Origin of the sequence: Streptosporangium canum (assembly GCF_900113865.1) — a bacterium.
Taxonomy (GTDB): domain Bacteria; phylum Actinomycetota; class Actinomycetes; order Streptosporangiales; family Streptosporangiaceae; genus Streptosporangium; species Streptosporangium canum.
Genome location: NZ_FOQY01000033.1, coordinates 1 through 55,947 on the forward strand (window position 1 = coordinate 1; position 55,947 = coordinate 55,947).

General features: G+C 68.1%; 55 protein-coding genes and 7 pseudogenes (1 of these 62 only partly in view). 25 read left to right on the forward strand and 37 right to left on the reverse strand.

Features of this window, described 5'->3' with window-relative positions:
* Positions 1-261 (reverse strand): annotated as a pseudogene (locus BM085_RS33705) (RNA-guided endonuclease TnpB family protein); the annotation flags it as partial.
* A 24-nt stretch (positions 262-285) separates the two neighbouring features.
* On the opposite strand from BM085_RS33705, the gene tnpA reads away from it, so the two are divergent.
* Positions 286-714 carry an IS200/IS605 family transposase gene (gene tnpA, locus BM085_RS33710; RefSeq protein ID WP_093890863.1) on the forward strand — a complete coding sequence of 143 codons (429 nt, stop codon included), beginning with the start codon at positions 286-288 and terminating at the stop codon, positions 712-714.
* Between the two features lie 13 nt (positions 715-727).
* Here the strand turns inward: tnpA and BM085_RS33715 are convergent, their stop codons facing one another.
* Together BM085_RS33715 and BM085_RS33720 are read right to left on the reverse strand one after the other, a co-directional pair.
* A complete protein-coding gene (locus BM085_RS33715; RefSeq protein ID WP_245789851.1) occupies positions 728-1,222 on the reverse strand; it encodes a cupin domain-containing protein in 495 nt (164 codons plus the stop codon).
* 390 nt (positions 1,223-1,612) lie between these two features.
* Complete coding sequence (locus BM085_RS33720; protein WP_218158902.1) at positions 1,613-2,014, reverse strand: nucleoside triphosphate pyrophosphohydrolase family protein; 402 nt, start codon at positions 2,012-2,014, stop codon at positions 1,613-1,615.
* A gap of 265 nt (positions 2,015-2,279) precedes the next feature.
* On the opposite strand from BM085_RS33720, the gene BM085_RS45460 reads away from it, so the two are divergent.
* Positions 2,280-3,173, forward strand: coding sequence for a Hachiman antiphage defense system protein HamA (locus BM085_RS45460; RefSeq protein WP_218158903.1), 894 nt, complete (start codon positions 2,280-2,282; stop codon positions 3,171-3,173).
* A 159-nt stretch (positions 3,174-3,332) separates the two neighbouring features.
* Here the strand turns inward: BM085_RS45460 and BM085_RS33730 are convergent, their stop codons facing one another.
* A complete protein-coding gene (locus tag BM085_RS33730) occupies positions 3,333-4,559 on the reverse strand; it encodes an MFS transporter (protein WP_218158904.1) in 1,227 nt (408 codons plus the stop codon).
* A 56-nt stretch (positions 4,560-4,615) separates the two neighbouring features.
* On the opposite strand from BM085_RS33730, the gene BM085_RS33735 reads away from it, so the two are divergent.
* Positions 4,616-4,978 carry a winged helix-turn-helix transcriptional regulator gene (locus BM085_RS33735; protein ID WP_093890865.1) on the forward strand — a complete coding sequence of 121 codons (363 nt, stop codon included), beginning with the start codon at positions 4,616-4,618 and terminating at the stop codon, positions 4,976-4,978.
* Between the two features lie 298 nt (positions 4,979-5,276).
* On the opposite strand, the gene BM085_RS33740 is transcribed toward BM085_RS33735, so the two are convergent.
* Together BM085_RS33740 and BM085_RS33745 are read right to left on the reverse strand one after the other, a co-directional pair.
* The gene (locus tag BM085_RS33740; protein WP_093890866.1) at positions 5,277-6,377 is read right to left on the reverse strand and encodes a Gfo/Idh/MocA family protein; all 1,101 of its coding nucleotides are present in this window, start codon (positions 6,375-6,377) and stop codon (positions 5,277-5,279) included.
* The gene (locus BM085_RS33745; RefSeq protein WP_093890867.1) at positions 6,374-7,819 is read right to left on the reverse strand and encodes an MFS transporter; all 1,446 of its coding nucleotides are present in this window, start codon (positions 7,817-7,819) and stop codon (positions 6,374-6,376) included. Before BM085_RS33745 ends, BM085_RS33740 begins: the two co-directional genes overlap by 4 nt.
* A 94-nt stretch (positions 7,820-7,913) precedes the next feature.
* Here BM085_RS33745 and BM085_RS33750 point away from each other — a divergent pair, with 94 nt between their 5' ends.
* On the forward strand, positions 7,914-8,525 hold the full coding sequence (locus BM085_RS33750; RefSeq protein WP_093890868.1) for a TetR/AcrR family transcriptional regulator: 612 nt from the start codon (positions 7,914-7,916) through the stop codon (positions 8,523-8,525).
* 411 nt (positions 8,526-8,936) lie between these two features.
* Positions 8,937-10,246: pseudogene (locus BM085_RS33755) on the forward strand (IS256 family transposase).
* 369 nt (positions 10,247-10,615) lie between these two features.
* Here BM085_RS33755 and BM085_RS44835 read toward each other — a convergent pair.
* A complete protein-coding gene (locus BM085_RS44835) occupies positions 10,616-10,753 on the reverse strand; it encodes a hypothetical protein (protein ID WP_218158905.1) in 138 nt (45 codons plus the stop codon).
* Here BM085_RS44835 and BM085_RS33760 point away from each other — a divergent pair.
* Positions 10,752-10,934, forward strand: a complete 183-nt coding sequence (locus BM085_RS33760; RefSeq protein ID WP_245789853.1) for a mycothiol transferase — start codon at positions 10,752-10,754, stop codon at positions 10,932-10,934. The genes BM085_RS44835 and BM085_RS33760 overlap by 2 nt on opposite strands.
* Before the next feature lie 33 nt (positions 10,935-10,967).
* Here the strand turns inward: BM085_RS33760 and BM085_RS47575 are convergent, their stop codons facing one another.
* The gene (locus tag BM085_RS47575) at positions 10,968-11,486 is read right to left on the reverse strand and encodes a Tn3 family transposase (RefSeq protein WP_425443289.1); all 519 of its coding nucleotides are present in this window, start codon (positions 11,484-11,486) and stop codon (positions 10,968-10,970) included.
* Positions 11,437-12,147: a hypothetical protein gene (locus BM085_RS45465; RefSeq protein ID WP_218158906.1), complete on the reverse strand. Its 711-nt coding sequence runs from the start codon at positions 12,145-12,147 to the stop codon at positions 11,437-11,439. The genes BM085_RS47575 and BM085_RS45465 overlap by 50 nt, the downstream gene beginning before the upstream one ends.
* A 142-nt stretch (positions 12,148-12,289) precedes the next feature.
* On the opposite strand from BM085_RS45465, the gene BM085_RS33775 reads away from it, so the two are divergent.
* Genes BM085_RS33775 through BM085_RS33790 form a run of 4 tightly spaced genes read left to right on the forward strand, consistent with a single transcriptional unit; the run spans position 12,290 to position 15,088 of the window.
* Positions 12,290-12,640: an ArsR/SmtB family transcription factor gene (locus tag BM085_RS33775; RefSeq protein WP_177245406.1), complete on the forward strand. Its 351-nt coding sequence runs from the start codon at positions 12,290-12,292 to the stop codon at positions 12,638-12,640.
* Positions 12,640-13,098 (forward strand): SRPBCC family protein, encoded by a 459-nt coding sequence (locus BM085_RS33780; RefSeq protein ID WP_093890869.1) that lies wholly within the window; start codon positions 12,640-12,642, stop codon positions 13,096-13,098. The genes BM085_RS33775 and BM085_RS33780 overlap by 1 nt, the downstream gene beginning before the upstream one ends.
* A 2-nt stretch (positions 13,099-13,100) precedes the next feature.
* Positions 13,101-14,552, forward strand: a complete 1,452-nt coding sequence (locus BM085_RS33785; RefSeq protein ID WP_093890870.1) for an MFS transporter — start codon at positions 13,101-13,103, stop codon at positions 14,550-14,552.
* A gap of 17 nt (positions 14,553-14,569) precedes the next feature.
* The gene (locus BM085_RS33790; RefSeq protein WP_093890871.1) at positions 14,570-15,088 is read left to right on the forward strand and encodes a pyridoxamine 5'-phosphate oxidase family protein; all 519 of its coding nucleotides are present in this window, start codon (positions 14,570-14,572) and stop codon (positions 15,086-15,088) included.
* A 169-nt stretch (positions 15,089-15,257) separates the two neighbouring features.
* On the opposite strand, the gene BM085_RS43685 is transcribed toward BM085_RS33790, so the two are convergent.
* The 3 genes and pseudogenes from BM085_RS43685 to BM085_RS33800 form a co-directional block, all read right to left on the reverse strand.
* Positions 15,258-15,755 carry a Tn3 family transposase gene (locus BM085_RS43685; RefSeq protein WP_143121176.1) on the reverse strand — a complete coding sequence of 166 codons (498 nt, stop codon included), beginning with the start codon at positions 15,753-15,755 and terminating at the stop codon, positions 15,258-15,260.
* Positions 15,755-16,225, reverse strand: a complete 471-nt coding sequence (locus tag BM085_RS33795) for a Tn3 family transposase (RefSeq protein ID WP_177245407.1) — start codon at positions 16,223-16,225, stop codon at positions 15,755-15,757. Before BM085_RS33795 ends, BM085_RS43685 begins: the two co-directional genes overlap by 1 nt.
* A 107-nt stretch (positions 16,226-16,332) precedes the next feature.
* Positions 16,333-16,813 (reverse strand): annotated as a pseudogene (locus BM085_RS33800) (IS701 family transposase); the annotation flags it as partial.
* Positions 16,814-16,969: 156 nt separating this feature from the next.
* Here BM085_RS33800 and BM085_RS33805 point away from each other — a divergent pair.
* The gene (locus BM085_RS33805) at positions 16,970-17,302 is read left to right on the forward strand and encodes a type II toxin-antitoxin system PemK/MazF family toxin (protein ID WP_079076564.1); all 333 of its coding nucleotides are present in this window, start codon (positions 16,970-16,972) and stop codon (positions 17,300-17,302) included.
* Between the two features lie 270 nt (positions 17,303-17,572).
* Here BM085_RS33805 and BM085_RS33810 read toward each other — a convergent pair whose 3' ends face one another.
* The 11 genes and pseudogenes from BM085_RS33810 to BM085_RS47585 all read right to left on the reverse strand — a co-directional run.
* Positions 17,573-18,193, reverse strand: a complete 621-nt coding sequence (locus tag BM085_RS33810; protein WP_093890872.1) for a response regulator — start codon at positions 18,191-18,193, stop codon at positions 17,573-17,575.
* Positions 18,190-19,398: a sensor histidine kinase gene (locus BM085_RS33815; RefSeq protein WP_093890873.1), complete on the reverse strand. Its 1,209-nt coding sequence runs from the start codon at positions 19,396-19,398 to the stop codon at positions 18,190-18,192. The genes BM085_RS33810 and BM085_RS33815 overlap by 4 nt, the downstream gene beginning before the upstream one ends.
* Positions 19,399-19,433: 35 nt before the next feature.
* Complete coding sequence (locus BM085_RS33820) at positions 19,434-21,257, reverse strand: hypothetical protein (protein ID WP_093890874.1); 1,824 nt, start codon at positions 21,255-21,257, stop codon at positions 19,434-19,436.
* Positions 21,239-22,009, reverse strand: coding sequence for an ABC transporter ATP-binding protein (locus BM085_RS33825; protein ID WP_093890875.1), 771 nt, complete (start codon positions 22,007-22,009; stop codon positions 21,239-21,241). Before BM085_RS33825 ends, BM085_RS33820 begins: the two co-directional genes overlap by 19 nt.
* 946 nt (positions 22,010-22,955) lie before the next feature.
* Positions 22,956-24,143, reverse strand: coding sequence for a phospholipase D-like domain-containing protein (locus BM085_RS33830; protein WP_093890876.1), 1,188 nt, complete (start codon positions 24,141-24,143; stop codon positions 22,956-22,958).
* Between the two features lie 3 nt (positions 24,144-24,146).
* A complete protein-coding gene (locus BM085_RS47240) occupies positions 24,147-24,335 on the reverse strand; it encodes an oligopeptide/dipeptide ABC transporter ATP-binding protein (protein ID WP_342742918.1) in 189 nt (62 codons plus the stop codon).
* Positions 24,336-24,411: 76 nt separating this feature from the next.
* Positions 24,412-24,495 (reverse strand): annotated as a pseudogene (locus tag BM085_RS47245) (ABC transporter ATP-binding protein); the annotation flags it as partial.
* 493 nt (positions 24,496-24,988) lie between these two features.
* Positions 24,989-25,723 carry a hypothetical protein gene (locus BM085_RS33845; RefSeq protein ID WP_143121178.1) on the reverse strand — a complete coding sequence of 245 codons (735 nt, stop codon included), beginning with the start codon at positions 25,721-25,723 and terminating at the stop codon, positions 24,989-24,991.
* A 129-nt stretch (positions 25,724-25,852) separates the two neighbouring features.
* The gene (locus tag BM085_RS33850; protein ID WP_093890879.1) at positions 25,853-26,434 is read right to left on the reverse strand and encodes a dihydrofolate reductase family protein; all 582 of its coding nucleotides are present in this window, start codon (positions 26,432-26,434) and stop codon (positions 25,853-25,855) included.
* Positions 26,323-26,889, reverse strand: coding sequence for a helix-turn-helix domain-containing protein (locus BM085_RS47580; RefSeq protein ID WP_425443290.1), 567 nt, complete (start codon positions 26,887-26,889; stop codon positions 26,323-26,325). The genes BM085_RS33850 and BM085_RS47580 overlap by 112 nt, the downstream gene beginning before the upstream one ends.
* A 398-nt stretch (positions 26,890-27,287) precedes the next feature.
* Positions 27,288-27,875, reverse strand: a pseudogene (locus BM085_RS47585) (Tn3 family transposase); the annotation flags it as partial.
* A gap of 467 nt (positions 27,876-28,342) precedes the next feature.
* Between BM085_RS47585 and BM085_RS33860 the strand changes: the two are divergent.
* Both BM085_RS33860 and BM085_RS44840 read left to right on the forward strand, forming a co-directional pair.
* Positions 28,343-29,089, forward strand: a complete 747-nt coding sequence (locus BM085_RS33860; RefSeq protein WP_093890880.1) for a hypothetical protein — start codon at positions 28,343-28,345, stop codon at positions 29,087-29,089.
* Between the two features lie 585 nt (positions 29,090-29,674).
* Positions 29,675-29,812, forward strand: coding sequence for a hypothetical protein (locus BM085_RS44840; protein ID WP_177245408.1), 138 nt, complete (start codon positions 29,675-29,677; stop codon positions 29,810-29,812).
* Positions 29,813-30,031: 219 nt separating this feature from the next.
* Here the strand turns inward: BM085_RS44840 and BM085_RS33870 are convergent, their stop codons facing one another.
* Entirely contained in the window at positions 30,032-30,589 is a 558-nt protein-coding gene (locus BM085_RS33870; protein WP_093890882.1) for a hypothetical protein, read from the reverse strand.
* Positions 30,590-30,812: 223 nt separating this feature from the next.
* Between BM085_RS33870 and BM085_RS33875 the strand changes: the two are divergent.
* Positions 30,813-32,065, forward strand: a pseudogene (locus BM085_RS33875) (IS110 family RNA-guided transposase).
* A gap of 455 nt (positions 32,066-32,520) precedes the next feature.
* Positions 32,521-32,880, forward strand: coding sequence for a DUF2834 domain-containing protein (locus BM085_RS33880; RefSeq protein WP_177245409.1), 360 nt, complete (start codon positions 32,521-32,523; stop codon positions 32,878-32,880).
* A gap of 346 nt (positions 32,881-33,226) precedes the next feature.
* Here the strand turns inward: BM085_RS33880 and BM085_RS33885 are convergent, their stop codons facing one another.
* Positions 33,227-34,465 (reverse strand): MFS transporter, encoded by a 1,239-nt coding sequence (locus BM085_RS33885; RefSeq protein WP_245789854.1) that lies wholly within the window; start codon positions 34,463-34,465, stop codon positions 33,227-33,229.
* An 81-nt stretch (positions 34,466-34,546) separates the two neighbouring features.
* Between BM085_RS33885 and BM085_RS33890 the strand changes: the two genes are divergently transcribed.
* A complete protein-coding gene (locus tag BM085_RS33890) occupies positions 34,547-35,125 on the forward strand; it encodes a TetR/AcrR family transcriptional regulator (protein WP_093890885.1) in 579 nt (192 codons plus the stop codon).
* 62 nt (positions 35,126-35,187) lie between these two features.
* On the opposite strand, the gene BM085_RS44845 is transcribed toward BM085_RS33890, so the two are convergent.
* The 5 genes and pseudogenes from BM085_RS44845 to BM085_RS33910 all read right to left on the reverse strand — a co-directional run bounded on the left by BM085_RS44845 (position 35,188) and on the right by BM085_RS33910 (position 38,878).
* Positions 35,188-35,694: a hypothetical protein gene (locus BM085_RS44845; RefSeq protein WP_177245405.1), complete on the reverse strand. Its 507-nt coding sequence runs from the start codon at positions 35,692-35,694 to the stop codon at positions 35,188-35,190.
* Between the two features lie 24 nt (positions 35,695-35,718).
* A pseudogene (locus BM085_RS46395) lies at positions 35,719-35,772 on the reverse strand (hypothetical protein); the annotation flags it as partial.
* A 540-nt stretch (positions 35,773-36,312) separates the two neighbouring features.
* Complete coding sequence (locus BM085_RS33900) at positions 36,313-36,507, reverse strand: ferredoxin (RefSeq protein ID WP_093890886.1); 195 nt, start codon at positions 36,505-36,507, stop codon at positions 36,313-36,315.
* 38 nt (positions 36,508-36,545) lie between these two features.
* A complete protein-coding gene (locus tag BM085_RS33905; protein WP_093890887.1) occupies positions 36,546-37,751 on the reverse strand; it encodes a cytochrome P450 in 1,206 nt (401 codons plus the stop codon).
* Positions 37,752-37,912: 161 nt separating this feature from the next.
* Positions 37,913-38,878, reverse strand: coding sequence for a ketopantoate reductase family protein (locus BM085_RS33910; RefSeq protein WP_093890888.1), 966 nt, complete (start codon positions 38,876-38,878; stop codon positions 37,913-37,915).
* Between the two features lie 92 nt (positions 38,879-38,970).
* Here BM085_RS33910 and BM085_RS33915 point away from each other — a divergent pair, with 92 nt between their 5' ends.
* A complete protein-coding gene (locus BM085_RS33915; protein ID WP_093890889.1) occupies positions 38,971-39,615 on the forward strand; it encodes a TetR/AcrR family transcriptional regulator in 645 nt (214 codons plus the stop codon).
* 93 nt (positions 39,616-39,708) lie between these two features.
* Here BM085_RS33915 and BM085_RS33920 read toward each other — a convergent pair whose 3' ends face one another.
* On the reverse strand, positions 39,709-39,993 hold the full coding sequence (locus BM085_RS33920) for a recombinase family protein (protein ID WP_281249895.1): 285 nt from the start codon (positions 39,991-39,993) through the stop codon (positions 39,709-39,711).
* Positions 39,994-40,236: 243 nt separating this feature from the next.
* Positions 40,237-41,205 carry a tyrosine-type recombinase/integrase gene (locus tag BM085_RS33925; RefSeq protein WP_177245410.1) on the reverse strand — a complete coding sequence of 323 codons (969 nt, stop codon included), beginning with the start codon at positions 41,203-41,205 and terminating at the stop codon, positions 40,237-40,239.
* Positions 41,206-41,858: 653 nt separating this feature from the next.
* Between BM085_RS33925 and BM085_RS33930 the strand changes: the two genes are divergently transcribed.
* Positions 41,859-42,917 carry a coiled-coil domain-containing protein gene (locus BM085_RS33930; protein ID WP_245789856.1) on the forward strand — a complete coding sequence of 353 codons (1,059 nt, stop codon included), beginning with the start codon at positions 41,859-41,861 and terminating at the stop codon, positions 42,915-42,917.
* Between the two features lie 109 nt (positions 42,918-43,026).
* Here the strand turns inward: BM085_RS33930 and BM085_RS33935 are convergent, their stop codons facing one another.
* The gene (locus BM085_RS33935) at positions 43,027-43,386 is read right to left on the reverse strand and encodes a TetR/AcrR family transcriptional regulator (RefSeq protein WP_218158909.1); all 360 of its coding nucleotides are present in this window, start codon (positions 43,384-43,386) and stop codon (positions 43,027-43,029) included.
* A 61-nt stretch (positions 43,387-43,447) separates the two neighbouring features.
* On the opposite strand from BM085_RS33935, the gene BM085_RS33940 reads away from it, so the two are divergent.
* Positions 43,448-44,116, forward strand: coding sequence for a class I SAM-dependent methyltransferase (locus BM085_RS33940; RefSeq protein WP_093890892.1), 669 nt, complete (start codon positions 43,448-43,450; stop codon positions 44,114-44,116).
* 446 nt (positions 44,117-44,562) lie between these two features.
* On the opposite strand, the gene BM085_RS33945 is transcribed toward BM085_RS33940, so the two are convergent.
* On the reverse strand, positions 44,563-45,198 hold the full coding sequence (locus BM085_RS33945; protein WP_093890893.1) for a recombinase family protein: 636 nt from the start codon (positions 45,196-45,198) through the stop codon (positions 44,563-44,565).
* Positions 45,199-45,513: 315 nt separating this feature from the next.
* Here BM085_RS33945 and BM085_RS33950 point away from each other — a divergent pair, with 315 nt between their 5' ends.
* Together BM085_RS33950 and BM085_RS33955 are read left to right on the forward strand one after the other, a co-directional pair.
* Entirely contained in the window at positions 45,514-46,125 is a 612-nt protein-coding gene (locus BM085_RS33950; protein WP_093890935.1) for a TetR/AcrR family transcriptional regulator, read from the forward strand.
* On the forward strand, positions 46,122-47,207 hold the full coding sequence (locus tag BM085_RS33955) for an acyltransferase family protein (protein WP_093890894.1): 1,086 nt from the start codon (positions 46,122-46,124) through the stop codon (positions 47,205-47,207). The genes BM085_RS33950 and BM085_RS33955 overlap by 4 nt, the downstream gene beginning before the upstream one ends.
* A 609-nt stretch (positions 47,208-47,816) precedes the next feature.
* Here the strand turns inward: BM085_RS33955 and BM085_RS33960 are convergent.
* Positions 47,817-48,344 (reverse strand): GNAT family N-acetyltransferase, encoded by a 528-nt coding sequence (locus tag BM085_RS33960; protein ID WP_177245411.1) that lies wholly within the window; start codon positions 48,342-48,344, stop codon positions 47,817-47,819.
* 109 nt (positions 48,345-48,453) lie between these two features.
* A complete protein-coding gene (locus tag BM085_RS33965) occupies positions 48,454-49,263 on the reverse strand; it encodes a transposase family protein (RefSeq protein WP_093890896.1) in 810 nt (269 codons plus the stop codon).
* 614 nt (positions 49,264-49,877) lie between these two features.
* Here BM085_RS33965 and BM085_RS33970 point away from each other — a divergent pair.
* Positions 49,878-50,390 carry a SigE family RNA polymerase sigma factor gene (locus BM085_RS33970; RefSeq protein WP_093890897.1) on the forward strand — a complete coding sequence of 171 codons (513 nt, stop codon included), beginning with the start codon at positions 49,878-49,880 and terminating at the stop codon, positions 50,388-50,390.
* On the forward strand, positions 50,387-51,337 hold the full coding sequence (gene mltG / locus BM085_RS33975) for an endolytic transglycosylase MltG (RefSeq protein WP_093890898.1): 951 nt from the start codon (positions 50,387-50,389) through the stop codon (positions 51,335-51,337). Before BM085_RS33970 ends, mltG begins: the two co-directional genes overlap by 4 nt.
* Positions 51,338-51,397: 60 nt before the next feature.
* Here the strand turns inward: mltG and BM085_RS33980 are convergent, their stop codons facing one another.
* Positions 51,398-54,559 carry a Tn3 family transposase gene (locus tag BM085_RS33980; RefSeq protein ID WP_093890899.1) on the reverse strand — a complete coding sequence of 1,054 codons (3,162 nt, stop codon included), beginning with the start codon at positions 54,557-54,559 and terminating at the stop codon, positions 51,398-51,400.
* A 132-nt stretch (positions 54,560-54,691) separates the two neighbouring features.
* On the opposite strand from BM085_RS33980, the gene BM085_RS33985 reads away from it, so the two are divergent.
* Entirely contained in the window at positions 54,692-55,123 is a 432-nt protein-coding gene (locus BM085_RS33985; RefSeq protein ID WP_245789857.1) for an SAM-dependent methyltransferase, read from the forward strand.
* Positions 55,124-55,804: 681 nt separating this feature from the next.
* Positions 55,805-55,947 carry the beginning of a DUF998 domain-containing protein gene (locus BM085_RS33995; RefSeq protein ID WP_177245412.1) on the forward strand. The gene runs 337 nt beyond the window's last position, so only the first 143 of its 480 coding nucleotides appear in the window; the start codon lies at positions 55,805-55,807; its stop codon lies off the right edge, out of view.

A 55,947-nucleotide genomic window follows, 5' to 3' on the forward strand; every position in this document is an offset into this window, starting at 1 on the left:
GTTGCGGAGATTGGCGTGCAGCGTGGCGTAGGCGTCGGTGACCTTCTTGATGACGTGCTGCGCGGCCTGAGCCGCCAGCCCGTAGTTGTCCTTGATCTGCCCGTAGGCGTGCCGGCGCAGGTCGTAATTGCGAAACACCCGCCGCTGGTGGGCGAGCGCCGCCACCCAGGTGGCCGCCTCGTTGACCGCGCGCAGGGTCGCCTCCAGCGCCGCCGCCTGCTCAGGCGTCGGCAGGAGTCTCACCTGCACCACCAGCTTCACCTCGAACACTCTAGCGTTGGGTCCATGTCACCGAGATGGGAACCGAACCCCGAGATAAGAAGAGGTCGAAGCGTTGTCTACGCGCTTCACGCGCATTTGGTCTTCACCCCGAAGTATCGGCGAGGGGTGTTCACCGACGAGATTCTGCGCCGCTGCGCAGACATCATGATCGAGGTGTGCGACAGTTTCGGGGCCGAGCTGCTCGACTTCAACGGCGAGGAAGATCACGTGCACCTGCTCGTGCACTACCCACCCAAAGTCGCCCTCTCGACGCTGGTGAACAGCCTCAAAGGCGTGTCCGCCCGGCTACTGCGCAAGGAATATCCGGCACATATCCGTACGTATCTGTGGGGCGGGCATTTCTGGTCGCCGTCGTACTTCGCCGCCTCCTGCGGCGGCGCACCCCTATCGATCATCAAGGAGTACATCGAAAACCAGAAGCGTCCGGGCTGAGCCGCTCGACGGCCTACCGGTCACCACACCGCTCGGGCCTTGGCGGCCCTCCCGCGCTGTCGTTTCCTGCCGGGCGTGAACGCCCGGGGTTCCACGCCAGATCACGCTGAACCGGGGCGACTTCAGGCGAGTGAGCCTCCTCGTGTTGTGTCACCGCGTAGCCGGGTACGGACGGCCACCGAACCGTCAACACCACCGACTCCTCTTCCGCGAACCAGGAGTGGTCGACCCCGTGACCCCACACGACGAAATCACCCTGTTCCTGCAGGAGAACGCTGCGGCCGGGGAGTTCGACGCGGAAGCGACCGCTGATGAGCACCAGGAGCGCCGTTCGTTCCTCACCTCTCACCCACTGCAGTCGCTCGTCGCCACGCGGATGGACGCCCCATTTGATCTCCACAGCCTCGCTGTGGCGAGGATCATCGGTGTCCTTGAAGTGCCCAAGGAGCCATCCCCGGTCCAGTGCCGCATCCTTGCCCGCGTTACCCACGTACACGCTGTCGTCCATGCGTCCGGACGCTAGCAGCCACTCACGGGAGCGCGATCAACGCTTTCGCGAGCAGCCCCGGGAAGTTCCGCGGCTCTCGGATCCCGGGATGCCCCTCTTCTGCAGGGGTGGCGCCGTCTTCGCACCCGGGTACGGCCGCCGCCCTGGTCGACGAAGGACAACGCACCGTGCGACGCCAACCGCAGGTCGCCGAGAGGGAGCCGTCCCAGCGGCCGGCGTCGCCCAGGTAACCGAGTAGCGCTTTTAGAACCGCCCGCCCAGCCGCCCGCACGCCCGATCCGGAGCAGGTCGGCGCCCGCGTGGCGGGCGGCGGTGGCTAACCCGTGGCGAGCTCATTGATCAGGCGGTCTCGATCGCCGCCCATCTCGGTGACGCGCCCCTGCTGCGTGATCACGGCGGCGGATTCCCCTGGTCACCGTCGCTCTCCATCGCATCTTCGCTGAGCACTGCGCCGGCCGCTCGGCTTCCGCTCTGTGCGGAAAGCCGGTCAGGATGCCACGGCATCCATTTCCGCTCGACTTCCACCTCCAGGTCGACGTCGTGATGCCGTGCCATGAGCAGGACCTGGGACAGGACATCGGCGAGTTCGGATCGAAAGCCCACCTCCAGCTCCTGCGGAGAGTGCCCTTTGTCTCTGGCCTGCCCGGAGCGCATGAGGAACATTTGGGTCAGCTCGCCGACTTCCTCCTGAAGCTTCAGCAGGAACCACGTGTCGTCTCGGATGATCCCGTGCTTGCGGGCGTAGGTGCTCGACACTGCTTCGACCTGTTCGGTGAGCTGCCTCAGATCCATGCCGGGAGTGTAGAAGGCGGCTCTGACAACTGCCGTAGGCGATCTCATCTCCGTGTTGCCGGCGGATGCGGCACTCCGACGGAGGTGCCTCGACGGTTTCGGCGGCACCGGCCGATGCGCCGCAGACGGCGGCTGCGACGCATCGGTCATTATTCGATCGAAGCATCCTGGATCAGTCCATGCCGTACCCTGGACGATCACACTTCTCCATGGCGTTGGACAGGCCGGCCCATGCTCGACAGGTGGCTCACCGAACACGATCTGGGTGGGATGTCCGACGTCCTGCACGTGCGGCCACCTCACGGCCAATAACCAGGTCGATCCGCAGGCCGCGCAGGACTGGCTCGGCCGTGAACTGCTGCGCAACTACGTGCCGGCCGACGAACTGAACGTGCTGGAGGCGGTCTTTCGCGACCTGGGACTGCCCGAGCTCGCCGATCACCTGATCAAGCACAAGTTCCCCTCCGATCCCAAGGTCCGCAGCGGCGACTTCGGCGAGGCGTTGAGCGGGGCGTTGTTTCGCCGGGTGCGGCGCTGGTGCGTGCCCATCTTGAAGCTGCGCTACAAGCACCGGTCCGACCAGCCGGTGCAGGGCGTCATGGGCGACCTACTCTCCAGTATCACCTTCGTGGCGGCCCGCCTGTCCGGGCGCGGGCTGACGCTGGGCAGCCACATCGGGCAGCTGCTGGTTTCCGAGTTCCGCGTGGAGCGGCACATCGTGCTGGTCCAAGACGAGCGGCATCGGGATAGGCGGGTGGTCGAGCGGCTGGAGCCGGAGTTGACGGAGCAGACGGAGGTGACAGTGATCCGCCTTCCCGAGCTGCGGGACGTGATGGTCGGCGGTGCCGTGGACGTGGGCGAGTCGTATGAGGACGCGGCGGCCCGCGAGCTGTCTGAGGAGCTGGGCGCCGGTGTCCCGGTTCGTTTCATGTTCAAGTTCCTGTGCCGGGATGGAGTCAGCCCTGTCTGGTTCGGGGTGCATGAGGCCGTGATCACCGAGTCATTGGTTCCAGATCTGTCCGAGATCGCTTGGCATGCCTGGCTCACAGGGCTCGAACTGCGGGAGGCCGTTGATCGATGGCCTTTCGTTCCCGGTGGGCGAGGGGCGTTGCGCCGATACTTGGTATTCGGGAACGAGGACCGGTCATCGGCTGGCTGATCGGCGGCATCATGTCGAGTGGGTGGCTCAGCTGCATGGCCCGATTCCCGTAGTCCGGGCTGGCCGCCGACGTATTCCGGTGTCACGCCCGCTGTCCGTGGGCATGTCGGGATCGGTCGACCAGGTCATCAACTGCTGCCGCGCTACCCAGTCCCGTCTCTAGACACCTCCTATGCGGCTCTGCGCCGCTGGCACCACTCTGCCGATCGTAGTGGCGAGCGTGGCTCCGAGGATGCTGACGCCGACCAGGGTCAGCCAGATCGCGGCTGTCTCGGTGGACAGCAACCCGGAGAGCGCGGCCGGAGCGACCGCTCCTGCGACAGTCACGGCGAGCTGGTTGAGGGCCAAGTACCGGCCGCGGAGAGCGTCTGGGGCGCTCTCCGCGGCGACAGTCGACGTGATGGGGCCGCCGAGGATTTCACCGAAGGTGTAGCTGGCTGCACCGAGCAACACGACGCCGACCGCGAGGGCGAGCGCAGCCACGTGGTCGGCGGCGAGGAACAGGAGGTAACCGGCCGCAAAGCAGGCGTGTCCGGCGACGAGGACGCGGCTGCGGATCCGCCCGCTGAGCCACCCGAGGACGACGTCTTGGCCGAAGCCGACCATCAGGGTGTTGAGCGTGAAGACCAGGCCGGCGGTCCAGCCAGGCAGTCCCAGCACGTCCACGGCGTAGACCGGTATCGCGATGTTGAGGGCGAACAAGGAGATCGCGAAGCACAGTTGATGTGCGACCAGTGACAGGTACCGCCGGTCCCGGAGCACGCGCCCCCAGCCTCCAGCAGCGTCCTGGCCCGCCTCGGGACGGACATTCGGCACGGTGCGCATCAGAACGAAGGCGGTGACATAGGACAGGGCGTTGACGATCACGATCCCGGCGTAGGCGCCGTGAGTATCGAAACTGACCGCGACGGCGGAGAGGAGGCCGCCGAGTGCGTAGCCGAGGTTGCGTACCGACCCCAGAAGACCGAACCAGCGCTCGCGTTGGCCGGGCGCGGCCAGCGCCGTGACGGTCGCGCCGTAGCAGCTGAAGGACACCGCCCGCCCGGCACTGTTCAACCAGGCGCAGATGGCGATCTGCCATGTCTGGTCCACGAGGAGATACCCGGCGAAGCCGAGCGCCTGGGCCAGGTTTGCCGCCTGCAGTATCGGCTTGGCGCCGTACCGGTCGACCAGTCCTCCGACCAGAGGGCCCACCGGGAGCGCCAGCAGCCCGGCCGTCGTCAGTGCCGCGCCCACCTGCACCAGCGTCAGCGGCGTCGTGGCCAGGAAATACAGCATCGAAACGGGGACGAAGACACCGGTGCCGATCGAGTCGATGATGATCGCTGCGACGAAACGGCCGTGTCGAGCTGTCGATGGACGGACCGTGTAATCAGGAATAGACACAACCCGGGACGGTATAGATTGTATACTGGTATCTACAACGCTACCGGGAGTCGTGCATGGGTAAGGCCTACAACATCATGGCCGCGACCTGCCCCAGTCGCACCGTTCTGCACCGGATCGGGGCGCGCTGGACGGTGTTCATCGTCAACGCGCTGGACAACAGGCCGATGCGATTCACCGAGCTCAAGGCGCACATCCGGGGGATCACACCGAAGGCGCTCACCGAGACGCTTCGCGCGATGGAGTACGACGGTCTGATCTCTCGCACGGAGATTCCCGCAAATCCCCCGCATGTCGAGTACGCCCTCACCGACCTCGGTCGGTCACTGCTGGCACCTCTACGTGCCGTCCGGGAATGGGCCGAGAGCCACGTCCCCGACATCGAACGCGCCCGCGCACAAGCCGACGCGCAACGGTAACCCGCTCGCCGATCGGTGCACCGCCGACACCCCGGCAGGGCCGCTTCTCATTGATGTGCCGCCGGCTCAGCGACGACACAGTGCCCCGGGGATGCTCACTGAGGTGCCTCGGTGATTCCGGACAGCGCCCCCGCCACAAGTCCGGGACGAGTATCTGAACCAGCCGTTCGCAGCATGAATCAACCGTAGAGCAGCTGTCCGGAGAACGCGGGGCACACCACTGGCCCGCGCCCGCCGGATACTGGGCCGACCACGGCCGGCGCCGAGACAGCCGTCGGCGGTCTCGGCGCTGGCCGTTTCATGTCAGGCGCTGCCGTTCACCGGTTTCTGCGGCGTGCCTGATGGCGTCGAGAATCCGATGTGTGCCGGCGGCGGTGGCGAAGTCGGGCTCGATCGGCTCGCCGCTGCGGATCCCGCGCGCCAGGTCGGAGTAGACCCGGTGGACATTGCGTACGGCGGGTGGAGCGTCAGGCAGGACCCGGCGATAGCGGTCCGGTATGGGTAGCTCGACCGGGGCGCCGGTGCCGTCGGCGAAGTGCAGGGTGAACTGCGGGCCGACCAGCGAGTCGTTCGCTGAGGACAGGACCAGCCGCCCGGCCCGCCCGTGCACCTCGATCCTGAAGCCGTCGCCGCTGGGGCCGCCGGTCATGAGGTGTACGGACACCGCGGCGCCGGACTCCAGGAGTCCGCTGACCACGATCTGGTCGGGCGAGGTCACCTCGATCCGCTCGCCGGTCTCCTCCAGCGTGATGCGGGTGAGGCGGGTCGCCAGCGTCGCCGACAGTTCGGTGATGTCGCCCACGACGGATCGGAACATGTCGATGGAGTGCCCGCCCACCACCGCGAGATGGTTCACCCCCTTGGTCTGATCGAACAGCGCCGCATACCGTTGCGACCACACCTCCGGCGTCGCCAGCGAGTAGGTGAGCGAGGCCGACAGCACCTCGCCTGCCTTACCTTGCGCCAGTAGGTCGCGCAGAAAGCGGATCGCGGGATGGTTCCTGCTCTGTAGGCCGACCGCATGCCGTACGGCTGCCTTTTCCGCGAGCGTGTGGAGGTCTTCCGCGATGGTGGCGGACAGGGCCAGGGGCCATTCGCTGTAGACGTGCTTGCCCGCCGCGATGGCGGCCTGCACGAGCCCGTCGCGCTTGGTCAGTTGCACCGCGATGGTCACCAGGTCGACCTCCGGGTGGGCCATGAGTGCGTACGGGTCGTCGAAAGCGTGAGCGGCGCTCCAGACTTCGGCTGCGGCATCGGCGGACTCCATGCTGGTGCCGGCGATCGCGGTGATCTCGTAGTCGGGCAGCGCCGCCAGCGCGGGCAGGTGAACGGCCCGTGCCCAGCCGCGCGCCGCATGTCCGCCGACCACTCCGACTCGGATGCGCGGGGGAGTGCTCATCGGGCTGCCGCCAAAGGTGCCTCGGTGACGGCTTCGCCGTACTGGTCCTTGAGTGCGGCCCAGGTCACGACCCAGCCGAGGAACACCAGGACGGCGGCGACCAGGAAGGCCAGGCTGTAGCCGTCGCGCAGCGCCGTCACGGTCTGCACACCCTGGGCGGCCAGGGTGTTGCTGCGCCCGGTGGCCACCGTCGCCAGTACGGCGAGGCCGACCGCGGCCCCGGCCTGCTGGGCGGTGTTGTTCAGGCCGGAGGCGAGCCCGGCGTCAGCGGGCGAGACGCTCGACATGGCGCGCATGATCACTGCTGGGACGGCGAGGCCCATGCCAAGCCCTTGGGTGAACAGCGTCGGGGCGATGTCGATCCAGTAGTCGCCGTCCACCGGCGCCCGGCTGAGGAGCAGCAGACCGAGGCCGAGGGCGAGCAGGCCTGTCAGCAGCACGCGGCGGGTGCCGAAGCGCGCGGTGAGCCGGGCTGAGAAGAACAGCGACACGGTGCCGATCACCAGCGGGGCGGGCAGGAAGGCCAGGCCAGTCTGCATCGAGTCGTATCCGAGCACCCGCTGCAGGTACAGGGCGTTGAGGAACTGGAAGCCGAATCCGGCGGCGAATACCAGCACCACCACGATGTTGGCACCGGTGGTCTCACGGTTGCGGAAGATCCGCAACGCCAGCAGCGGCCGGGCGGCCTTGGCCTGGCGCACGACGAACGCCGCCAGCAGGACGACGGCCACCACACCGTACGCGATCAGCTCGCCGGCGCCTCGGTGCCCCTCGGAGGTCTGCGAGATGGTGAAGACGCCGAGCGACAGGCCCGCGGTGACCAGGACGGCGCCGACGGCGTCGGCCCCCGCGCGCAGGCCGAGTGACTCCTCAGCGGAGAGCAACCGGATCCCGGCGATCAGGGCCAGGGCGCCGATCGGCAGGTTGATCAGGAACACCCAGTGCCAGCCGAGTGCTTCGGTGATGAGGCCGCCGGTGATCAGCCCGGCTGAGGCGCCTCCGGCTGAGACGAAGCTGTAGATCCCCATGGCCCTGGCCTGCTCGCCGGGCTCCGGGAACAGCTTCATGATCATGCTGAGGATCACCGCCGAGGCCAGCGCGGCCCCGATCCCCTGCAGGGCCCGACCCCCGATCAGCATTTCCTGACTGGTGGCCATGCCGCACAGCAACGAGGCGAGGGTGAACACGGTCATGCCTGCGAGGAACACCCGCTTGCCGCCCAGCAGGTCGCCGAGGCGGCCCGACAGCATGAGCAGGCCGGCGAACGCGATCAGGTAGGAGTTCACCACCCAGGACAGGCCGGCCTGGGAGAAGTGCAGGTCGTTCTGGATGGTGGGCAGGGCGACGGTGACGATCGTCCCATCGAGGATGATCATGAGTTGCATCACGCAGAGCACTAGGAGTGCTGCCCATCGGTTCATCGATCGCTCTCTTTCTCGCATCAAATAACACGATACGTGTCGTGTCTCAGGATTGTGAGGCCTCCTCCAGCCGTCCGTCAACACGACACGTACCGTTTCCTGATAGCATGGCGTTATGGCAACGTCACCGAACCCGCAACGACGCAGCGAGAAGAGCCATCGGGCGATCCTGGCCGCCGCCATGGAGCTGTGCACCACGGAGGGCTACGGCAAGGTGACGATCGAGGCCATCGCCGCGCGCTCAGGGGTCAGCAAGAAGACGATCTACCGGTGGTGGCCGGCAAAGGGCGCCGTCGTCTTGGAGGCGATGGTGGAGATGGTGGGCGAGGTGACCCAGTTTCCCGACACCGGTGACATCGTCACCGACCTCAGGAATCAGATGATCGCCGTGGTCGACTACTTCATGACCGGTCCTCGCGCCGCCGTCTACGCTGGGATCATCGCCGAGACCCAGCACGACGAGGCGCTCGCGCGCAATCTGCTCGAGCAACTGCTCGAACCCAGGATTCGGGCCGCACAGGAGCGGTTACGCCGCGCGCGGGATCAGGGGCAGTTCGCTCCTGACGCGGATCTGGAGATGGCCGTCGACCTGCTGTACGGACCGATCTACTACCGGCTGCTCCTGCATCTGGGCGCGTACTCCCACAAGCAGATCGGCGCACTGATCGACCTGGTCATCGGTTCATTGGGGCCGGTGCGGCCGGCAGGGCCGCCACCGGTCCAATGACGTGCCGGGATCAGGTCTGTCGAGTGAGGCCCTGCTCGACCCCTCGATGATCTTGGACGCAGTGGGGCGCAGCCGATGATGGAGTTGCCCCGGTTCGGTAGGCACGTCAGGGCTTTCGGCTACGCGGCAGCACAGTCGTCTTCTTGAATGGCCTGAAGGCTTGGCGTTGCTCATATTCGGCAGGGCTGAGCTGCCCGTTGGCGGAGTGACGGCGGCGTGGATCGTAAAACCCCTCGATGTAGGCGAACACCGCGCGCTCGGCGTCTGACCTGGTGGGAAAGGTCCGCCGGTCGATCAGCTGAGGTTGTCCCGTAGCTCGTAGAACTTGAAGTGGCGGTCCCCGCCTCGGGGCCTACCTGGTGGTAGGTCTCGGGCAAACGCCAAATCACTCCGGGCAAGGAGACGGGGACCGTGAGCAAGACCTATCAGACCAAGCGCCGTTGCGCCCGCCAAGCCGCTGAAGACGTGACCGTCCCGTCCAGCGTGGGCCTGGCCATAGAACACATCGCCGCCTCGATGAAGGCCGGCCTGCTCGCCTTGGCCGTGCAGTCCGGCCTGGCTGTGATGTTCGCCCTGCTGGAAGAGGACGTGACCGCATTGTGTGGCCCGCGCGGCAAGCACAACCCCGAGCGCACCGCCGTCCGGCACGGCCACGACGCCGGATCGGTGGTGCTGGGCGGGCGTCGGCTGCCGATCCGCCGCCCCCGGGTGCGCACCGCCGACGGCACCGGCGAGGTCGCGATCCCCGCCTATGAGCTGTTCTCCTCCACCGAGGTCCTCGACGAGATGGCCCTGGGGCGGATGCTGGGCAAGCTGTCGAGTCGCCGCTACCGGCTCGGCCTGGAACCGGTCGGCACCGAGGTGGAGCACGCCGCCGTCGGCACCTCCAAGTCGGCGATCTCGCGACGATTCGTCGCCGCCACCGAACGCGCCCTGGCCGAGCTGATGAACGCCGACCTATCTGAGCTGGAGCTGGCCGCGCTGATGCTGGACGGCGTGCATTTCGGTGAGCACACCTGCATCGTGGCGCTGGGCATCGGCGTCGACGGCGCCAAGCACCCGCTGGCGCTGGTGGAGGGCTCCACCGAGAACGCGACCCTGGCCCGGGAGCTGATCGTGTCCTTGCGCGAGCGCGGCCTGGACGTCACCGCTCCGATCCTGGTGGTGCTCTGGACGGGTCCAAGGCGCTGTGCCGGGCGGTGCTGGATGTGTTCGATCACCCGGTGATCCAGCGCTGCCAGCTTCACAAGATCCGTAACGTCCGTGACAAGCTCCCGGAGAAGCTACGCGCCGAGACGGAGAAGCGGATGCGCGCCGCTTATCACGCCGACACGGTGCTGGAGGCCGAGGCTGCCCTGGCGGTGCTGGCCGGCGAGTTGGAGGTGAGGTATCCCGGGGCGGCGGCCTCGCTGCGCGAGGGCATGGATGAGACGCTGACCGTCTTGCGGCCGGGTGTGCCGCCGACGCTGGCGCGCACGCTGCGTTCAACCAACCCGATCGAGTCGATGATCTCGATCTGCCGTGATCATGCGGTCAACGTCAAGAACTGGAAGAACGGGCAGAGGGCGCTGCGCTGGTGCGCGGCCGGTATGGCCGAGGCCGCCAAGCAGTTCCGCCGGGTCAACGGCTTCCTGCATCTGCCCAAGCTCCAGGCCGCCCTGGAACGGCACGTCGCGCCCCAGGAGACCACCATGAACTGCTACAACGAGAACGTCGCCTGACCGCAGGGCCGCTCTTCAAGTTCCACGAACCGCGGGACAACCTCGCTCGGGGGGAGGGAACAACCGCCTCAACAACCAGAGCGATCCGGCGAACCGGAACTTGTCAAGCTCGGTGAGACACGGTTGCTCTATATGTTCTGTGGCTGCTTCTCCCGTTTGTCTGGGTCGTTGATCCATGCCTTGATAGGGATCGTGGGTGGGGTGGGCTTCCTGCGGAACCGGCCCGGACTGGCCTGGTAGGCCGCTGCCAAGGTCGCGGTCCGCTGGGCGCGGATCTGCTCTGCGGGGCCGAAATGCACCGAGGCCGGGGTGTGCAGTCCAATTCGGGGTGCCGGTAAGAACGCTGCCAGCAGCCGCAAACGGCGGGGGTCACGTCCGGCGGCGGGCAGCGGGGGCGCGTTCGGCGACGTGTCGGGCGACCGAGTCGACGCCAGGGCGGGCGTACCGCTCCAGGGAGCGGATGGAGGCGTGACGGGAGCGGGCCAGCAGCATCGGGGGAGCCATCATGGTCCATGTCCTCGGCGAGTCCACCCGGCATGCCGGGCACGCCGATATCCTGCGCGAAGGACTCGACGGCCGGACCGGGTTGCGCGCCGAACACGAGAAGCAGGTCGACGAGGAAGCCCGCGCAGCCTACTGCGCGAAGATCGAGCAGGCCGCCAGGTCGGCCGCACTGATCAAGGCTTAGTTAGACATACCAGGCAGCCTGACATCAGCTCCCCTACCGGTGCTTGCGATTTCCGAGTACCCCGGCCACCTGATATGACCGCGTCACCCGATGTGGGCGTTCAGTCCACGCCTTCGTCGTCCTCGTCCAGCTCGGGCGCGTCCGGGTCACGCAGCGGGCGCAGGGCGCCGGCGGCCGGTGGTCGACGGCAGCGTCGATGTACCGGGTGGTCCAGAGCACGATCCGCCCGTACTCCGCGAACGCCGCACCCAGCGGGGCCGGGCGCCCCTCCCATCCGAACATGCGCAGCAGGTCATAGGCGCGGACCTGATTGGTGACCAGGGAACCCGCGGCCTTCAGCATGTCCGGCCAGTGCGTGATCACCTTGTTCAGGTTGACCCGGTTGCGGGCGAGGTCCTCCAACGCGCCGTACGTGCCCGTCTCGACGCCGGGCATCGTGGCCCGCCAGAACCGCTGGTCGTCCAGGTCGCGAAACCGCGGGCTGAAGTTGTAGCCGAGGATCTTAAACGGGCCGAACACCATGTCGGAGTACGAGGCGTTGTCGGTCGCCACCACCTCCGGCTTGACACCCACCTTCCGCCGCGCCAGCGCTGGAAGGACCCGGGCCCCGGCCAGGATCCGCTTGCCCGCGCTCGCCGCGTCCAGCGCCTTCGGACTCACCCAGCAACGACAGGAACGGACGCACCGTGGCGTACCGGGTCGCGAGCGCGGCCCGCATCGCGACCTCGGCCGAGCCTTCGTCCTCGGGCACCAGCGAGACCACCGTGGCCGCGGCGGTCATCACGGCGGCGCGCGGGGCGACTTCCTCCAGCGCCGCCCGCAGCGCGGCCACGTCCAGGTCCGCGCCGTGTTCCTCGACCAGCTCCAGTTCCTCGAACAGCACCTCATCCGCCCGTGCGGCTGACTCGTAGAGCATCTTCCACTGCGTCTTCTCCCGCAGGGCGACGTCCAGGCGCCACAGGGCCGCGATCTGGTTCTCCGCGAGGCCCCTGGTGCGGTCGGGCGGCGCCGGTTCGCCGGCGAGCATCCACCCCCACGTTGTCAGCGAGATCCGGTAGATCCGCGCGGAGGACTTCGCGATGCCCGCGCCGGTGAGGTACCGCTCGACCGCCGCGGTGTACGCGGCGGGAGGGGCGGACAGGGGCACCACCCGGGCGCGTGGCAGCCGGAGCACGCACCCGCTCCCGAGCTCGGTCGCTGGTTCGATCGTCACGCAGTGCTGCATGTCCGTTCGCCGTGGCTGCACGAGAACAGGGGCGAATGCGCGAGAAAGCCAGCAGATCGGACCACCATGATCGGGTCATTGGTTAAGGAAGCACTTGACTATGGGGGTGGACCAGCCCATAGTTAAGGACATGCCTAACTATGGCGGATCACTGGATCGGGTGTTCCAAGCACTGGCGGATGGAACGCGCCGGGCGATGGTGGAGCGCCTGATCCGCGGGCCGGTGTCGGTCAGCGAACTGGCCAGGCCACTGGAGATGTCGCTACCGGCGGTCATGCAGCACGTCCAGGTGCTGGAAGCCTGCGGGCTGGTCAGATCCGAGAAGATCGGCCGCGTCCGCACCTGCCGCATCGAGCCGGACGTGCTGCGGACGGCCGAGGACTGGCTTGCCGAGCAGCGCACGTCCTGGGAACGGCGCCTGGACCGGCTCGGTGACTACCTGCTCGATGATCCCGGCACACCGGAGCAAGGGAGCTTGTGATGATCGACCGTTCTGTCACGCACGCCACGTTCACCCTCGAACGCCTCTACCCGGCCACGGCGGCCCGGGTGTTCGCCGCATGGGCCGACCCGAAGGCGAAGGCCCGCTGGTTCTCCACTCCCGACGCTGACCATGAGCTGGACTTCCGGGTCGGGGGCCGGGAGGCCAACCGCAGCCGTCCGGACAGCGGCCCATCGTTGACGTTCGAGTCGTTGTACCGCGACATCGTCCCGGACGAGCGCATCGTTTACACCTCTGTGCTGCACGTGGGGGAGGACCTCGCGGCGGCGTCGCTGACGACCGTGACGTTCTGCCCGGCCGATGGGGGCACCCGGCTGGTCCTCACCGAGCAGGGCACCTTCCTCGATGGCAGGGAGGAGCCCTCCTGGCGGGAGCTCGGCACCGGCGACTGGCTCGACGCGCTGGGCGTCGAACTGGGTACGGGAGGGCACAGGTGAGCATGCGGCCGGCCCCCTCGAAGTGGTGGGTGCTGGTGTTGCTGGGCACGGCGTTCTTCATGACCATCCTGGACGGCACCAGCCTGCTCACCGCCCTGCCGGCCATCGAGCGGGAGTTCCGGGCGCACGGCACCGCCGTCAACTGGGCGGTCACGGCCCACGCGCTGGCCTTTGCCGGCCTGCTGCTGTTGTGCGGCCGCGCCGCGGACCTGCTCGGCCGCCGCAGGGTCTTCCTGGCCGGAATGTCGCTGCGCGTGCTGGCCTCGCTGGGATGCGGATTCGCCCCGACGGTCGAAGCCCTGGTCGCAGCCCGCGCTTTGCAGGGTGTGTCGGCCGCCATCATCGCCCCCGCAGCCTTGTCCATGGTGATGAACGCCTTCGCCGAAGGCGCCGAGCGGAACAGGGCACTGGGAATCTGGGGCGGGATCGGAGGGTTCGGTGCCACCGCCGGGCTGCTGCTGGGCGGCCTGATCACCGATACGCTCGGCTGGCAGTGGGTCTTCTGGATCAACGTCCCGGTCGGGGCGGTGGTGCTGATCCTCGCGCCGATGATGCTGATCGAGAGCCGGAACCAGGCGCGTGTCCGCTCCTTCGACCTGGCCGGGGCGCTGACGGTCACTTCGGCTCTCGTGCTGTTCGTCTACGCCATCACCGGCGTCCCTGACGTCGGATGGTCCAGCCACCAGGTCCTCGGGCCGCTGGCGGGTGCGATGGCGCTGACCGGCTTGTTTGTCGTGATCGAACGGCGGTCCAAGGCGCCGCTGGTGCCGTTCGGGGTCCTGCGGTCGCGTTCCCTGGTCGGCGGCGACCTCCTGCTTCTCGTCACGGGCATGTCGGTCGACGGCATGCTCATCATCCTCACCGCCCACGCGCAGTCGGTGCTCGGCTGGTCGCCCGTGCGGTTCGGCCTCACGGCCGGGGTGATGACCGTGGCGGCCGTCGTCGGCGCTCTGGTCTGCCAGCGGGTCGTGACCAGGATCGGCGTGCGTCCGGTCGCGACCGTCGGCACTGCCCTGCTCGGCGGAGCCTGCCTGCTGCTCACCCGGGTGGTGTCCGAGCACAGCTCACCGGAACCGCTGACTTTTGCCCTGCTGGTCTTCGGGGCGGGCATGGGCACCGCCACCGTCTGTGCCCAGATCGCGGCGTTCACCGGTGTCGCCGAACGGCACTCCGGTCTGGCCGCCGGACTCGCCGATACCTGCTTCGCGGTTGGCACCGCCCTCGGCGTAGCCATCGCCGGCAGCATTGTCGCCGCGCACGCACCCACGCCTGGGATCGCCGCGCCGCAGACGCTGGTTCCCGGTCATCAGGCCGCGTTCGGCGTGGTCGGCCTCGTCGCGGCACTGGGCCTGGTCATCGCTCTGGCCATGCTCGGCAAGCGATCGGCACCGGTCACCAAGGAGACCGTGGCGCCTCCCGTTGACCAGATCGTGACCGACCGCATTCCCGCCTGACCCATTGAGGAGCTTCCATGTCCGACCGTGATCCGGTCGCCGAGCTCGGCCCCTTCAGCGACTCCGGCGCCGGCGCGACCCCCTGGCCGACCGCACTGCGTGAACTCCAGCAGGCGCGACTGTTCTGGCTGTCCACCGTCCGCCCCGACGGCCGGCCCCACGTGACACCGTTGCTGGCCGTCTGGACCGGCGGCGCCCTGTATTTCGCCACCGGCGACCAAGAGCGCAAGACGCGCAACCTCCACGGCAACCACCATTGCGTCATGACAACCGGCACGAACGTCCTGAACGGTCTCGACATCACCATCGAGGGACGTGCCGAGTTGGTGCGCGACCCGACTGAACGCAGCACCACCGCCGACGCCTACGAGGGCAAGTACGGCGACCTGCTGACGAGCCCGGACGGCACCTGGTACGGCCTCGGTGACACCATCCGCTCCGGCAAGGTCCTGCTGTACCGCATCGACCCGGAGGCCGGATTCGCCTTCGGCAAGGGCGAGACGTACAGCCAGACCCGCTACCGCTTCCAGCACTGACCGTTGGATTCCACGGCCGCGTGTCAGGCGGCCGAGCACCGGCCACCGGCGCAGAATGAGGATGTCGGGCTCGCTCTCGCGGGTCCAGCACGACGTTGGTAGACCGCTCCGGCGGACCTGGCGGTTGGTCCAGAAGGCGGGTTCGACGCTGGGCCGGTGGGCCTCTCGGTCATCGTCCGGCAGGCGCCACCACGCGGGCGAGGTCAGTACGGTGACCCGGGTACGGGCCCGGGGCAGCCACGGTGTCGGGGGCGCGCCATGGGAGACGCGGGCGCGGCCCGCGCGCAGTGCCGTACAGGCGCGGGTTCATGCGTTCTCCACGGTGAATCGCGTGGTCTGGTCGGCCGGGGCCCGGGGCCCCGGGGCCCGGTACGGCGGCCACGGCGAGGTTGAGGCGGGCGCCCATATCGAGGTTCACCTCACCGTAGGGCCGGACATGGGACCAGAAGAGCGGGGTAAGGCCCCGCCGGTCAGCGGGCGTGAGCAGGTCCGCCCACTCCGGTTCGCCGAGGATGTCCTGGAGCATCAGAGTGTTCACGTAGACCAGGGCCGATTGCAGAATCCGTAGGCACAGCACGAACATCTCCTGCTCGTCGCGCCGGTTCGAGGTGATCTCGCCGCCCTTGCCGTAGGCGATCACGGAGTTCGCGCCGTCAGAGGACTCCATCACGTTGTGGAGTCGGAGGCGACCGCGGTCGAGCCCTGGCCCCACAGCTCGGCACTGCGGGCGGCGAAGGTGGCGTTCGCGATCTGGACGGCGATGGCGCGGGCGGCCTCCGCCGACAGATACCGGCGCCGCACGTAGCGCAGTCCGTCCTCGGTGTGTCCGTGGCCGCCGGACGCCACGGCCTTGATCCCGGTGTTCGTGCCGTACGCGTAGATGACCAGCAGCAGGCGTTCAGCCGGCACCTCTGGTGAGAGACTGCCGCCGCCGGAGACGGAGGTGACCGCGTCCAGACAGCCAATCCGCAGCACCGCTTCCTTCAGCATGTCGACGAGCGGCACGATGCCCCAACGCCTCTGCACCTCGGACTTGATCCTGCGCAGGTTGCGCGGCTCGGGCTGGGCCTCGGCCGCCGTCAGCCGGATTGCCCCGGACTTGCACTCGGCGATGTCCAGCCAGGGCAGTTTGGGCATCTTGTCGTTGGGTACGGTGCACGACTTCCGCCCAGTCCCCGCCCATCGCCTTGTGGACCGGCACCGTCTCGCCCAGCGGGTAGTACGTCGTGTTTCCCGCGTTCGCATCTTGACCCGGCGACGCGGACCAGCGTGGTCAGGGGCGCCGGGGCGGGCGACCAACAGCGGTAGTAGGCCGGTTCACCGGTGGTGCGGTTGCGGCGGATCAGGGGCTGGTGGCTGCCGGGCCGGGGTTCGGCCAGGTTGATGACGGCCCAGTCGTAGAAGCGGTGCCCCTTGGCGCCGGCCCCTGCCGATAGCTTCTGCCAGGCCCGCTTGGGCACCTTGGCGGCCAGGGAATCCGCTCGGAACTTCCCGGCCGCGGTGGTGACTTCGTGGGAGCAGGCGACGGCGAGCACGTAGGCGACCCCGCGCTCTTTCAGCGCGGACCGCTCTGCGATTGTCCAGCAGTTCTTCCGCGGCAGGTCCGCCAGCAGCCCGCGCCCGAAGGCGTGGTTCGACCCGCGCGAACCTCGCCGCTATCCGGCCCATCAGACCCTCGAACGCCTCCTGCCACCGGGCAGGGTCTACGCTGTGAGCTGCGGCCACCGCATGATCTTCGTTTGTCCACACGGCTCACAATGATCATCGGTGCCCGCAGCCGTCTTCTCACCGGCCCTGACCAGCCAACATTACGATCTGTGCCTGGAGTAGGCGGCGGTCGAAGGGGCGACGCAGGCGCGCCGTCCCGTATCAGGAGGACATATGCGACGTGGCGAAGTCTGGTGGGCAGATTTCAACGAGCAGCGGGCAGTCGTACTGCTGTCGGGAGAAGAGGCGTCCGGTTTCTTGGCGATGCAGGTCGTCGCTCCCGCGGGCACCGATCTCAGCGGCGTGGCCGTTGAGGTGGCAGTAGGTGCCCCCGAAGGACTGCCTCTCGAAGGCGTCCTGAGAGTCGCACTTCCACGTCCCGACCTCATCCCTTGCACTTGGCTGGTCACCCTGGCCAGGGAAGACCTGATCGGGCAGGCGGGCGTCCTGCCGTCCGCGAAGCTCAGCGAGATCGAGGATGCCCTTCGTCTCGGTGGACTCAAGTAGGCAGAGAGGGATGGACGCCGCCGATGGCGCGGCCGGTCTCGTCGAGATGGTCAATGGTGGCCGCGCCATATCAGCGGCGCCCCCACTCACAAGATCACGATCTACGACTGGAGTATTAGTTCGGTCGATCCGTTCCCGCAGGTCAGCGATGCGGCGTGGTCGTGGAAAGACGGTAACGGCCTGTCGGTAAGGCTGGCCCCGCCAGCCGCCGTCTGCGCCGTTCCTGCAGGTAGGCGGGGGTGAGCTCCGGTACGGCGGGTGGTTGGTCGACTAACTGAGCAAACCGCGTCGATACCCCTCGCCGACGGCGGCGGCACGGTCGCGGACGCCAAGCTTGTCGTAGATGTGCAGCAGATGGGTCTTGATGCTGGCCTCGCTGATGAAGAGTTTGGCGGCCGCCTGGCGATTGGAGGCGCCGTCAGCGACGAGAGCGAGGACCTGGAGTTCGCGGTCGGTGAGGGCGGCCTTGACCGGTCGGCGTACCTGACCCATCAGGCGGCCGGCGACCGAGGGGGACAGGACCGGCTCGCCTGCGGCGGCGGCGCGGACGGCACGCAGGAGTTCGTCGGTGGGGGCGTCCTTGAGGAGGTAGCCAGTGGCGCCGGCTTCGATGGCAGGCAGGACATCGGAGTCGCCGTCGAAGGTGGTCAGGACGAGGGCTTTGATGTGCGGGTGGGAGTGGCGCAGGGCGGTGATGGCGCTGACGCCGCCCATTTCGGGCATGCGCAGGTCCATGAGGACGATGTCGACCTTGAGTGCGGCGGCGCGTTCGATGCCCTCGCGACCGTTGGCGGCTTCGCCGGCGACATTGATGTCGGGTTCGGCTTCGAAGGCCGCGCGCAGACCGTCGCGGACGATGGGGTGGTCGTCCACGATGAGGAGCCGGATCACCGCTGGTCTCCCTGGAGTGCGGGGACGGTGGCGCTGACAGCGGTGCCCTCGCCGGGTGTGCTCTCGATTTCGAGGGAGCCGCCGACGCCGCGTACGCGTTGTCTCATGCTGCTGAGTCCGAATCCTTCGCCGTTGGGGTGGTGGATGCCGGTGCCGTTGTCGCGGATGTCGAGGAGCACGACGGGGCCGGTGTAGGAGAGGGTGAGGCCGGCGCGGGTGGCGTCGGCGTGTTTGGTGATGTTGGTGAGGGCTTCCTGCGCGACGCGGAAGAGGGTCACCTCGATGGCGGGGCTGAGGGGGACGCGGTCGCCGGTCACTTCGACGTGGAGGTCGACGCCGGTGCTTTGGGACCAGCCGTGGGCCAGGGTGGTCATGGCTTCGGGGAGGTGGGCGTCCTCGAGCTGGTGGGGCTGGAGGGCGGAGACGGAGCGACGGGCTTCGGTGAGGCTGTCCTGGGCGAGGTTGAGCGCGAGTTCGACGTGGGCGCCGGAGTCCTCGACGCGCTGGGCGGCGCGGAGCTGGGTGATGATGCCGGTGAGGCCCTGGGCGAGGGTGTCGTGGATCTCGCGCGCCATGCGCTGGCGTTCGTCGAGGATGCCGGCTTGGTGGGCCTGGGTCAGGAGCTGGGCGTGGAGGTCGGCGTTCTCCTCCATGGCGGTCTGAAGGTCACTGGCTGCCTTGCGGTATTTGCGCTGCCGGTCCTCGATCTTGATGCCGGCGATGGAGCCGCCGCCGATGGCGACGGTCTGCACGGCGATGATCGCCAGGTAGAAGGCGATGAGCTGGATGGTGGCCTTGCCCCAGTCGAGCGTCGACCCGTACAGGACGAAGGAGGTGGCGGCGACGGCGGCGAAGGTCCACTTGGAGGGAGCGAAGTTGGCGGCGAGGAAGAAGCCGGAGATGCAGTAGATGACGAAGATGGGGTCGTGGAAGGCCAGCAGTGCGGCGGTGGCCAGGACGCCGACGAAGTGAACGGTGACGGCGACCCTCCGTCGGCGCACGGCGGCGGGAAGGAGGGTGCGGGTGCCGACAATCCAGATAAGGGCCAGGGCGGTGAGCGCGAGGGTACGGGGGATCCCGCCCGCAGGCTGGTCGGGTGAGGCCAGGCTGATGAGGAGGGAGGCGGCCAGGGTGAGGTAGGGGACGATCTCGATGGCGTTCTCGAAGCGTCGCTCCCAAATGGAGAGTGGGAAGGGGTCGTTCATCCGGGGCGTGCCCTCCTCTCGCGTATGGACGGGTTTCAGCTGGTAGTGGCCGATGAGGACGAGCTTAGGCGCATGGGGATCAGGATGGCGTAGCCGTACATGAGCAGCCCCAGGGCGATCATGAAGATGATGGTGGGCCATTGCCAGATCGGCGGGAGATGAAGGGCGAGGAACCATCCGCGGTCCTCGATTCCGACGATCTTCATGACCATGGGCGCGAGTCCCTGGGGGAACAGGGGTAGCCAGGCGATGAGGTAGCTGATCGTGACGCCGATGCGGTGCTGGATGGGCAGATCCGTGGTGGTGGGCTTGTCGGCCTGGGGTGCCGGGCCGTGCTTCATGAGGTTGAGCAGATCGATCCCGTGGCTCTCGAGCCTGCGGTAGGCGATCTTGCCGAGCCCCCAGGCGCTGAGGACGCCGGTCAGCACACCGGTGACGATGCCGGCCCAGGGGTTGAGGAGAATGGCACCGGCCGCGGGCAGGGCGATGGCGGGGACCGCGACAAGCACGAGCCAGGCGAGGCTGGTTTCGGCGGTTTCGTCAGCGCCGGTGCTGAGCGGGTTGCCGCCACGCTTGTGAGGGTCGGTGCCGGGGACGAGCGAGGTGACGGCCAGCAGGACGATGATCCCGGCGCCGCCGCCGAGGAGTGCGGGCAGCAGACCGAGTACCCAGGGCCAGGCCCAGGCCTGGCCACTGACGAGGGTGCCGGCCAGGGACAGCACCACTGCGACTGGGCCGACGACGAGGAGCCAGGCCAGTTGGCGTCCGCGGACGTCGGCGCGTTCCGCGCCGGGGGTCACGAGGGTGAGCCACAGGGCAGTCCCGTCGGCGCCGTAGAGGTTGGCCGAGGACGCGGCGGCCATCACAATCGCGATGAGTCCCATGAAGGGGACCATGATCCAGGAGTCGATGGTGACGAGCAGGAGGGGGGTGACGATGGCATAGGAGAAGGCGAGGGCGAGGAGCTGGATGCGGACGAGGTCGCGCCACCAGGCGCGCAGTTCCTTGGCGGCGGTGATGCGGGCGCCGCCGGCGGCGGGGAAGGGGCGGGGAGCGCCGCGGCGGGTTGGCATACCGCCGCGAGCGGCCGAGACGACGCGCCGCGACAGCAGGACGGCCCAGGCAGCCAGGAGGAGGGCGATCACGCCGGCGCCGGCGAGGAGGATGGCGAGGGTGAGGGGCCAGGGGGCTTCGATGGCGGCCACACCCCAGCCGGAGGGCAGGGCCCGGACGAGGACCTGGGACCAGGCAGCGGTGTCGGTGCCGCCCAGAGCTACGAAGGGCGCCCAGCCGTTGCTGCACAGGGCGATGGCGGTGCCGATCGCGATGCCGACGGCGGACGCGGTGGCGCGGGAACGGACGAACAGCCCGATGAGCGCCACGATGACGCGGGAGATCATCACCATGGTGATGAGCGTGGTGACGGCTGCTCCCAGGCCGATGAGCACTCCGGCCGGGCCGAAGCGCCAGCCGTACACGGGCAGGGACAGCAGGGCAATGAGATTGACCGCAGGTGCGGGGCCCGCGAAAGCTCCAGCGAGCAGTGCCGCCGCGATCCGGCCTGGCGTGGCCGGGAGCATGGAGAAGTATTCGGGGCGGAGGGTCTCGCTGCCGCCCCCGAAGAGGATGGGGCCGAAGATCCAGCCGGAGAACCACGCGGCCAGGGTGAGGGGCAGGTAGGCGGGCCACAGCACGGCGACGGCGATCGTTCCGAAGGCCAGGAGCACCCCGAGCGAGATGCCGGTGTAGAGGTTGGCGGCGTTCTCACCGCGCAGAGAGTTGCGCATGATCGCCAGCCGCATGCGAATCATGTGCTGCGCCAGGGCGGCCGGGCCGGGGGTCAGGAGGAGGTGAGCCATGCCAGCCCCTCCGTTCCTCCGGCGCGGGCGCCGACAAGATCGACGAAGGCGTCCTCCAGGGTTCCGGCGCCGCGTACGTCGGCCAGCGGCCCGGCGGCTACGACGTGGCCGTCGGAGATGACGCCCACGTGGTCGCAGACCTGCTCGACGAGGGCCATGACGTGGCTGGAGATGATCACGGAGCCACCGTTGGCGGCGAACCTGCGCAGGATGGTCCTGATCGTGGCTGCGGAGACGGGGTCGACGGCCTCGAACGGCTCGTCCAGGACGAGCAGACGGGGTGCGTGCAGGAGGGCGACGGCCAGGCCGATCTTCTTGCGCATGCCGGTGGAGTATTCGATGACCAGGGTCCGCTCGGCGGAGTCGAGTTCGAGGATCTGGAGGAGTTCGTCGGTGCGCTCGGCGACGACGGCGGGCTGCAGGCCGCGCAGCAGGCCGAGGTAGGTGAGGACCTCGCGGCCGGTGAGCCGTTCCGGCATGGCGTTGCCGTCGGGCAGCACGCCGATCAGTCCCTTGGCCTGGACGGTGTCACGCCAGACGTCGACGCCGAAGATCTCGGCGCTGCCGGCGTCGGGGCGGAGCAGGCCGACGGCCATGGCCAGGGTGGTGGTCTTGCCGGCGCCGTTGGGGCCGACCAGACCGTAGAAGGATCCGGCGGGGACGGTGAGGTGGATGTCGTCGACGGCCAGGTGGTCGCCGAAGGCTTTGCGGAGTCCGGTGGTGCGCAGAGCGGGCTCCCGGGGTGTTGGCATGCCTTGAGAATCGCGCGGGGGCAGGGGGTGGCGGATCATCCGACCGGAGAGCGGGATGGTGGATTCCGGCATCAACCGATCGGTTGATGCCGGAAGGGGTGACCCACCCTCCGGATCCGAAGTGCCGACTTGCCAATCGGTATCGGCACTTCGCGGGTTCTTGGGACACGCACAGCATGTAAATCCAGGATGGGATCCGATGCGGGGAAAGGAAAGTGCCGCCTCCGCGTGGACTCGGCATTTTCCGCGCAGACATGCCAGCGGCGGCGGATCGACCGCCTCCTTCATGAGCGTAGAAGAGAGATCGGCACCCCGTGGCGCGCACCCTGGACGAAGACGACCTGATCGAGCATTGGCTGCTGATCGGCAAGGTCGGCCGGTGTGGAGGCAGGGCCCACCCATCAGGAGAAGGGGCGGCCGGTGGCGGCGTACGGCCCGATCTCCGGCATGCGGGGCACTCGACCCGGAGGGCCGGGCGGCTCGGCGCCGGGACGCGCGTGGTCAGAGGGGCTGGAGCCGGCTGCGCAGCAGGCAGATCTCGCTTGGTCCGTTGTGCGGCGGTCAGCCCGCCGCCTTGCGCATACCGCATAATCAGGACATACCCACACCAGGGCCGCGACGTCATCAGACCGCCGAACCTCACGAGTTAAAGATCAGCAGTGCTCCGGCGGCGGCGATACCGCTGAACTGGAGAAACAATCGCCTGGAATATCCGTTCACTCCTAAATTGTCCGGGAGAAATTTAAATTATCCGGGAGAAATTGCCCCTGCCCGGATGCCACGCCGTACCGTTCCCCCTGCCGGAGCGCCCGCCGCGGACGGGTTGGTGTTCGGCACAGGCCGACTGCCGGGCGGGGTGATGACCGCGCTCCGGTGCGGCACGGAGGGCCGGGGCCGCCGGGCGGGGTGGCGGCGGTGCTCCGCTCCCCGCCCGGTCCGCGGTGGGTCAGGAGACCGGTGCGGCCACGGCGCGCATCCTGTCGAAGTTCGCGACGTACTGCTGGTAGACGGCCTTGTTGTTGAGCCGCAGCAGGGCTTCGTCGTTCCGGCGCAGCGAGGTCTCGTTGTAGTTGTGGCTGCCGGTGAAGACCCAGTGGGCGTTTCGGTCCCCGTCGTAGGAGCCCTCGACGAGCAGGTACTTGGAGTGGATCCGGCCGGGCAGCGCGCTGCCGTTGCCCAGGGTGCGCAGCTCGATGCGCGGCTCCGCCAGCAGGACCCGCTTCACCTCGTCGTCCATGATGCCGTAGACGATCTTGACCGAGCAGCCCTGCGCGGCCAGGTCACGGAGCCGTTCGGGGACGGCGATGCGGTAGGTGTCCCACTCCGACATCCCGACGCGGAGAGTCGTGCCGCCGCGGCAGGAGACCTTGTCGAGGCTCTCGACGATGGTGTCGGTGGAGGCGTCCGTCCCCGCCCTGGGGAAGAAGTAGGCCCGTACCGAACCGCCGGCCGCCCCGGTCGTGGTGACGCGGTAGTAGTCGGGGTCCTTCCGCTCGGCCGCCAGGTCCTTGAAGTAGCCGTCGTACGCCTGGTACAGCCGCCGGTTCCCCGGGAGGACCACCGCGTTGTTCCAGTACGTGGAGGAGTTCAGGTCGGTGAGGTTGGCGGACGACTGCACCACCACGTCGGAGGCTCCGCCGGACCGCGAAAACAGGTAGAACTTGTTGTGCTGGCCCTTGTTGCCGATGCAGGCCGCGGTCCCACCCGACGGCGGGCCGGAGCAGACGTGCAGCCACGAACCTGCCGAGGTGTCCGTGCCCAGTTCGGCCGCCAGCTGCGAGGCCACGGCGGCGCCACGCGTGTCGCCGTCCAGGATGACCTGCACCTCGACGTCGCGCCGGTGCGCCTTGATGAGCTCCCCGGCGAAATCGGTGCCCGCCGTGCCGGACATGACGAAGTGGGCGACCTGGATCCGGGCGCCGGAGGGGGTCTGGTGGATCAGGCTGCAGAGAGTCCGCACGATGGCGGCCGGGTCGCCGCCCGCCGGCTCGCTGAAGACCGCGCCGGTGGTGACCGGTGTGGCCGGCGCGTCCGCGCAGGTGGTGCTGCTCGCCATGGCCGTGCCGCTGCCCGTGAGGGCGGACGCGGTCACGACGGCGGCGGCCGTCAGCACGGACAGGAACGTACGTGGCATGGATCACTCCTTCAGGGGACGGCTGGGATCCGTGTCGTTCACCGCAGCCGGCTGGGATGGGACGGGCTCGGGGAAATGGCAGGCCACTGGGTGTCCGGTGCCGCGATCGATCAGTGTCGGTTCCTCGTCCCTGCATCGATCCTGGGCCCGCCAGCAGCGTGTTCGAAAACGGCAGCCTGAAGGCGGGGCCAACGGTGAGGGAACATCTCCCTGCGGGACGATCTCGTGCCGTTTCTTCCTGCCAGTCGTCGAGGCTCGGCGCCGCCGACATCAGCGCCTGGGTGTACGGATGGGACGGGTTCCGGTAGACGCTCTCCTTCGAGCCGACCTCGACGATCTTGCCCAGGCGCATCGGGGTGTCGTTAAGAGTCGTGTCACCAGGTACACGCGATCGTGTTGACCCTGGTGACAGCTCTCGCAGCACCGCTGGGGTTCACCTGCAGAATGCTGCTTCCGTCCCGCCAGTCCGGCTCGCCGACCTGGGTTGACGCAATCGCGTGCACCTGCTGACAGCTTCGTTACCGACACCCCGAGTTGCTGGGGCTCATCTTCGGCGACTGGCGCCGGGCCGAGGACGCCGGGCTGATCGGCGCCCCGGACCGGGATCCGTACCGGACCCGGGCCGCCGCCGAGGACCTGGCCGGCCGGGCCATCCAGCTGCGCCAGGCGATTCCGCCGCAGCCGCTGGGCGCGCGCAGATGCGCGGAGATGCTCAGCGAGGCCACCGGCCTGGACGTCGGCGAGCCCGACATCATTGCCCTGGCCGAGCGCGGCCTGACATCCATGGTCGACCACTGCAAGGACTGGCCGCTGCGGGATCGAAGCGATCGCGGCCGTGACACATATCAGGAACCTGTGGCGGCGCTTTGCTGTCGCGGCGTGGATCTGCCAGGGACGCCGGAGACGAGGTACCACGCCGTCGTGGCCCACAGGACGGTGGCGGAGCCCAGACCGGCCACGGTTTGGACCCCGGACTCCGAGGCCCCGGAGAGCGCCATGGCGCAGCCGGCCACGCCGACGACGATGAGCAGGCTGCCGGTCCAGCGGTATTCGAGGCGGCCGAACGGTCGCGCCAGCGGGAAGAAGTGCGCGCCGACCACGATCGCGATGAGTGCCGGTATCCAGCTGTACCCGCCGGTGATGTTCCCGACCGCGACGACGACCGCGATCCCCACTCCCTGGCCGACGTTACTCCACTTGAAGGTGCGCGCGCTGCGTTCGTACGCCTCGCGCCCGCCGGTGCCGTCGAGGCGGCGGGCAGCGAGGACGAGCAGGGTCGCGGCGAGGACGGCTCCGGCGACGAGGGCGGCGGTACGGGCGGAGCCGTCCAGGACAACGGAGCCGACGAGCCACCAGACGGTGCCGAAGAACGTCAGGATCATTCCGGAACCGCGGGTGCCGTACTGAGGGTTCGGGCGAAGAAGAGCACACATGACGTCCATCCAAGCCGACCGGGCGAGGGGGCGCAGCACGCCGGTGGCGGCGGTGTGAATGTCGTCCGCCTCGGATTCGGGCAGGTCGGCGCAGCGGCGGATGAGCGTGGCCGGCCCGAGCCCAGCCAGGGATTCGCGTAACTGCAACTCGGGGTGTCGGTAACGAAGCTGTCAGCAGATGCACGCGATTGCGTTAACCCAGGTCAGCGAGCCGGACCGGCGGGACGGAATCAGCATTCTGCAGGTGAACCCCATTCGCGTACCCGCTCAGATCGGTCAACGGCGCACCCGATAGCGCAGGTGAAGCACCCGGTTGCCCTGAATCATCACGTCAGGATCCTCCAACAGGTGCTGCGCGTGGACCGACCCGAAGTAGCGCTTGCCGGACCCGAACACGACGGGTACGACGTCCATGCGCACCTCGTCGATCAGGCCCGCGGCAAGCACCTGGCCACCGACGTCGCCGGCGGCGACCTCGATCAAGCGGTCACCCGCAAGCTCCTGCGCCTTGGCCACGGCTGCCTCGACGCCGTCGACGAAGTGAAACGGCGTCTCGGGGTCCCAGCCCTCGGGCTGCGGCCGGTACGTCACGACGACCACGTGGTCGATGCCGCTCGGCGGCTTTCCGTCCCAGCCGTCCGTCATGTCGAAGACGTGGCGGCCGACGATCGTGACTCCGATCTGGTCCCAGTACGAGCGGGTGTAGTCGTAGGAGGTCTGCGACACCTTCAGCTCGCCGCTCTCGTTCAACGGGACGTCACCGCTGGACAACCAGTCGAACAGCGGTCCGGGCTGGTCATTCTCGTCCGCGACGAAGCCGTCCACCGACACCGAGCTGTACATGACCACCTTGCCCACGGGGCTCTCCTCTGCTTTGGGGTGTCCCAAATTAGCGTGTCGTGAGCTGGCGCTCTTGTAAGAAACCAGTCGGCCGGCAGCGGCCAGCCGTCCATCACGTGGCCGGGATGTTCGCGCAGGAACCGCCGCCGGACTTCGACGTACCGGGTCGGCGTGAGCCCGGTGAACGCCCGGAACTCGTGGCCGAAGTGGGCCTGGTCGAAGTAGCCTGCGCCACTGGTGAGGTCGCCCCAGTCGATCGGTCCGGTGGGGTTGATCGCGAACACGGTGGCGGTGAAGCGGTAGGTGCGGGCCAGCCGCTTCGGCGTGACGCCGATGAGCTCCTTGAACCGCTGTGCCAGATGAGTGCTGCTGACACCGGCTGCCACGCTCAGGTCGCCGATCGCCACCGCCCCGCTGGTCGCCGCGATGACGCTGCTCGTATGGCGGACCAGCCCAGGCCGGCGGTCTCGCACAGCCGTCGCATCAGCTCCTGCTCGAGCAGCGTCAGCATCTCGTGCGGTCCGTCCGCCGTGGCCAGCCGGTCTCGCAGCTCAGCAATGGCGGGCCGGCCCCAAACCTGCTCTATCGTCACAGGCCGGTCACACAGCTCGGCCGCGGGCATCGGCAGGAACGGCGCCAGCCCCCACGGCTTGAAGTGCACGCCAACGGACCGGGTCCGGAGTGGGTAGCCGAACTCCAACGCGCGGGTGGGCGTGGTGACCACGCAGCCGTCGGCGTACTCGGCCGTCTCGATGTCGGTGCCGGCGCGGATGCGGAACGACGCCCCGAGGTTGACGATGAGCAACGCCGACGGCCCCGGCGGCAGCGTCAGCCGGGCGTACGGCGGCGCACCCTCCAGGTAGTAAAGGTCGTCGGTCAGCATGTCCACCAGCGGGACGACGCCCCACCGCTCCCGGATCGCCGCCTTCAGCCGGCGCAGGTTGCGCGGTTCCGGGGCGGCGTCCAGCGGGGTGAGATGGATCGCCCCGGCGTTGCGCCGTTCAGCGATCTTCAACCAGGCCAGGCCCTTCCCGGCCAGGGCGTCGTTCAGCGCCGACAGTTCGGCGTCCATCTCGCCCCGGAGCTGGTCGACGAACGCCTGCGGATCCAGCGGTTTGCGGAGTTTGGCGTAGTTCTCGGCCCGCCTGTCCTCGAAGTCCTTCGGCAGTAGGAGGCCTTGAACACTCGCTGCTTGTGCTGCCGGTAAGAGGTGCCCTTCGCCTTGTACTCGTGCAGCAACTGCACCAGCGTCCTGTAGCCGCCCGGCACCGCCGGGTAGATGACGTCCTCCCCCCCGCGACTCGGGTGACCCGAGAGCGGCCTCGGTCATCTTGAACAGGATGTTCTCCTTGCCCGACACCCGCTTCAGCTCCGCCACGAAATCGCCGGTCACCTTGGTGTCGGCGCGGGCGTTGATCCGATGCGCCGTGGCGATGCGCAGGTCGACCAAGGTGTCGGTCGCGCCCGCCTGGCCGACGTCGCCGCGTTCGTCCGCTGGCTCCAGACGGAGGCCCCGGGCGTGCAGCTGCTGGCCGGCAGTGAGGATCATCTGACGCACTACCGCGACACCATCGCCACCGGCACCGCGCGTGCCGGCCTGGCCCGGCCGGGGATCCCGCTGCCTGAAACTCACCCACACCGACCCCGCAAGTCAGCAGCTGGAGCTGTTCCCCGAGCCGGACCAAGCGCCCGCCGAAGGCACCGCGGACGGTGCCTGATCTGGTGGCCAACGCCACAGGGGGCGGACACCGGGCTCATTGTCCGGGGGTTGTCCAGAACTTCCGGTAAGACAACGCCTTCCCCGGGGCAAATCGGGAAGGCCGTGGTGTCCTTCCCCAGCGCTCGTCCGGACCAACGAACTGACGCCTTGGGGCAGCTGACCTGGGCCAAGCCCCGTTGCCTATTTCCAGGCCTGCGGTGGGTGGCATGATGAAGCGCGACGATACGGCCCAGGGAGTGGAGTGCGTGGCAGTGGATCTTTCCGTGGTTGAGGATCTCTGCACCACGTTCACCACCCACGCCGACGTTGGGACTGTCGCGTCGCTGATCGGCGCAGTTCCTCTGGCGGTGGACTACCGTTCCCCCGAGGCTCTCACCTCGAGCACTGCCACCATCATCCGCTGGGGCGACGGGATCCTGATCACGCACCCCTACTATGGCGACGAATGTGCCCGCCAAGAGGTCATGAGCGTCCTGTCACGCGATGGCCACCTGGCCGTCTGCCTGGTGTGGGGGGGCGCGCTCTCTCTGTGGAGGAAGACCCACTCCAGGATGGACCCGTGGTACGAGGCGGGCGCATCGCTGGCCTACTTCGCCTACGCCGCGGACGGGAGATTGGAGGTCGGGTTCGACCCTTATGACTTCGACAGCGCCGCCCCGTCCGTCCGCTGCGGCTGGAATACCGGGGCGGTCGACGTCTACCTGCACGACCTGGACTTCACCCCTCTCCAGGTCGTGACACAGCAGTCCGGCAGCAGTTTGAGGCCGGGTCGGCACACCATTTCCCGGCACAAGTACGCCTGCGTCACCCTGATGGAACGCATCGCGGGCGCCACCTTTCCGGCGGATGTCGAAAGGCCGGATTCGCCCGATGCGGGATTCACCGTCGCCAGCCCGGTACCGGCCATGAGCGATGCCGAGTTCGCCCACTTCATGGGCCCGCCGCAGAGCTGAGGCTCGCGTCGCCGGCTCCATGCAACCGATGAAGACGGCGACGCCTGTCCTGGAAAAGCGGTGTCAGCCTACGACGTAGGGGTCCCGGCCTGTGAGCGCCCTGTGGACCTCTGTGGGATCAGTGTGGTCAGGCGAGAGGTTTAGGCAAGCATCTGTGACATCCGCATCTTCCTCCAGGCGGTGCTCCATTGACGCACATCGCTTTCGCTTCCGCCGCAGGCGCGGATGAAGGCGATCACCAGGTCTTGGGGCGGCAGCCTGCTTTCCTTGAGGACTTTGCACAGGGTGCTTGCCGCGAAGCTGCCGCCGAGCGGCGGGCCAGCTCCCGCAGCGACGGCTCACCGGCCCAGATCCGGAATTTCCGCATGTGGTCGACCAGCTCGGTCGGGGTATGAGCGGTCAATGGTTCGGGGTTGAAGAAGTACCCCTTTTCGTCTTCAAGCCGGCGGGCGACCGTCACTGGGAGGCGCGCCTCCGACGTCTTGACGGGTGAGGTGGTGCCGGCCGCACGATCGATACCTTTCGGGCGATGACGCTGTCCGCACCTACCATGCCTTCCGCGAGGTCGAGCAGGACGCCGCCGCCGTGCAGAAGATCAGGTGCGGCCAGAACCGCACCGCCTACCTGGTCGGCGGGATCGTCTACAAGGTGGACGGGTGGCCGCCGGAAAACGTGCACGACCACCGGATCCTGCAGAGGGCCCGCCATGCCGGCATGCCGTGAGCTCCGCCGTCCGCGCTGTTTGAGCTGAAGGACGGCAACGGCTACAAGCAGTACGGCATGGCCATGCCGTACTTCGTCAACGACGGCAGCGCCCCCGACATCGAAGCGATGGCGCTCCTGCGCGCGCAGACCAACAACCAGCTCGATGACACGAACTACCGGGTTGTCGGGGGCAAGCCCGTCGTGATCGACACCGGTGACATCGAAGGACGACCTCGGCTAGATGAATGGGGAAACGACTGCCGCCAGCGTGAGGCCGAGGCAGGCCATCACGAAGTAGCCCCTCTTGGGCCACCGGGTTGTTGTCTGTCGCCAGACGATCACCAGGGCGGCTGCCGTCACGAGTGCCAGCAGCAGATGCATGCCGTACCACCAGGGGATCGGCACATCCCCCAGGGTTTCCCCGACACTCAGGTCCTCGGTCAGCGCATAGCCGGCGACCATGGTGAGCCCGCCCAGCCCCAGCAGCGCGAGCCCGGGCAACGACTGGCGGAACGCACGGGTGGGCACTGCTCGCAGGACGATTCCCACCAGGAAAACCAGCGATGACCACTGGTGCAGCTGCTGCATGAGCAGGCCACCACGCACCTCGAACCTGGTCGTCAGCTCCGCGGCGTAAGCGGCGCTCATCTCGACTCCGCGCAGCGGCTCGTAGGAGCCGTCATAGATCACCCGGTCGCTCGGCGTGTAGAAGAACGCGAGGAAGGCGCCGGTGAGCAGGACGACCACGAAACAGTAGACGAGCATCTCGCTCATCAGCGTCTTGTATAACCTCATTCGGCTTAGTCCACCACGAATCAGAACCGGGATGTCGTTGGGTCAGCCTCACCAGAGCACCTCCTGCCCTTGCTATCTCTTCAGCAAGGGCTGTTGTTGCTGCCCTTTGAGTCTCACTGGATGTCGTGCCCGGTCCTGCACGATGATCGTGAGCACTGATCCATTAGGGCGAGATGGTTCTCCTGGAAGGCTTACATCGGCCGTCTGGTGAAAGGGGAACCGGATGCTGTACCTGGGAGACGACTGGTCAGAGGACTACCACGACGTGGAGATCCAAGACGACAGCGGCCACAGGCTCGTCGCGGTGAGACTCCCCGAAGGGGCTACTGGGGTGGCCCGCCTGCACGCGCTGATCGCCGAGCATCTGGACCCGGACGCCGAGGCCGACCAGGTACTGATCGGCCTCGAGACCGATCGCGGGCCGTGGGTGTGGGCTCTGGTCGCCGCTGGATACAGCGTGTATGCGATCAATCCACTGCAGGTGGCTCGCTACCGGGAACGGACCCGGATCTCCGGCACCAAGAGCGACAAGGCCGATGCGCACAAGATGGCGGACATGGTCCGCATCGATGCCAGGCAGTTGCGGCCGGTGGCCGCGGACTCCGGCCAGGCTGAGGCGATCAAGGTGGTGGCACGTACGCACAAGAGACTGATCTGGGTCGGACCCGGCATTTTCTGCGGTTGCGCTCCACACTGCGGGAGTTCTTTCCCGCGGCGCTGGAGGCCTTTGACGATCTGAGCGCGCCGGAGGCGTTGGAATTACTGGCCAGGGCACCGGATCCGGCTGCGGCGGCCCGGCTGACGCTGAGGCAGATCAGTGCGGCGCTCAAGCGTGCCGGCCGCTACAAGGTGGCCGAGCGCGCCGAGAGGATCCAGCGGGCGCTGCGTGGGCGACAGCTCACTCAGCCGCCGGTGGTGGCGGATGCCTACGCCTCGGCGGTGGCTGCCCAGGCCGCGATCCTGGCGGTGTTGAACGAGCAGATCATGCTCGTGGAGGAGCGGGTGGGGACGCATTTCACGGCGCACCCGGACGCTGAGATCTACCTGTCCCAGCCGGGCTTGGGTGTGATCCTCGGTGCTCGGGTGCTTGCCGAGTTCGGTGACGCCGCCGGGCGGTCCGCGAGTGCCAAGGCCCGCAAGAACTATGCGGGGACCTCACCGATTACCCGCCAGTCGGGCAAGAAGAAGATCGTGCTGGCGCGGTACATCCATCAGGATCGGCTGGTCGATGCCCTGCAGACGCAGGCCTACTGCGCGCTGACGCACTCGCCGGGTGCCCGCGCCTATTACGACGAGCTCCGCGGGCGCGGTGAAGCGCACAATCCGGCGCTGCGGAAACCGGCCAACCGGCTGGTGGGGATCCCGCACGGCTGCCTCAAGACCGGAACGCCCTATGACGAGGCGACCGCCTGGTCCCACCGCGCCGAGCGCGAGCCGAACGACTCGGTGAAGCCATCGCATTCCATGGCCGCTTGACACAAACGGCCATGGGATGTCTGACCTGCGGTAACGGAGGCGCTTGACCGCACGTGGCGAGTTGATGATCACTGCCGCTACGTTCATTCCTGTTTCGTCCGGTACGACACGTGGGGTGGTGCGAGAAGATGTTTTCCGAGGAGCAGTCGGCCTGCCACCGCGTGAGCTCCTGCGGGGAAATCTCAGCGTTGTCGCCGGTGCAGGCGATCAGGAACGGCGCTCCGTTCTCCCCGCTCTCGACGACAAACCTGCGGGTACGGTGGTCGCCACACCCACCCTGGTGCTCAGCGCAGCGGCGTCCATCACCCGCCCTGGTCCGCGCCCGTCGAGCGGGTGATGCCCGCCGCCGATATCGTCACTATCGCTAGGGTGTCGCACCACAGCATGCTCTCCGGCAACCGGGGCGCGCTGCACCCAGCGCTGCCCCGATTCCTCACCACACGTCAGGAGACCCGTTGAGCACCCCGCGACAACGCCTCTACCTGCTGCTGCTCGCCATTGGCATCATCGTCCCCTATCGCCACGCCATCGGCTGGCTCAGAGAGCACGGGCTCGACCTGCCGCGCTTCGTCGACGACATGCTCGCCAACGACGTCGCCGCGTTCTTCGCCTGGGACGTCATCATCGCGGTGGTGGTACTGCTCGCCGCAGCCGTCACCGACCGGTCCCTGCACGTCCGCGATCGCGTGTGGGTCGTTATCGGTTCGCTCGCCGGCGCCTCGGTCGGGCTCCCGCTCTACCTGTGGCTGCGGGAACGCCGGCGGCGACCGGCGGAAGGCGCGGCCCTAGCCAGTGGCGTGCGGCGCTCGCGCTGAGCTGCACGATCTCAGATAATCGTGGAGTATCTGCGGCTATCCGCTCCCCAAGGGGTCCGGCGAGAAGCTGTACAGCGCTGACTTGCCCTGAGAGGGCTTAGCGCACGATCCGGTTCCGATGTTCCTCAGGCCCCAACCCCAAGTACTACACCGCGCGGTTCATCCTGGTGCCCGCGCTGTGCGAACTGCTGGAGGTCCGAGGGGGACTGGCTGACCGCCTGGCCGGCGAAAGCCCTCGGGGACGGTCTTGGCGGGCGGCAGAGGGCGGGGGCGAATCCAATCGCGCGCGGGGCGGTAGGACGGCCGAGGAGGACCGCGTGAAAGGCGGCAAGTGACCTGATCGGCGTCACGATTCGTTTCGGGAGACGAGGTTGGCCGCGTCGGAGCCAGGGCGGGACCGTCGTGGGTGCGGGGCCCGTCCGGCCAGCCAGAAGAGGGCGAGGGCGGCCAGCTCGACGCCGGCCGCCACGGCGGGCAGCCAGCCGCTTCCGTGCCTGTCGAGTACGAGCCCGCCGAGCGCGCCCCCGCCCGACACCCCGATGTAGACGGCGCTGCTGTTGAGCGCGAGCGCCTGCGGCCCCGCCGGCCCGGCCAGGGCGAGCAGGCGGGTCTGGGCGGGCGGCGGGATCCACCACGAAACGGCGGCCCACACCAGCAGCAGCGGCAGCAGCGCGAGCAACGGAACCGGCCGCAGGAACCAACAGGCGCTGAAGATCGCCATCACCGCCGCGAACCCCGCGACTCCGGTGATCAGCGCCCGATCGGCCCCCCACCGGTCGGCCGCACGCCCGCCCAGCTGCCCACCCGCGAGCCCGGCGAGGCCGGCCAGCACGAACACCCACCCCAGCTCGGTCGGTCCGGCGCCGGCCAGGTCACGCAGGAACGGTGCGAGGTAGGTCAGTACCATCATGCTGCCCAGCACGATCGCCACGATCCCGAGCATCCCCAGCAGCACCTGAGGCCGGGCCAGCGGCCTCAGTCGATTCCGGATCGGCATGGCGGGCGCGGGGGGCTGCTCGGGCAGCGTGCTCCGGATCGCCACCAGTGCGACAAGCCCCAGCGCTCCGCCGAGCCCGAACGTCGCCTGCCAGCCGAACGCGCCGCCCACCCAGGTGCCGAGGGGCACGCCGAGCGCGAGCGACCCGGTCAGCCCGCCCATCACCAGCGCCAGGTAGCGCCCCTGCCGACCTTCGGGGGCCAGGGCGGTCGCGATGGCGTACGCGGCGGGAACGACGGCCGCCGCCGCCAACGCGGCCAGCACCCGCAGCCCCATCAGCAGCGCGTACGAGGTCGTGAACGCGCTGGCCCAATTCGCCACGACGAACAGCGCCAACGCCCAGGTGAGCAGACCGCGCCGCGGCCAGGTCGCGGTCACCACGGACGCCACGGGTGCCGCCAGCGCGAAGGCCAGCGAGAAGACGGTGACGAGCTGCCCGCCCGCCGCCTCGCTGACGCCCAGGTCCGCGGCTATCGCGGGCAGTACGCCGGCGATCACGTAGTCGTCGGTGGCGAACACGAACGTGGTGAACACCAGGGCGAGCAGCCACGCGGGCAGTCGCACACGCTGTGGTACGGCGACGGACACAGCTATCCCCTCAATTAAGGTAACGATCGTTTCCCAGATAAGGTAACAGTCGTCACCCCAATGACGTCAAAGGGATAAGCGATGGCCAGGACCGCCGACCCGCACCGCCGCGCGGAGTTGCTCGACCAGATCGTCGACTACCTGGCCGGCCACGGCCTCTCCACGTTGTCGATGCGCCCGCTGGCCCAGCACCTGGGCAAGTCCACCCGCGTGCTGACCCACCACTTCGCCGACAAAGAGGCCCTGCTCTCGGCGACCATGGAACGCCTGGACGAGCAGCACCGGGCCTGGTTGCGCTCGCTGCCGGGCTGGACGGGATCCGACAGCGTGGGCACGATCATCCGGCGCACCTGGGACTGGCAGACGCAGGAGGAGAACCTGCCGACCGCCCGCCTGATCCACGAGATCGAGGGCCTGGCCGCGGCGGGCAAGCTGGCGGGGCACGTGCCCAGGCTGCTGGCGGACCGCTCGGAGTTCGTGGCGGGACTCATGCGCGAGCGGGGCATGCCGGAAGCCGACGCGTTGCGCATCTCCACGCTGGCCAATTCGGCGTACACGGGGCTGCAGATCGACTTCCTCACGACCGGCGACCGTGAACGCGTGGAGGCCGCCTTGGATCAGCTCTGCACCCTGGTGGACGACTGGGTCGCTTCCGCGTGAATCAGGGGTTCCGGTAGTAACGGCGCAGGAAACAACGGATATGCAGGTCGGCGGTTCATCTTTCAGACTGTGCTCGGATCTCTGACAGGGACTCTGACCTGCGTATCCGTTGGAAATTTCTGCATTACTACCGAGACCCCCAAAGCGAACGGGATGGTCTTGCGGCGCAAGACCGTTCCCGAGGCACGGTTCTGCATCTCGTCCCAGAACACTGGCGTCTGGAAATACAGCCCCAGGAACTCCGGGAGAGCTCTCTGATCCACCTCAAAGGTGATGAACACACCGGAGACGTGGGTGCCGTCATGCTCCGCCCGCGCGACACCTGCAGGGGCCTCGAACGCCGTGATCGTGCGGAGGACGACGTCGTTCTCTCGCACCGTGTTCAGCGTCGTGTATTTCGAGACTCCGCCGACGAATGGCTCCTTCTCCCCGAGGCCGCGCCCATGCATCTGGACACTGACTGCGGGGTAGGGGACGCCACCCTTCAATGCCACCTTGCGGCGCACGTGGGCCAGCAGGTCACCGAGGGTGATCTGCTCCCAGTCACTCTTCGAGTGGTAGGCGGTCACGATGTCGGCGATGTCGGCATCGGTGAGGATGTTGCGGTTTTTGGCCTTGGTGAACCGATTGGCGGCGTCGATGAACAGGACGCGCCCTGCCGCTCCGGGTCCTTGGTGCCGGGTGCGCGGAACACCAGGATCGCCGTGGGGATGGTGGTCCCGTTAACTCTGGTCGCCCAACCCACCTGAACCAGTTCGACCGCGACCTGCGGGAATAGGTCTTGTAACGACTGGCCGACCTTGGGCCGGATCCGTGCCGCAGTGGCCACGGATCAATCCCCGATGCCCGCGAGCATGTACGAGGACTCCAACGTGGCCACCGGGTTGGTGTTGCTGATGACGCTCGTACTGCGGGTGATCAGCGGAGGTCCATGTCGGAGTGCCGCGACGCGCTCTTAACGACCCCGAGACACTCTCCGCACGCCCGGTGTCCTTCTTGGGATCCGAGCTAAGCCCGGTCAACTTGGCCTACGCGAAAGGATAGATCATCATCCTCTGACCTGCTGGAAGGGTTCTGCAACCCTAGATAACGATCGAGTTCTCCCTGTTTGAGCGGAGACGCGCCGTTCGGCGTCCCACACCGATCAGCGTGATCCTTTCAGGCTGTAAGGCCATCCACGGATTGACTCACTCCTCCAGGGAGAGGGCCTGGCTAGGGCACACGTGCACCGCTTCGCGGGCCTTCTCGATCAGCTCGCCCTCCGGTGTCTCGTTCAGCACGATGATTGTGGCGTCGTCCTCGCTCTGGTCGAACAGCGCGGGCTCAGTGAGCACGCACTGTCCGGCACCGACGCACCTGTCGGTGTCCGCGATGATTTTCATGGCCCTCTCCTCCTGAGATGGGGATGGCAGTTCGTCCGCTACCAGGTCACCGGGAGCTGGTACAGGCCATAGATGTTCGCGTCGTCCTTGAACGGCAGCTCGTCGACATCCATCGCCGGCTCCAGCGTGGGGACGCGGCCGAACAGCGTGTCGAACACGATCTGGAGCTCCATCCGAGCCAAGTTCTGGCCCAGACACTGGTGCGGCCCGAACCCGAACGCAACGTGATGGCGCGCGCCGCGCTCGATGTCGAGCTCGTCCGGATTCTCGAACGCCCGCGGGTCTCGGTTGGCCGAATACCCGAGCGTCAGCACTCCTTCGCCGGCACGGATCAGCTGCCCGCCGACCTCCATGTCCTCGACGCACAACCGAGCCGTCGCCACGTCGATGATCGTGAAGTACCGCAGCATCTCCTCGACCGCGTTGAGCGTTTTGCCCGGGTCGGCCTTGATCATCGCGAGCTGCTCCGGGTTGCGCAGGAACGCCACGGTCGACAGCGAGATCATGTTCGCCGTCGTCTCGTGGCCGGCCACGAGCAGCAGCAAGCCCATGCCGGCCAGTGCCGTCCGCCGGTAGGTGCCGTCCGCGCGCAGCTTGACGATCTGCCGCCCGAGCAGGTCGTCCGGCGGGTTCTTCTCCTTCTCCGCGATGAGGTCGGCCATGTAGCCCTGGATGGCCACCATGGCCGCCCACCGCTCCTCGGGCGGCGTCGACTGCTTGATCACCTTTACCGTGTGCTCCTGGAAGAACTCATGGTCGGCGTAGGGCACACCCAGCATCTCGCAGATCACCAGTGACGGGACCGGCAGCGACAGCGAGTCCACCAGGTCACCGGGCCGCGGCCCGCCCAGCAGCGCGTCGATCTGCCCGTCGACGATCTCCTGGATCCGCGGCCGCAGCGCCTCCAACCGGCGCACCGTGAACTCGCCGAGCACGGCCTTGCGCGCCGGCCCGTGCTCAGGCGCGTCCATCGCGATCAGCATGCGCTCCTCGTCCGGCCGCCGGGACGCCGCCTCGCCCTTGACCAGTGCCGGGAAATCCGGATGCTGCCGGTCGGCGCTGAACCGCCGGTCGTTCAACACGGTTCGCACGTCCTCGTGGCGGCTGACCACCCAGGCCCACCCGCCGTCGGGCAGACGAACCCGCGAGACCGGCTCTCCTTCGCGGATCTCCTCGTACGCCGGCGGCGGCGCGAACGGGCACGTGCGGGCCATGGGGAACTCGTGCTTCTCGGCGGTCGTCATGACTTTTCCTTCCACGACGTCACGGACAGGCGATAGAGGCTGGACAGCGAAAAGCCGTATGTGAACGGCAGTTGCTCGACCGGTGGGGCCGGGTTTGGCTCTGGGATGCGGCGGACCAAGGAGCCGCAATGGACCACCGGGACCGACAAATATCGGTGGATTCAGACTCGACCCGTCCCCTCGCGGGCGAAGTGCGGTTCCGCCGCTTCCAGTCGCGGTACCGAGATGCCCAACCGTCGTGCTTCGGCCAGGGTGTCCCGGCAGACCTCACGCGGCTCCTCGGCGTCGGGGTCGGAGTGCGCCGCGAAACTCACGCGCGCGAGCGCGACATGAGCAGTCAGCCAGGCGAGCACGGGGGCCGTCAGCCAGGTGGGCGCACGGAACAGCAGCACACCGCCCCGGTGACGTCGCAGGTCGACACCGCGCGCCTGGAGGAGCGGCAGAAGCTCGCGGCCGGCCAGCAGCCCTTCGCGCAGGTCGCCCCTTGCCCCGGCCAGCTTGGACAGGGAACCCAGCCGCAGGCCCTGTGAGAGCAGGCCGGCATCCGACACGAAATGGACCCACAGCCAGCCGCGGAAGTCAGGCCGCTCCTTGAGCCGGAGCCCGGCCTTGCGAAACGCCTGGCGTACGGCCCGCTCCCGGTCGGTCGGGGGCTGGCCGAGGGTGCCGAAGATGACCGACGGCAGCAGCGCCCCACGGAGCACGCCGTCCGCGCCGAAACCGCCACCGGCCTGGGGAAAGCCCCAGGCGATCCGGTCGACAGGGAGGTCGCCGATCGCGGCCGGCGGTTCGGTCCAGATGTTGCCGAAGACCAGCACCGTGGCCTGGCCGACACGCGGGGACAGGAAGGCCGTCGCCTCTGCGAGGCGGTGGTGCGACACGCTGAGCACGATCAGGTCGAAGTCGTGGTCCGGCTCCAGTGCCTCGCGGAAGCGCACCGGCCACTTCTCGACGACGCGCTGCCCCCACACCCGGCGCCGCGTATCGAGCAGGTCGAGGTCCACCGCGTCTCCGTACGTCGCCGCGCGTCCCGGCCGGACGTAGAACTCGACGTCGTGGCCGGCCCGTTCCAGCGCCCAGCCGTAGATGGTGGCGATCGCGCCTCGGCCGAACATGAGGATCTTCAAGCTGCACCTCGTGGGGTACGATCGATTTGGAGGCAATCTCCACTTCTTTTAAGATATGGAGGTCATCTCCACTTGTCAACGCGAGGTAGCGCATGACCGCCGACAAACCGCTGCGCGCCGACGCCCGGCGCAACCGTGAGGCCCTGATCGCCAAGGCCCGAGAGGTCTTCGACGCCGGCGACTTCTTCGACCTGCGCTTCGATGACTTCGCCCAGCTGGCCGGGGTGGGCACCGGCACGCTGTATCGCCACTTCCCCACCCGGGAGGCACTGGCCGAGGCGGTCTACCACGGGGAAGTCGCCACGCTGTGCGACCGCGCCCGCCGACTGCAGGCCACGCTGCCCGCGGCGGAGGCTTTGGCGACCTTCCTACGCGGCATGGTCGACCACATAGACGCCCACGAGGGCCTGGCCCGGACGTTGGCCACGCTCATGGCCGATCGCTCGGGTGTCCTCGCCGAGGGCGGCCGGGCGCTGGAGCAGGCTGTCACCGACCTGGTGGCCGCCGCCGTGCGGGACGGCGCCGTCCGCGACGACGTGGATGCCGGTGCCGTGATGATGGCGCTGCACGGCATCGGCGCGGCCCATGACCGCCCCGGTTGGCGGGCCGAGGCCGACGGTGTCATCACCCTCGTGCTGGACGGGCTGCGCAACTCGCACTCAGCCCAGGCAGCCATCCGTACGCCTTCCGGAAGGAGAGGTGCACGAGGTGCAAACAGCGGCACGGCATCGAGTTGAGGAACCCAGAAACAGCCGTTGGAGAACGATTTTGAGCGAAGAGTGACGCCCAACGCCGGTGCGTGATCGCTTGGGGGGCGATGATCCTGCGTTCTACGTGGGGGTTTCTGGCCCGTGGATGATGCGGTGGATGGTGGGGCGTCCGACGCTGTATTCGGTGGCCAGGTCGGCCAGGGACACCTCGCTCTCGCACTCGGCGACCATGGCGAGGGTTTGCAGGAACAGCCGCCCGAATGGGGCGTTCCAGTCGTAGACGGGCGCGCCCAAGCCGAACAGGACGCCGTGTCCTGACAGGCCGGTGAGGATCTTGTTGGCCTCGGCCATGTTGCGGGCGAACCGGTCGAACTTGGTCACGGTGAAGACGCTGCCGTCCCACATGGCGGCGAGGGCCTGGCCGGTGAACTAGTTATAACGACCCCGGGGCGCTCTCCGCACGCTCGGTTCTTCTTGGGTGCGGGCTGCGTTCGGTCAACTCGGCCTACGTGAAAGAAGAGATCATCGTCCTCTGACCTGCTGGAAGGGTCCTCCAACCCTAGATAACGATCGGACCGCTTCGGCTGCGGCGATGAGCTCGTGTGTGCCGCGTACGGCACCGATATGCGGACATCGTGGTCCGCCGGTCTACAGGCCGACTCCGCGCATCGGGTTGTCGTTCCACTTGTCGGCCTGACGGATGTAGCCGGCCACCACCGGGGAGCCGTCGGCCCAGCGGCCGTGCGTGGTGATGGCCGACATGGGCGCGCCGGCCTTGGCGGCGGAGGTGGCGCCGCCGGCGCGCAGCCCGTGCGCGGTGTAGGTCTCCGGCCTGTCCAGGCCGGCCAGCGCGGCGGCGTTTTTGACGATGAGGTTGATGGTCTGGCCGCTGAGGCGTTGGCGGCTTCCGCGGCCCGCGCTCTTGGTGGCGCCGCCGATGCCGCCGTGGCGATCGACCGGGCGCAGTAGGGCGCCGGAGGTGACGCCGCGCTCGGCGAGTACGGCCAGCCACGCTTTGAGGACACGCACCGGGCAGGTCTCGGGATGGGATCCGTGGGGGAGTGCGACGGTTTCCCCGTGGGCGTCCTGGTCGGTTTTGCTGGTGGGGATGTAGACCTCGAGGCCGTCGACGGTGAAGGTGAGATCGCCGATGTCGCAGGCGACGAGTTCGGAACGGCGTCCCATCAGGGCAAAACCGAGCACCAGCACCGCGCGATCACGCAGGCCCGTCGTGCTGGTGGAGGGGAGTGAGGAGATCATGGCGCGGAGGCGGTCGATCGTGATGGGCGGCGACTTGCGGGTGCGCCGTCCCTGGTGGGCGCGCTCGCGCCGGTAGACGCGCAGGGCCAGTCGCGCCTGCTTGGTGGCGGGCTTGCCGAGCTGGGCGTGATCGTGGGCGGCCAGGATGCAGGCCAGCGCCCGGTCGATGGAGGCCGGGGCGTAGGCGCGGGCGGCCAGATGGGCGACGTAGTTCGCCAGGGTCTCGGCGGTGGCGGGCAGCAGAGCGTGCCCGCTCTCGTCGCACCATGCGCCGTACGTCGTCCAGTCGCGGGCGTAGGCCAGGCTGGTGTTGGCGGCCAGGCCGCGCTCCACCAGCAGGGCGGCCTCCTCGGTCAACCCTCGATCCAGGCCCCTGGTCTCCGGTAGACCTGACTGGCGGCGGACAGCCACCTCACCGTTTTTGATCATGCCCACCCAGTTTTCGTGCTCGCCGACCTTGATTAGCGATAAGGCAGATTATCGCTAATCAGCCGTCGCCGCCTCGGGATCCGCTCGGTTCACCGGAAGGCCGGCTCTCTTCCCGGGAGGGACCAGGCGCCCGGGGTGGCGTCCGGAGGGAGCGCCTCAACGGGCGCATGGGAGGGGTGACACGGGACGAACGTGGCGCGCCACGGGTGCGCCGACGATCACCGAGGACCCGAAAAGGGCCTCTGAGCTGGGCACTGACACCTCGTGCAGATTCCTACTGACAGCTCGCTGCAGATTCGCATACACACCCAGCGCCGACCTTGCCCGCACGGATCTCAACTTGCGGGAATTTACATTCCCGGTAGTTACTAACAACTGATCGAGACGCAATAGATCTAAATTATTGATTTTGATTTTCTGGAAAATCAGGATGCTACTCTGATCTGGTGGCAGAAGAGACAGGCGTGGTGACGCCGTGTAAGCACTGTGGAGCGCCGATCGAGCAGCGGCAGGGGAGAGGGCGTCCGCGGGCGTACTGCCTGCAGGGGGACTGCCAGGCGGCGGCAAAGCGGGAGCGGGAGTTGAGACGGGCGACGCCGGGGCTGGAGGGGGTGCTGGCACGGGCGGAGGAGTTCTACGAGCGCATGGAGAAAGGGATGGCGGCAACGATCGCCCCGCTGGCGCAGGTGCTGGCTGAAGAGCTGAGCCCCGCCGGGGTGGAGGCAAAGCTGAGCGCGGTGCAGGCCGAGGCGCACACCCGGGTGGCGATCGCGCGCACCGAGCGGGAACAGGCCTTCGAACAGGTACGGCTGGCCCGCGAGGCCACCGGTCACGCGCGGCGGGAGCGTGACGCGATGGCACGGCAGGTGGAGGAGGCCAACGCCGAACGGGACATCGCGCTGGCCGATGCCGAGACCGCCAGGGAGCAGGCGCTGGCCGCCCTGCATGAGGCAGCCGCCACCGAGCGCCTGGCCAAGCATGCCGAGCAGGAGGCCAGGCGGAGGGCCGAGCGGGCCGAGATGGCCAGGGACGCGGCGGTGCGGGAGATGACCGAGCGGGTGGAGGCCGCCGAGCTCGAGGCGCAACAGGCCAGGGCGCAGGCCGTACAGGATCAAGGGCGGGCCGAGCAGGCGCGCGCGGAGCGGGACCGGGCGCAGAGCGTCGCCGGGACCGCCGAGGAGGCAAGGGCCGAGGCCGAACGGGCCGCCGTCGCCTCCGCCGCCCGGGCCCAGGCGATCGAAGCCGAGCGGGATCGGGCGATGGCGCGCGCCGATGCTGAGGCCCGAGCGCGTGGCGAGGCGGTGGCCGAGACGGCAGAGGCCCGTGCACAGGCGGCCCGCGCGGAGAAACAGGCGGCCGAGGCCGAGAAGCGTACGGCGCGGCAACTGGCCGAGGCCGAGAAGCGCGCGACCAAGGAGATCTCCGAGGCCCGGGAACACGCCGCGGCGAAGGTGAGCGAGGCTCAGGCCGAGCGGGACGAGGCGCGAATGCAGCTGGCCATGGAGCAGATGAGACTGTCGGACCTGCGCGAGCAGGCGGAAGTGTTGCGTGCCGAGGCCGCCCAGTTGCGGGAGCGCGCGGTGGCGGCGGAACTGCGGGCCACCGCGGACCGATCCGGACCGGCCACCCCCGAGCCCTGAGCCGCCATGTGACAGATAACCCCTGAGTTCGTTGACCGGTTGAGCGTGGGGTCGGGGCCTTCCGGCCACTGTGCGGCGATCTCAGGGTCGGTGGCCGCGGCAGCGGCGATCAGCGGCACGATCGGGGCGACCCGGCCCAGGATCTCGCGGGTGCCGTGGACGTGCGCGCGCAGTTGCCCGGCCGCGGTGGGCTCGGCGCACGCGGCGCGAAACCACTCAGATCCATGGTGGCGACCGGCTCGGTGTTCCCGGCGATGGATGCGTCGACGACGTCCTTGAACAGCGTGCGCTTGTTGCGGAAGACGAAGTAGACCGTCTGGACGGCCACGCCCGCCCGGTCCGCGACCTCCTGCAGGTTCGTCGCCCCGTAACCCTGCGCGAGGAACAGTTCGCGAGCCGCCTCGACGACCTTTTCGCGGGTGCGGCGTGAGCGCTCGGCTTGCTTGTCCGGCCGCTTGACTTTGTCCATATTGCGAGTATAACTCTAGAGTGCATCGCTAGAGTTCAACTCTAAATTCTTGGAGGAGACGATGGATCAGCCCATCACCACCCAGAAGCCGGACCCGGACCTGACCTCACCGCAGCGAGACCCGGAGGAGGAGTCCGTCCACCGCGCATTGGAGGGCTATTACCACGCCGGCAAGCCGCCGTGGGACACCGGCGTGACGCCGCCCGAGCTGGTCGCCCTGGTTGAGGGGCACGGTGCGCTGCCGCCCGGCCGCGCCCTCGAACTCGGCTGCGGCACGGGGACCAACGCCATCTACCTTGCACGGCACGGCTGGGAGGTGGCGGCCGTCGACCTGATCGACCGCGCCGTCGACCAGGCCAGGGAGAAGGCCGCGGAGGCGGGAGTGGCGGTACGGCTGCTGCACGGAGACGCCACCCGCCTCGACGAGCTGGACGCGCCCGGTCCCTTCGACCTGTTCTTCGACCTGAGTTGCTACTGCGGGATCCCGCTGCACCGCCGCGACGCCTACGCCGCCGGGCTCACCCGCCGCGCCGCTCCCGGAGCACGGTTGCTGATGTTCGGGTACGGCCCCGAGCCGCTCGGCAATCCGATCCCCGAGGTCACGTCATGGGCGGCAGGCGTCACAGCCGACGAAGTCCTCGCCAGGTTCGACGGCTGGGAACTACTCGACGTCACACCCGGCACCAACTCGGTGCCGACCTTCTGGTTCACGCTGCGCCGCGACGCCTAGCAATCTCCGGTCGCTGGTTTCTGTAGCTTTGCGGCAAGTTTCACGCCGCCCGAGCAAGTCGAGCTTGGGCGGCGCCGTGGTCGAAGTGCCGGGTGATGGCCCTGAGCGCCGCTCGTAGTCCAGGTGGCGTTTGAGGGCCGATCGGTCGCGGTGAGTACCGCCGACTCGCCAGCCGGTCCGCGTGCGGCGGTTGCGACCGGGGCCCCGGCGGCTGAACGGCGAATCCGTGCTGTTCAACCGGCTCGAACACCCTCGCCAAACACCAAACGGTGCCCTCGGGCGCCGCTAGAACGTGGAGATCATCATGACAACCGACACCGTGGCCCTGCGGCCGGTCGGCCGGGTGGTGCGGGGTTGAGGAACCGGCGGACAGCCGTTATCGATGAGAACGATCTTGATAGGGCAGCCGAAGGGCAGCAGCGAGATGCGGGTGGGATAGCTGCTGGTCAGCGTCCCACCAGTGCCGCGTAGGCGGTGGAACGGCCGACTTTGAGGGTGCGGGCAGCCTCGGTGACCGAGACACCGTCGTCGACCAGGCGGCGCAGTGTGGCCAGCTCGGCTGGGCCGATGACGCGGGGGCGGCCGGTCTTCTTACCGGGCAGCATGGCACCGGTGGCTTCGCGGCGCTTGGCGGCTGCGATTCCCTCGGCCTGGCGCTCGGCGCGCAGCTCCAGCTCATATTCGGCGGCCGCGGCCAGGACCGCGAACATGAACCGGCCCTCCTTGGTGCCCAGATCGAAGTTCTCCGTCAGCGACACCACGGCAATGCCGCGGTCGCGCAGCTCGTTGACGGTAGTCAGCACGTGCCCCGCTGAGCGGCCCCACCGGTCGGACTTCCAGAACTTCAGCGTGTCGCCCGCCTTGGGCAGCGTCAGGAGCGCCTCCCACGCCGGTCGCGCGACACCGCGTTTGCCCGACTCCTTTTCCGTGACCAGCTTGTCGTAGCCGCTGGCCGCCAGGGTGTCGAGCTGGAGCTGCGGGTTCTGGTCACGCGTCGAGACTCGTGCGTACGCCCAGGCCCGGCGCTCGGGTCCGTGCCATAGGACGCAAAGTAGCTGTGTGTAATGGCCCTGTTCTCGTATAGCTACGGCGAACGGACATGTAGCGCTGAGTAACTACACGGGGCTGCGGTCGCGCTGCGGGAGGGCGGCGAAGTCGGCGTGTGCCGTCTGCCGCACCCGCGCCCTTCCACCTCGCCCGCGATCACTCGTTCGGCTCAACGAGGCGCCCCGCCAGGGGAAACGAAGAGGAGAGCAATTACACAGGGCTCCATGTCCGTTCGCCGTAGCTATACGAGAATAGGGCCTTCCATGATTGATCTCACCGCCAATGGCTGTCCCCGCGTTCCTCGCCCCCGATGATCGCAGCCTTCTGTCCGCACATGCTAAAATTTGGCCATGCGGTCAGAAATTCTGCCAACCGGCCAACGATCGTTCATCGAGGAGGCCAGACGGGCGCAGATCATCGCCGCCGCCATCGAGGTGATCGCGGCGGGCGGCTTCGCCAAGGCCTCGCTCGCCGCCATCGCCAAGCACGCGGGCATCAGCAAGGGGGTGATCTCCTACCACTTCGCCGGCAAGGACGAGCTGATGGAGGAGGTCGTCAACCAGATCTACGACACCATCGCCGAGCGGGTGCTGACGAGCATGAAGGGCCAGGAGACGGCCACCGAGCTGCTGCGCACCCAGGTGCTGTCGGTCGCTGGGCACATGCGCGGGCACCGCACCCAGCTCCAGGCACTGGGGGAGATCTTCCACAACCTGCGCGACGCCGCGGGCAAACCCCGCTACGGCGTCCAGTCCAGCGAGGAGCTCTACACGTCGCTGGAACGACTCTACGAGCTCGGGCAGCGCACGGGCGAGTTCCGCTCGTTCGACATCCGGGTCATGGCGGTCACCCACTCGGCGGCGATCGACGCCATGTTCGAGTACTGGGTGGTCCACCCCGAGCACGACCTCGACGCGCACGCGATCGAGCTGGCCGATCTCCTGGAAAGCGCCGTCAAGTGAGAACCGTCCCCCTGCCGCAGACCGTGCCGACGACGAGGCTGCAGGCCGTCGACAACCTGCGGGTGGTGCTGACCGCCCTGGTCGTGCTGCACCACGTCGCGCTGACCTACGGCAACATCCCGATGTGGTTCTACACCGAGCCGGCGCAGGACCCCACCGGCGTCGCCCTCGACGTGCTGGTCATGTTCAACCAGGCGTTCTTCATGGGGTTCTTCTTCCTGATCTCCGGTTTCTTCACCCCGCGCTCCTTTGACCGCAAGGGCGGCGGTGCGTTCCTGCACGACCGGCTGCTGCGGCTCGGGGTGCCGTTGCTGGCCTTCCTGCTGGTGCTGCGCCCGCTGGTCAACACCGGCTACTACGACGGGTCGATGCCGTACTGGAAGTTCTACCTGGGCAGCTGGGACCCGGGGCCGATGTGGTTCGTCGAGGTGCTGCTGGTCTTCGCCGCGGCGTACACGCTCTGGCGTTCGACGGGGCGGCGCGTCGAGGAGCGGCCGACGACGCTGCGCCCGCGCACGGTCGTGCTGTTCACCGGGGGGCTGGCCGCGGCGACGTTCGCGTGGCGGCTGCTGGTGCCCAACGACACCTACTGGCCGGTCGTGGGGCTGCCGACGCCGAACTTCCTGCCGCAGTACGCGGCGCTGTTCGTGGCCGGGCTCTTCGCCTACCGCCGCGGGTGGTTCGCCTCGCTGCCGGCCGGGGCCGCGAAGGCAGGGCTGCTGACGGCCGGAGCCGTGTCCGCGACGATCCTGCCCGCGTCGATACTGGTCGAAGGGGCGGCCAAGGGGGCGCTGACCGCGCTGTGGGAGTCGGCGTTCGCCGTGTCGATGGCCATCGGGCTGAGCGTGCTGTTCCGGGAGCGGTTCGGCCGCCAGGGACCGTTCGGCCGGTTCCTCGCCGACCAGGCCTTCGCCGTCTACCTCATCCATCCGGTCGTGCTGGTGGCCGTGGGCTACGGGCTGTCCTGGCTGCACACGGCGGCGGTCGTGAAGTTCGCGGTGGCCACGGTGCTCTGCCTGCCGCTGTGCTGGGCGGCGGCGTACGCGCTGCGGGCGATCCCCGGGGTCAAGCGGGTGCTGTGACCTCAACCGGGTGACACGCAGGGAGAGTATCCGCTGAACTCCACCGTGCCCGACCCCTCCCAGTAGATGACACCGAGCTCGAAGCTGTCCTGTTCCCCTTTGACGTACTCGCTGTCGTCCACTGAGTACGGGGTCGAGGAACGGCGGGGCAGCCATTGGCGGTATGGGTCGTTCGAGCAGGTCAGGGCGGTGCACGACCAACAGCGGTGAGTCAGTTCTCAGCCCGCACATAGCGGGATAGTCCAGCGAGCTACCGCGATCTTGAGTGTTTCCGCAGGTCGCGATGACCATCTGTTCCAGGCCCTGTTCTCGTATAGCTACAGCGAACGGACATGTAGCGCTGAGTAACTACACGGGGCTGCGGTCGCGCTGCGGGAGGGCGGCGAAGTCGGCGTGTGCCGTCTGCCGCACCCGCGCCCTTCCACCTCGCCCGCGATCACTCGTTCGGCTCAACGAGGCGCCCCGCCAGGGGAAACGAAGAGGAGAGCAATTACACAGGGCTCCATGTCCGTTCGCCGTAGCTATACGAGAACAGGGCCGTAAATCGCGTGTCAGTGAGGTTTTCTCAGCGATGATCATTCGTCTCGGGTGATCTGGTCTCGGGCCGGCTCAGCTGAGGTTGTCGCTCGAGGTGATGTCTCGGGCCATACGCACGTTTGGCAGTTTTCCCTGCCAGAGCTCTCGCTCGCCTGTGGCCTTGAATCCGTAGCGTTGGTAGAAGCGGATCGCTCGCTCGTTGTAATCGGTGACCCACAGGCGCATAGGCATGCTCCCCGCCCAAGTGAGGAACTCACCCATCAATCGGCCTCCGATGCCTCGACCCTGGGCTTCCTCCAGCAGGTACATCGGCCCAAGGGTGACCACCTCGTCCCGACGACCGCAGAGGAAGCCAACGATCTCCGCCCCGGAGCGGACGACACGGCAGAACAGCAGATCCGGCTGCTGCCTTGCCGCCTCGAGGAACTCCCGCCACTGGGCGATTCCCTCCTCTGTGGCAGAAGAGCCACGGTGCTCACGGATCCAGTTCTCATCGATCCCCGCATCCTCGCAGGGATACGTCTGAAGCCAGGCCCTCAACTGCAGCGAGCCCAGAGACGCAGCGTCGTCGGCACGGGGAGCTTCGATCACGTGGGTCATGAGGACCATCCTCGACGATGCTCCCCGAGCGTCTCGCGCGATTTTTTGCAATCTCGTCGCCACAGGTCACAGCCCTGACTCCGGAGCAGATCCTTTGAGACGGACCAGATCACTTCCAGATTCCGTTGAGGACGAGAGCGGCGCGGGCGATGTCACCGATCCGACTGGGGCTGAGCGTGACGTGCTGCAGGGTGCGCCATCGCTGTTTCAACTCGGCGGCGGCGCGTTCTCCGAGTGCTCGAACGTGCCTCAGCAGGGTGTTGAACATGCGAGTGTCGATGTGAAGTGCCTGTTCGGAGCTGCCGATTGGGCGTCGAACGGGGAGGCGGATGCCGATACCCGCGCCGATGTATCCCTTGTCCGCAAGTGTCGGCAGCCCGTCGGCGGCCGCCTTGTACAGGGCGGGCAGTGCGTGGATGCGGGCGGCAGTGATGTCGGGGGTGGAGCCAGGCTCGACTTCGGAGACCCACAGCGGGGTGCCGTCCGGCGCGGACAGGAACTGGATATTTCCACCGAATGCCTTGTGCTTCTGGCTGAACCACAGGTCGTTGCCGTTCTCCCGGAGGCCGGCGAGGCGGTCCGATTCGATCAGCGTGCCGTCCAGGATCACGTGCGTCATACCCTCGCGCTGACACCGGCTCAGGACCTCGTGCAGGTCGGGGGCCTGGTCGGCGAGGACGTCGATGCCCTCGTGCAGGTAGCGGTAGCCGGTGGCCTGGGAGATTCCGGCGTCACGGGCCAGGCAGTGCACGCAGCCGCGTTCGCGAAACCAGCGCAGCACCAGTACCGCTTGCCGGAATGCGCCGAGCGCCCGGGAGCGTTTCGGGGTGCCGATCCGCTGCCGGTGGGCGGCCAGCAGGCGGGCGAGGAACTCGACGATGTGACGGGGAACGTCGAGCGTAGCAATGTATGTGACCAACGTGAAGCCTCTGGTTGAGCAGACTATCTTGTGAGAGACCTGTCCTACCAGGGGCCTCGCGTCTGTCCGCGGCCAGGACCCTGCATCCGGCTCGGACCGACCCGAGCTGCTCCGGCGGCACGGAGATCATCTCGCTGAGAAAGCCTCAGTGTCGACCCTCGTCTGTCAACACTCCACCAGGAAACTACGAGGTCGCAGGTGGGGAGTGTCGAAAACTCGTGCCGAAAATCAACGTCGGTAAACGGGTCGGTGAGCGGATTTCGACAGGCATCGGCGCACTGTCCTGACCTGGGGATACGCCCCTACTTTGCGGCCTATAGCACCGACCCGAGCGGAGGGCCGCCCAGACGGTCATCAGCCACCCTTCCGGCGGTGTCCAGAAACGTTTACCTTTCCGGACACCCTACCGAGCTGGGGCAACTCCGGCCAGAAACCTCCATCCAGAAAGTCGATGCGAAGGCATGGCGGCGGGACGCAGCGTCATAGCGCCGACTCGGGTCGGCGCTATGAGCCCAAAGGAGCGCTGAATAGAGCCGAGCGAGAAACCCCGATCGTGCCGGCATAGATCGACGTGCTGCCCGCGTCCTTGCCTGTGAACATCGCGAGGAGGATGGGTGGATCCAGGATTTGAGGCGGACTTCCGGCAGTTCGTCGTCGACCGATCGGGGGCGTTGTTCCGTACCGCGTACCTGCTGACCGGTGACCGGCACGCCGCCGAGGACCTGGTGCAGTCGGCCCTGGTCAAGACGGCCGCGAAGTGGCGCAGTCTGCGCGATCCGGTCGCCATAGAGGGATACGTCCGCCGTGTCATGTACCACGAGCAGGTGAGCTGGTGGCGGCGGCGGTCACGCGTCGCGGAGGTGTCCACCGGATGGCTGCCTGACCAGATCGGTGACGGGCACGCCGACGTCGTGGACCTTCGCATGGTGATGCGCACGGCCCTCGCCCGGCTCACACCCCGGCAGCGGACCGTGCTCGTGCTGCGCTACTTCGAGGACCTCTCCGAGACCGAGATCGCGCGACTGCTCGGCGTCAGGGTGGGGTCGGTACGCAGCCAGATCTACCGCTCGCTGGAACGCCTGAAGAAGACGGCACCTGAACTGACCACCGTGAGGGAGTTCGGATGAACATCGAGAACCTGCTGCGTGAGACCCTCGCCGATATGGCCGACGAAGAGCGGCCACCTGCGCCGGGTCGGTTCCTCCAGGTCCGCGAGCGCCGGCCCCGTCGCCGCGGCCTCGCCCTGGTGGCGGCGTCGGCCGTCGCCGCGCTGGCCGTCGGATCCACAGTCGTGGTGCAGGGGATGTCGTCGCGGGCCCCCGGTGATGTCGCCGGGCAACAGAACGCCGTCCCGCACCTGGCCCCCGAGCGCCGACCGGCCGTCACCGTGACCGTGGTGGAAGGGATGCGGCTCTCGCAGCTCTTCAAGGTGCTGTCGTCGCTCACCGGCAGGCCGGTGGCGGAGTTCGAGAAGGCCGCCAAGGACGGCACGGTGCTCGGCCTGCCACCTTACGCCGAGGGGATACTCGAAGGGTTCGCCTTCCCCGGCACCTATGAGCTCTCCCCCACCATGAGCCCGGGCGAGATCCTTAGGGCGATGGTGGCCCGGTTCGGGCAGGCCGCCGAGGACACCAACCTGGTCGACGGCGCCGGGCGTGCCGGCCGAACGCCGCTGGAGATCCTGACCATCGCTAGCATCCTCCAGGCCGAGGCGGGCAGGGACGAGGACATGCCCAAGATCGCCCGGGTCATATACAACCGGCTGAACCGGAAGATGCGGCTGGAGATGGACAGCCCGGTCTTGTACGGCCTGGACAAGTACGGCGTCAGCGCAACGCTCGAGGACCTCAAGAGCCGGTCGCCGTACAACATCTACAGGCGTCTTGGCCTGCCGCCCGGCCCCATTGGCAACCCGGGGGACGACGCCATCAGGGCCGCGTTGAAGCCGGCCTCCGGCCCTTGGCTCTTTTACGTGACGATCGACCCGAAGAAGGGCATCACGAAGTTCGCCGTCTCCCACTCGGACTTCACCAAACTGGTCGAAGAACGCGACAAGAAGCACGGAACCCGGTGATGTAGCCGAACGGCCATCGCGATGATCCTTTGAGTACCGACCGCCGAGATCACTCCAGGTTTAGACGCCGTCCTCATCCACGACGACGGAAGAAGCGTCCTGGGACAGCGCCGCCGCTCCGAGGGGCCGCAGGCCCTTGTCCGGGGCTGAGGAAGCGATCGCGTAGCGACCCAGGACGTTGAGGTGGGCGTGGCCCAGCGGGGACAGCCTGGCCACGTCCTCGTCCTTGACCGGCACTTCCTGGGCGCGCCGTTGGTCCACGATCGCCGACAAATACTTCGAATTCCACAAAACCACGGCATTGAGCACGAGCCCTAACGCCGCTAACTGATCTTCCTGGCCTTCCCGGTAGGCCTGCCGGATCTTTCCGGCGTTGCCGTGGCAGATCTTGCGGGCCAGGCGGTGCCGGGACTCCTGGACGCTGAGCTGCTTGCCCAGGCTGCGGCGGTAGCTGGAATCGATCGGGTCCAGCATGCCGAGCAGGTGCATCGTCTTGTCGATGCGGCCGTACTCGGCGAACGCCTGCCCCAGCGGGGTCGGATGACCCTGGCGGGCGAACATGCGCAGTAGGTCGTAGGCGCGCACCTGGTTGGTCACCAGTGACCCGGCGACGCGGAGCATGTCCGGCCACTGAGTGGTGATCTTCTTGGTGTTCAGCTTGTTCCGGGCGATCGCCTCCAGTACCCCGTAATCGCTGGCGGTGCCGTCGGGCAGCTCGGCGCGCCAGAACCGCTGGTCCCCCAGGTCGGCGAAGCGTGGCGCGAACCGGTAGCCGAGCATGGCGAAGATCCCGAACACCATGTCGCTGTCGCTGGCCTGGTCCGTCGTGACCACCTCGGGTTTCGGCCCGGCGTCCAGGTTGATCAGGCAGTCCAGGATGTACAGGGAATCGCGGGGCGTGCCCGGCACGACCATCTGCCCGATCCCCGCAACTTGATCATTTATCGCGTTGAGCCAGGTCAGACCCCTTTTGTAGCCGTAGTACTTGGGTGAGGGCCCAGCATTGATCGTCTTGACCGGGACGACGAACCGCAGCCCGTCCACCGACGCCAGCAGCCCGCCGCCCCACGCCGCGACGATCGGCACCTTGCCCTGGTGCTCGATCAGGATCGCGTTGGCCGCGGCATGGGTCTCGGCGCGCACATAGTTCTGATCCACGTGCGAGAGCCGGCCACGGGTCAGCGCCTCATCCCCGGCCTTGATCACCGGCGTCAACCCGACGTTGCACGCCTCGCTGATCAACAGCGCCACCAGCGATGTCGGTAGATCGATCATGCGGGTAGAGATCTCGGCCAAGTGCACGTAGGCGTCCAGGAAGCCGGTCCAGGCGTGCACCTCCAGCAGCAGTTCCGGCAGGTCGATGCGCGGCAGCATCGCCTGGCAGGCGGCCCGTAGCCACGCCAGCGACTCGCTCTCACCCAGCGCGCCGAGCTTCTCCACCGACAGCCGGGCTCGCCCGCCCCCGGCGGGGGTCACCACCGAGACCAGCGCGTCCTCGCCCGCCTCCTCCAGCCGGGCGGCCATCTGCTTCCAGGCCGCGTCCAGGGCCAGGACCTTGCCGTTCAGGTGCTCCGCGACTGGGTCGGTGAGCGACAGGGAGGCCAGCACATCCTCGGCGATCGCCTCCCACTGCGCCCCGGCCAGCAGGTGCGCGCGCGGGTCGGCCCAGCGCAGCGACGGCGAGGCGAACACATCCCGGACCGTCAGGGCCCGCATCAGGTGCTCCAGCACGCACACGACGTACGCGTCACGATCCACCGCCCCCTGCGGCAAGTCCGGATGGGCATACACGGCCCGCTTCCACGACGCGGTCACCAGCGTCGCGTCGATCTCCTTGGGCAGCAGCGGCTTCTTGCTCACCTGCCGCCGCGACAGCTCCGGCAGCCGACGTACCGCGGCCAGCACGCGCCGCCCGCCCGGCGCCGCCGCCAGCGCCTTGGACTCGCCCAGCAGCCGCAGAAACGGGCGCACCGTGTGGTACTTCTCCACCAGCGCGGCCCGCATCGCCGCCTCGGCCGCACCGTCCTCCTCGGGGACAAGTTCCTCCACCACCTCCAGCGCGGCACGGACCTGATCCTTGCTGGTGCCGGCGATCTCGGCCACTGCGGTCCACATCGCCGCCGGGTCCAGGTCCACGCCCTCCTGGTCGACCAGGTCAAGCTGGTCGACCAGCACACGCCCGGCCTTGGCCACCAGCTTGGAGGCCCGCTCCAGCCGGGGCAGCATCCGCAGCCGCTCCTCGGCGGACTTGCGACGGGCCGGGCTGATCAACCGGGTGGCCATCAGCAACGCGAACAGATCCAGCGCGTCGTCGATCGCCTCGGCCTCCAGACTCCGGGTAACCGCCAGCAACGTCGCCGTCCGGCGCGGCTCGACCAGCCGGTCCAGCGCCGGCGCCTTGCTGCCCGCGCCGTACTTGGCCAGGGTCTTCATCCGCCGCACCGGCACCTTCGACACCGCCACTCGGCCCAGCCCGAAGGCGGCAAGGCCGTCCACCCGCTGCAGCGCCCGCACCATCTCCGTCCCTGACGTGCGCTTGGGCGCCTGCCGCAGCTTCTCCAACTCCGAGACGCGCGAGCCCTCCGGCACCACCAGCAGACCCGACAACGCCCCCGGCAGGTCCGCATCGGCACGGCGCACCTGCTTGGCCACCACTGCGTACATGCGCACATCGGCCCGTTCCCGCACGCTGCCCACCAGCCGCTCAAGCACGGTCACCCCCGGCAACAGCAGCCGATGCCGCCGCAGCCACGCCACCGACTGCTCGAACAACGCCACCGGCCCCTCGGCGTGCGTCCACGCCCTGCCGTGCAGGAAGGTCCGGAACTGGCGCGCCAGCTGCCGCCCGCTCCAGCTGTCCCGGTCTTCGAAGGTGTGGTAGCCGTAGATGTCCCGGATCACCCACGCGTGGTCATAGGCCGTCTGGGCTCGAACGGCGTACTTCTTGACCTGCGAGGCATCACCGATCCCCAGTTGCTCGGCCAGGTAGTCCACCACCGGCCAGGGCACCGCCAGCGGATCCTCCAGGAACAACCCCTTGTACCGAACGGTCCCGATCTGGACGGCAACGCCCAGCCGGTGCGAATCGGCCCTCGACTGGGCGATCAGGTTCCGGTCGAAGTCATCCAGGAAGAAGAACTTCTCCAGATCCGACAGCGACGGCATCTCGGTGAATGATGCGTAGGCCGCCCTCTGCTCAGCAGACAGGAATTCCGCAGGCATGCCAGCAACGTAGGACCAGCCCACCCACAATCAACCCACAGCGATCAACCTGTTACAAAGTGAGCTTTTCAATCTCCCGCAGCTCCATGATCATTCTTATCGATAACGACTGTCCGCCGGTTCCTCAACCCCGTGGTGGGCGGGCGCGGCGAGATGGTCGAAGACGACTGGCACGACGTTCGAGCCGTGATCCGGCTGGACGGTGAGACCTTCACCACCTCGGCGGTGCTCGGCCTGGAGGACTTCTCCCACCTGGAGGTCGTCTTCCTCTTCGATCGGATCAACCCTGCCCAGGTGCGCACCGACCCCCGTCCCCCACGGGGGAACCCGAGCGCGGCCCCTGTAGGGATCTTCGCCCACCGCGGGCCGTACCGCCCCAACCGTCTTGGTGTCTCCCGCTGCCGACTCCTCGCCGTGGACGGCCTGAACCTGCACGTCGCCGACCTGGACGCGCTGTCAGGCACACCGGTCCTGGATATCAAGCCGTACCTGATCGAGTTCGCCCCCCGCCATCCGGTCACCCAACCGGCCTGGGCCACCGACCTCATGAGCGCCTACTACTGAGGGTCCGGCCGGCGGGTCCCCGCCGGCCGTCCAGTGGTCGGCCTGGTCGCAGGGCCATGGCCTCTCGTAGACGACACCCATCGCCCGTGTCTGTGACCAGGCCGAGCGCAGATTCTCCGGCTTTCTTGTGCCGGGACTTGGCCATCAGCATCAGCAGGCTCGCCCCGGCCTCGCCAAGGTGAGTCAGGGCCGAGTGGCGGAACTCGTGCAGGTCCCAGCCCTCGCCCGGCCCACCGGCGGCAAAGAGCGTTCGTCGCTCAGAGCGGATCACCTGACTGCTGACCCGCTGGCCCCGGCCCGAGGTCGAGCTGTTTGCTCATGTCGAGCTCGAACTTGCCGTACAGGTTCAGCGTGGTCACGCTCGCGCCCGGAAGCGACTCTGCTGAGCCTGTCGCGAGCACACACCTCAGCCGCCCGGTCACGGGCTCGTCTGGACTTTATCATCCTTAAGTTATATAAGTGGTGGATGAGATTGTTGCCTGTGCGCACTCGACGTGCTCGGCGGCGCGGTCGGCACCTCCGGTGCCCGTACGGCCTCACCTCCGTGCCACTCGGGGAGGTCGGCATCTACCTGGAGCGCTTTCGCCGGTTCTGGAGCCGGCGCCTGGACGCGCTGGGTACCGATCCCGCGCGCGCCCGGCGCGAGCGCCGCCATCCGCTTGGCGAGACGCCGTCCACGGATTGCACCGGGCACGCGGTCCGGCGGGCTGGGGCGGCACCTGGGTACCGCAGCTGGTCGGCGTCTTCGGCGCCGGGATGGTCGCCGCCGCCTTCTTCTCCGCCGATCCTGCCGGCGGCCTCCCGCCGGGGACGCCCCTCGGCCC

Excerpts from the sequence above, each read along its gene's own strand:
- BM085_RS33890 (WP_093890885.1), top strand. The coding sequence starts at position 34,547 with ATGGCCAGGACCGCCGACCCGCACCGCCGCGCGGAGTTGCTCGACCAG.
- BM085_RS33735 (WP_093890865.1), top strand. The coding sequence starts at position 4,616 with ATGGGTAAGGCCTACAACATCATGGCCGCGACCTGCCCCAGTCGCACC.
- BM085_RS33785 (WP_093890870.1), top strand. The coding sequence starts at position 13,101 with ATGCGGCCGGCCCCCTCGAAGTGGTGGGTGCTGGTGTTGCTGGGCACG.
- BM085_RS33915 (WP_093890889.1), top strand. The coding sequence starts at position 38,971 with ATGACCGCCGACAAACCGCTGCGCGCCGACGCCCGGCGCAACCGTGAG.
- BM085_RS33790 (WP_093890871.1), top strand. The coding sequence starts at position 14,570 with ATGTCCGACCGTGATCCGGTCGCCGAGCTCGGCCCCTTCAGCGACTCC.
- BM085_RS33760 (WP_245789853.1), top strand. The coding sequence starts at position 10,752 with ATGGTCCATGTCCTCGGCGAGTCCACCCGGCATGCCGGGCACGCCGAT.
- BM085_RS33980 (WP_093890899.1), bottom strand. The coding sequence starts at position 54,559 with ATGCCTGCGGAATTCCTGTCTGCTGAGCAGAGGGCGGCCTACGCATCA.
- BM085_RS33805 (WP_079076564.1), top strand. The coding sequence starts at position 16,970 with ATGCGACGTGGCGAAGTCTGGTGGGCAGATTTCAACGAGCAGCGGGCA.
- BM085_RS33870 (WP_093890882.1), bottom strand. The coding sequence starts at position 30,589 with ATGAGGTTATACAAGACGCTGATGAGCGAGATGCTCGTCTACTGTTTC.
- BM085_RS33775 (WP_177245406.1), top strand. The coding sequence starts at position 12,290 with ATGCCTAACTATGGCGGATCACTGGATCGGGTGTTCCAAGCACTGGCG.
- BM085_RS33860 (WP_093890880.1), top strand. The coding sequence starts at position 28,343 with ATGATGAAGCGCGACGATACGGCCCAGGGAGTGGAGTGCGTGGCAGTG.
- BM085_RS33900 (WP_093890886.1), bottom strand. The coding sequence starts at position 36,507 with ATGAAAATCATCGCGGACACCGACAGGTGCGTCGGTGCCGGACAGTGC.
- BM085_RS43685 (WP_143121176.1), bottom strand. The coding sequence starts at position 15,755 with ATGGAGTCCTCTGACGGCGCGAACTCCGTGATCGCCTACGGCAAGGGC.
- tnpA (WP_093890863.1), top strand. The coding sequence starts at position 286 with ATGTCACCGAGATGGGAACCGAACCCCGAGATAAGAAGAGGTCGAAGC.
- BM085_RS33905 (WP_093890887.1), bottom strand. The coding sequence starts at position 37,751 with ATGACGACCGCCGAGAAGCACGAGTTCCCCATGGCCCGCACGTGCCCG.
- BM085_RS33940 (WP_093890892.1), top strand. The coding sequence starts at position 43,448 with ATGGATCAGCCCATCACCACCCAGAAGCCGGACCCGGACCTGACCTCA.
- BM085_RS33950 (WP_093890935.1), top strand. The coding sequence starts at position 45,514 with ATGCGGTCAGAAATTCTGCCAACCGGCCAACGATCGTTCATCGAGGAG.
- BM085_RS33795 (WP_177245407.1), bottom strand. The coding sequence starts at position 16,225 with ATGCCCAAACTGCCCTGGCTGGACATCGCCGAGTGCAAGTCCGGGGCA.
- BM085_RS33750 (WP_093890868.1), top strand. The coding sequence starts at position 7,914 with ATGGCAACGTCACCGAACCCGCAACGACGCAGCGAGAAGAGCCATCGG.
- BM085_RS33745 (WP_093890867.1), bottom strand. The coding sequence starts at position 7,819 with ATGCGAGAAAGAGAGCGATCGATGAACCGATGGGCAGCACTCCTAGTG.
- BM085_RS33780 (WP_093890869.1), top strand. The coding sequence starts at position 12,640 with ATGATCGACCGTTCTGTCACGCACGCCACGTTCACCCTCGAACGCCTC.
- BM085_RS33820 (WP_093890874.1), bottom strand. The coding sequence starts at position 21,257 with ATGGCTCACCTCCTCCTGACCCCCGGCCCGGCCGCCCTGGCGCAGCAC.
- mltG (WP_093890898.1), top strand. The coding sequence starts at position 50,387 with ATGAACATCGAGAACCTGCTGCGTGAGACCCTCGCCGATATGGCCGAC.
- BM085_RS33935 (WP_218158909.1), bottom strand. The coding sequence starts at position 43,386 with ATGGACAAAGTCAAGCGGCCGGACAAGCAAGCCGAGCGCTCACGCCGC.
- BM085_RS33920 (WP_281249895.1), bottom strand. The coding sequence starts at position 39,993 with ATGTGGGACGGCAGCGTCTTCACCGTGACCAAGTTCGACCGGTTCGCC.
- BM085_RS33815 (WP_093890873.1), bottom strand. The coding sequence starts at position 19,398 with ATGAACGACCCCTTCCCACTCTCCATTTGGGAGCGACGCTTCGAGAAC.
- BM085_RS33740 (WP_093890866.1), bottom strand. The coding sequence starts at position 6,377 with ATGAGCACTCCCCCGCGCATCCGAGTCGGAGTGGTCGGCGGACATGCG.
- BM085_RS44835 (WP_218158905.1), bottom strand. The coding sequence starts at position 10,753 with ATGATGGCTCCCCCGATGCTGCTGGCCCGCTCCCGTCACGCCTCCATC.
- BM085_RS33960 (WP_177245411.1), bottom strand. The coding sequence starts at position 48,344 with ATGACCCACGTGATCGAAGCTCCCCGTGCCGACGACGCTGCGTCTCTG.
- BM085_RS33715 (WP_245789851.1), bottom strand. The coding sequence starts at position 1,222 with ATGGACGACAGCGTGTACGTGGGTAACGCGGGCAAGGATGCGGCACTG.
- BM085_RS33720 (WP_218158902.1), bottom strand. The coding sequence starts at position 2,014 with ATGGATCTGAGGCAGCTCACCGAACAGGTCGAAGCAGTGTCGAGCACC.
- BM085_RS33830 (WP_093890876.1), bottom strand. The coding sequence starts at position 24,143 with ATGCCACGTACGTTCCTGTCCGTGCTGACGGCCGCCGCCGTCGTGACC.
- BM085_RS33825 (WP_093890875.1), bottom strand. The coding sequence starts at position 22,009 with ATGCCAACACCCCGGGAGCCCGCTCTGCGCACCACCGGACTCCGCAAA.